The sequence below is a fragment of the Erwinia sp. E602 genome (assembly GCF_018141005.1).
Lineage (GTDB): Bacteria > Pseudomonadota > Gammaproteobacteria > Enterobacterales > Enterobacteriaceae > Erwinia.
This window is the reverse complement of the sequence record NZ_CP046582.1, coordinates 4746300-4803970: the sequence shown is the minus strand read 5'-3', so window position 1 is coordinate 4803970 and position 57671 is coordinate 4746300. Positions and strand designations below refer to the sequence as shown.

Here is a 57671-nt window from a genome sequence, read left to right as displayed (position 1 = left end):
ACCTTCTATACTGCGGCGGCGGGCAGCCTGATCCCGGCGCTGCTCAGCGGTCGTATCAACAACCGCGCGGTTAAACAGCAATTATTAAACGAGGAGAACGCATGATGAATCGCTATATCAGGGAAGTGGTCGATGCTCACGTTGCCATTGAGAGCTGGCTGGGAAAAGGCGAGGGCGAACTGGCGGCGCTGCTGTGCCGTTTTCACCGGGACTTTTCGATGGTGACGCCGGGCGGCGCTAAGATTGATTACGCCGCGCTGAGCACGCTGTTCAGAACGCAGCGTGACGGCCGGCCGGGGCTGGTGATTGAGACAGACGAGTGCCTGGTGCTGCAGGAGGGGCCAGACGGGGCCACCGTGCTGTATCGCGAGCGGCAGACGTTGCCGGAACAGGGCAGCAGCCTGCGCTGGTCAACGGCGGTGTTCAGCCTGGAGAACGGTAAGCCGCTCTGGCGGCATCTGCACGAAACCGCGATCCCCTGAAGTCACCCGTGGCAGGCCTGAGGGCCCCATGCCCTCAGGCACTGAATGGCTGGTGCAATCCCCCGATGCGCTGGACGGCCGCTCTGGCGGGTTCACTCCTCTGATGTACCGTACGCCCGGGCTTACGGGCGCAGTCTACGGATGCACAGAACGGCTGCCCTGCCGGTTCCATCGAAGCCGCCCGCCGCCGCTAAAGGTTACGGTTGCGGGTACCACCAGGCCGCGTTGCATCCTGCCCCCGCCGCTTCTATGCTTGATCTACGCACGTTTTCCGCCCGCCAGCGGGCCTCTCTGGATGCAGTACTCACCCTGAGCACGGATACCGATGAAAACCTGTTTTATTATCCGGCATTCCGGTCAGCAGGCGCGGCTGGATTTACTGTTACCGCTGTTTGCGCGCTATCCGCAGGTTGACGTTTATATTTTCGAAGAGAAATTCAGCCAGCCTGACGTCACTGAAAACCTTATCAACGGCAATCACTACGCGCTTTCCCGCCGCTGGCTGGATGACAACAACCTGCGCTGGCTCAGCAACGCCGGCTGGCTGTGTGGTGACTATATTTTCTACGCCGCACGCGATTATCTGCCCGGCTACGACCGCTACTGGCTGCTGGACGACGACGTCTTTTTCCACTGCGATATCGTACAGTTTATGGCGGATTCTGCCGCGCTGAGCGAAGATTGCCTGGCGTTTGGTTTCGGCAGAAAGAAGCCCTCCTGGATGTGGCACCGCACGCTGTCAGCAGAGTACGGAGACGCCATCTGGGGTATGTACTACAGCCTGATACGTCTCTCTGCTGCCGCTATCGACTTCCTGAAACCGCAGCGCAGCGCCCGCAACACCACGGCAGATGCCGCTTATCCTAACGATGAGGCCTTTACCGGCACGCTGCTGCTGAACAACGGTTTTAGCGGTGCCTGTCTGCAGCGCAAACTTCCCGACTATTTTTCGCCCTTTTTCAGCATGTCGCGGCCGATTTTTATCGCGGAGACCGCCATGCCGCACACCACAGGTAAAGTGCTGCATCCGGTCTGTAACGAAGAGCGCGCCTGGCAGCGCATCAAAAAACGCATGGAGAGTGGCGACGTCGACTCGCTGCTGGAGCGCCTCTACACCTGCCAGCACCATTTCGACAGTGATACGGTCAACCGGCTGTTCCGTACTGACGTGGCGGCGCTGCTGGATACGCAACTCGGCAGCGAACGTGAGGACCTCGACCGGCTGGCCGAAAAGCTGCGTACCCTGTCGTTCAGCGGCCTGCAGCGGCTGTGGTTTTATCGCAGCTATATTCTGGTGATGGAGTTCGCCACCGCAGGCCTGCGCTTTGCCATTGATATTCACGCCGGCGGTGATATCTGGCTGGTGCCGCGCGATCGCCACAGCGGGCAGTTCTTCGCCGGCAACCGCCTGGGCCACGCGGGTAAATACCCGCTCGCCGATCGCCGGCGGATCACGCAGGCCACGTTGCCGCAGGAGGACATCGCCACGGGCAGCACGCAGGTCACTTTGCCGCAGCACGGCATCACCACCGGCAGCACGCAGGTCTTTTTGCCGCAGGACGGCATCACTACCGGCAGCGCACAGGCCGCTTTACCGCAGGACGGCATCGCCATCGGCAGCACACAGGTCGCTTTACCACAGGACGACTTCGCCAGCAGCACGCTGTCCGACGTGGTGCAAACGGTGGTCGGCATCGTTTTTCAGGAAATAACCCGGCTTAGCGCGCGCCAGCAGCAGAGCGTGCTGTAACCCATAAGGGGAGTCCTATGGCCAGATTACGCATCGCCACCTTTATCCTTTTATCCGTCGCCAGCGGCGCCCACGCGCGGGAAATCCTGAAAACCGAGCGCTGTCTGAGCGGGTCAGTGATCCAGGATCGGCTGCTGGAAAAAGAGTACGTGGCGGGTGATTTTCACCTGTTCTACAGCCTGCAGGGTAACGATCGCCTGCGCCATACCGGGGACAGCAACGGCAACGGCACCCCGGACAGCATTGAGAATATGGCGATACAGCTGCAGGCGGCGCAGCGCTTCTACTCCGGCGCGCTGGGGCTGCGCTCGCCGCTGCGGCAGAAGGTGTTCGCGAATGCCGGGCAGATCAATATCTACGTGCTGCGCAAGGATCGCGGCAAGGGCGCGGCTTTTGATAAGGTGTCGCGGGAGAGGATGGCTGACGGCACCACTCTGCCGTGCGCCCTTAAGCTGATCGTCGATACCTCGGTCAACCCGCTGCGCAACGTCACCCCGGCCCACGAGCTGTTCCACCTCTACCAGTACGGTTACGGCGTATTCAAGCAGCGCTGGTATCTGGAAGGGATGGCCCGCTGGCTGGAGATGCCGTACAGGGACAGCAGCAAAGGGATGGCCGCAGTCGCACCCTCGCTGAACTGCCCAGACTACGCTAACGCCAGCTATGACGCGGCGATTTTCTGGCATCGCTACGCGCAGCGCTACTTTGCCCCGGTAGATGTCCCGGCCGGGCTGCGGCAGCTGACCTATACCGACGGCAGCCCGGTGTTTAAACAGTCGGCGCTGCCCGGCGGTGCGATGCTTGTGCCGTTCTTCGACAGCCTGTTCCGCGCCAGCCAGCAGATTTCGCAGCAGCAGCAGGTGGCCAACACGCAGTGGACGGAGAAGATGCAGCGCTCCCCGCAGTTCAGCCAGGATATCTGTGATGTGCTCTCTGCCATTACCCCACAACGCGGCGCAGCGGCGCGCTGATTTGCGGGCATAAAAAATCCGGCCTGACGAGCGGGCCGGATTTTATCAGCGTCAACCGATAAGGGTGCGGATTACTCCACGGTCACCGATTTCGCCAGGTTACGCGGCTGATCGACGTCGGTGCCTTTGATCAGCGCCACGTGGTAGGAGAGCAGCTGCAGCGGCACGGTGTAGAAGATCGGTGCAATCACCTCTTCGACGTGCGGCAGCGGGATAATGCGCATGCCTTCACTGTTGGCAAAGCCGGCGTCCACGTCGGCAAACACGTACAGCAGGCCGCCGCGCGCGCGCACCTCTTCGATGTTCGACTTCAGCTTCTCCAGCAGTTCGTTGTTCGGTGCCACCACAATCACCGGCATATCGGCATCGATCAGCGCCAGCGGGCCGTGCTTCAGCTCGCCCGCCGCGTAGGCTTCCGCGTGAATGTAGGAGATCTCTTTCAGCTTCAGCGCCCCTTCCATGGCGATCGGGTACTGATCGCCGCGGCCGAGGAACAGCGCGTGATGCTTGTCGGAGAAGTCTTCCGCCAGCGAGGCGATCAGCTCGTCCTGCGACAGCATCTGCTCAATGCGGCTCGGCAGCGCCTGCAGACCGTGCACAATATCGTGCTCAACCTGCGGGTCCATCCCTTTCAGGCGGCCGACCTTCGCCACCAGCATCAGCAGCACGGTGAGCTGGGTGGTGAACGCCTTGGTGGAGGCCACGCCGATTTCGGTGCCGGCTTTGGTCATCAGCGCCAGGTCTGACTCGCGCACCAGCGACGAGCCGGCCACGTTACAGACAGCCAGCGAGCCGAGGTAGCCCAGCTCTTTTGACAGGCGCAGCGCCGCCAGCGTGTCGGCGGTTTCGCCGGACTGCGACAGGGTGATCAGCAGGCTGTTCTTACGCACCGCCGACTTGCGGTAGCGGAACTCGGACGCGATCTCCACGTCACAGGGCACGCCCGCCAGCGATTCGAACCAGTAGCGCGAAACCATACCGGAGTTGTAGGAGGTGCCGCAGGCGACGATCTGGATATGCTCGACCTGCGCCAGCAGGGCTTCCGCCTGCGGTCCCAGCTCGGAGAGATCGACTTCGCCGTGGCTGAAACGCCCGCTGAGGGTGTTTTTAATCGCTACCGGCTGTTCGTAGATCTCTTTCTGCATGTAGTGACGGTATTCGCCCTTGTCACCGGCGTCGTAGGTAGCGTGGGATTCAATCTCCGCGCGCTTCACCGCGTTGCCGTGACGATCGACCACCTTCACCTCGCGGCGGGTAATTTCCGCCACGTCACCCTCTTCAAGGTAGATAAAGCGGCGGGTCACCGGCAGCAGCGCCAGCTGGTCAGAGGCGATAAAGTTCTCGCCGACGCCGCGGCCGATCACCAGCGGGCTGCCGGAACGGGCGGCCACCAGCGTTGACGGGTCGCGGCTGTCCATGATCACCATGCCGTAGGCACCGCGCAGCTGTGGGATCACCCGCAGCACGATCTCATGCAGCGTGCCGCCCTGCTGCTGCTCCCAGTGCACCAGGTGCGCCACCACTTCGGTGTCGGTCTCCGAGGCAAAACGGTAACCGCGGGCGATCAGCTGCTCGCGCAGCGGCTCGTGGTTCTCAATAATGCCGTTGTGCACCACGTAGATGTGATCTGAGATATGCGGGTGGGCATTCGCTTCCGACGGCTCGCCGTGGGTAGCCCAGCGCGTGTGCGCAATCCCGGTTCCGCCGTGCAGCGGAGTCTGTTCCGCCGCCCCGGCCAGCTCCTGTACTTTACCCAGACGACGCAGGCGCGTGGCCTGGCCTTCGGCATTCACCACCACCAGACCGGCGGAGTCATAGCCGCGGTATTCCAGACGACGCAGCCCTTCAAGCAGGATTTCAGCAATATCACGCTGCGCTACAGCACCAACAATTCCACACATAAGTTATTTTCCTGACTAAGCGGCGTTTCAGCGCCGCTCGCGTTGTCTTCTGACCTGATTATCCGGTTTTTACCGGTTCCCCGAGCCTTGTAGAGAGTGGGGATTATTTTTATGTTTACTGCCTTTTCCGCACCGGTTCATGCCGGCGCGTGAGAATTTATTTTTTCTTAACCGGGCGCTGCCAGCTGGCGTTGAGCTGCTGCTCTTTACGGTTATAGACCAGCCCGGCCGCCGGCACGTCGCGCATGATGGTGGTGCCGGCGGCGATGGTCACGCCTGCCGCCACGTTGACCGGCGCGATCAGCTGGGTATCCGAGCCGACAAATACATCATCGCCGATGACGGTTTTCGATTTATTGACGCCGTCGTAGTTGCAGGTGATGGTGCCGGCACCGATATTCACGTTGGCACCGATCTCGGCGTCGCCGAGGTAGCTGAGGTGGCCGGCCTTCGAGCCCTTGCCGAGGCGGGCTTTTTTCATCTCAACAAAGTTGCCGACGTGGGCACCTTCCGCCAGCTCGCTGCCGGGGCGCAGGCGGGCAAACGGCCCGACGGTGCAGCCCGCGGCCAGCCCGGCGTCTTCAATCACCGAGTAAGGACTTATCACGCTGTCATCGGCAATCACGCTGTTTTTAATCACACAGCCCGCGCCAATCTGCACGCGATCGCCGAGCGTTACCTTGCCCTCGATGATCACGTTAACGTCGATCAGAACGTCGCGGCCGTGTACCAGCTCACCCCGGAGGTCAAAACGCGCCGGATCCTGCAGCATCACGCCTGCCAGCAGCAGTTTTTCTGCCTGCTCAGCCTGATACACCCGCTCCAGCGTTGCCAGCTGCAGGCGGTTATTGACGCCGTCGGTCTCCGTGGTGCGTGCAGGGTGGACAGCCTCGATGCGGCGGCCCTCCTGATGGGCAAGAGCGATAATGTCGGTAATGTAGTATTCGCCCTGCGCGTTGTTGTTGGTCAACCTGCCGAGCCAGCGCTTCAGATCCGCGCCGTTGGCCAGCAGAATGCCGGTGTTGATCTCGTTAATCAGCAGCTGCGCCGGCGCGGCGTCTTTCTGCTCGATAATACCGGTGACGCTGCCGTTTTCACGGATGATACGGCCGTAGCCGGTCGGGTTATCCAGCACCACGGTCAGCAGACCAATGCCACCTTCAGGTTTCGCCTGCTGCAGGCGCGTCAGCGTCTCTACCGAGATTAGCGGCACGTCGCCGTACAGCATCAGGATGTCTTCGTCATCGGCAAAGTGCGGTGCCGCCTGCTGCATCGCGTGGCCGGTGCCCAGCTGTTCCGCCTGCAGCACCCAGTTCAGCGTGTCGTCGTTCAGCGTGCTCTGCAGCAGCTCGCCGCCGTGGCCGTACACCAGGTTAATGCGGCGTGCGTCCAGCGCGCGGGCAGCATCGATCACGTGTTGAACCATCGGCTTCCCGGCCAGCTTGTGCAGTACTTTTGGCAGGTCAGAGTACATACGGGTTCCTTTACCAGCAGCAAGGATCACCACGCTCATCGGCTTTGCAGACATAAACATCCTGATTGGGGTTGAAGAGAGGAAAGTAAAACGGTTTACCGTTAAGAATACTACATTTTTCTCGGGTCGAAATTAGCTTTCAGACAGGCGGAAGGGGGGGGATCGGGCAAAAAAAATGCCGGGCAGTTTCCTGTCCGGCATTTAGCGCTTAAACCTGAGTTACATCGCTTTTTTGGTCAGCTCAATGACGCGCAGTTTAGCAATGGCTTTCGCCAGCTCTGCGGATGCCATTGCGAAGTCCACGTCGCCGTGTGAGCTGTTCATATGCTCTTCGGCTTTGCGCTTAGCTTCCAGCGCACGGGCTTCATCAAGATCGCTGCCGCGGATCGCGGTGTCAGCCAGCACGGTAACCGCGCCAGGCTGCACTTCCAGCACGCCGCCGGAGAGGTAAATCACCTCTTCGTCGCCGTGCTGCTTAACGATGCGAACCATACCAGGCTTAATGGCAGTCAGGAGCGGGGCGTGGTTAGGGCGAATACCCAGCTCACCTTCGCTGCCTGAAACCTGGATGCTCTGTACCAGCCCGGAGAACATCTGTTGCTCCGCGCTGACCACGTCCAGGTGAAACGTCATAGCCATAGTTAACCTCCCGGTAAACCATCACCCTCTGAGCGCGGGCGGCCTGCGCCGTCCGCACCCGTCAGGGGAGATGATTACAGTTTTTTCGCTTTTTCCACGGCTTCGTCGATCGAACCGACCATGTAGAAAGCCTGCTCTGGCAGATGGTCGAACTCGCCTTCCATGATGCCTTTAAAGCCACGGATGGTATCTTTCAGCGACACGTATTTACCCGGAGAACCGGTGAATACTTCTGCCACGAAGAACGGCTGGGACAGGAAACGCTGCATCTTACGCGAGCGTGCTACCACCAGTTTGTCTTCTTCTGACAGTTCGTCCATACCCAGGATGGCGATGATGTCTTTCAGTTCCTGATAACGCTGCAGCAGTGACTGAACGCCACGCGCGGTGTCATAGTGTTCCTGACCAACAACCAGTGGATCCAGCTGACGGCTGGTAGAATCCAGTGGGTCAACCGCCGGGTAGATACCCAGAGACGCGATCTGACGGCTCAGTACCACGGTCGCATCTAAGTGTGCGAAGGTGGTGGCTGGAGACGGGTCAGTCAGGTCATCCGCAGGGACGTAAACGGCCTGTACGGAGGTGATAGAACCGGTTTTGGTTGAGGTGATACGTTCCTGCAGAACGCCCATCTCTTCCGCCAGCGTTGGCTGGTAACCTACCGCAGAAGGCATACGACCCAGCAGGGCTGATACTTCAGTACCGGCCAGGGTGTAACGGTAGATGTTATCGATGAACAGCAGTACGTCACGACCTTCGTCACGGAACTTCTCCGCCATGGTCAGACCGGTCAGCGCTACGCGCAGACGGTTACCTGGTGGCTCGTTCATCTGGCCATAGACCAGGGACACTTTGTCGATAACGTTGGAGTCAGTCATCTCGTGGTAGAAGTCGTTACCTTCACGGGTACGCTCGCCCACGCCGGCAAATACCGAGAAACCTGAGTGCTCAGCCGCGATGTTACGGATCAGCTCCATCATGTTTACGGTTTTACCTACACCCGCGCCGCCGAACAGGCCAACTTTACCGCCTTTGGCAAACGGACACATCAGGTCGATAACCTTGATGCCGGTTTCCAGCAGTTCCTGCGAGTTAGACTGATCTTCGTAAGAAGGTGCTGAACGGTGAATCGCCCAGCGCTCTTCTTCGCCGATGTCGCCTTTCATATCGATTGGCTCACCCAGCACGTTCATGATACGGCCAAGTGTTGCGGTACCTACAGGTACTTCGATCGGGTGCTCAAGGTCAACTGCTTCCAGGCCACGCTTCAGGCCGTCAGAAGAACCCATGGCGATGGTACGAACCACGCCGCCACCCAGCTGCTGCTGAACTTCCAGCACCAGACGAGCATCACCATTTTTAACCTCAAGGGCGCTGTACACTTGTGGTACTGCGTCCTGAGGGAATTCGACGTCAACTACGGCGCCGATTACCTGGACAATCTTTCCAGTAGCCATCTTGAATCCTCTACCTAATTCATTAAACCTGGTTAAACCGCGGAGGCCCCCGAGACGATCTCGGTAAGTTCCTGGGTGATGCTGGCCTGACGAGCCTTGTTGTATACCAACTGCAGCTCTTTGATCAGGTTTCCGCCGTTATCGGTTGCGGCTTTCATCGCCACCATTCGCGCGGCCTGCTCGCTGGCCAGGTTTTCTACAACACCCTGGTAAACCTGAGACTCGACGTAGCGGCGCAGTAACGTGTCCAGCAGCGCTTTCGGATCCGGTTCATACAGATAGTCCCAGGTACTCTTCTTCACAACGCCTTCCGCGTCATCTGCTGGCGGTAACGGCAGCAGCTGGGCGATCTGTGGAGACTGAGACATGGTGTTGATAAATTTGTTGCTGACGATAAACAGCTTGTCGATACGGCCTTCATCGTATGCCTGCAGCATCACTTTGACCGGGCCGATCAGGTCGGAGAGGGCAGGTTTATCACCCAGACCGTTGACCTGTGCAACCACATTGCCACCGACAGAGCCGAAGAATGACATCCCTTTGGAACCGATAATCGCCATATCACTTTCGACGCCTTTATCAGACCAGGATTTCATATCCGTCAGCACGCGTTTGAACAGGTTAATGTTCAAACCACCACACAGCCCGCGGTCGGTAGATACGACCAGATAGCCGACGCGTTTAACGTCACGATCTTCCAGGTATGGGTGTTTATATTCCAGATTACCTAACGCAATGTGACCAATCACTTTGCGCATGGTCTCTGCATAAGGACGGCTGGCCGCCATGCGTTCTTGCGATTTACGCATTTTGGAGGCGGCGACCATTTCCATCGCTTTGGTGATCTTCTGCGTGTTTTGCACGCTGCCGATCTTACTACGTATCTCTTTTGCGCCGGCCATTAGCTTCTCCTCAAAGCCTTGCGGCCTGCCCCGTAAGGGACAAGCCGCCAGACATTACCAGGACTGGGTTGCTTTAAACGTTTCGAGGAGGCCTTTCAGCTTCTCTTCGATTTCGCCGTTATAGTTACCAGACTGGTTGATATCAGCCATCAGCTCAGCGTGATCGCGATCCGCATAAGCCAGCAGGGCCGCTTCGAAGCTACCGATTTTCGCCAGTTCGACGTCATTCAGGAAGCCACGCTCGGCAGCAAACAGCACCAGACCCTGCTGCGCTACGGACATCGGCGCATACTGTTTCTGTTTCAGCAGCTCGGTCACTTTCTGACCGTGGCTCAGCTGTTTGCGGGTTGCTTCATCCAGATCGGAGGCGAACTGCGAGAACGCCGCCAGTTCACGATACTGTGCCAGCGCGGTACGGATACCACCGGACAGTTTCTTGATGATCTTGGTCTGAGCAGCACCACCTACACGAGATACCGAGATACCCGGGTTAACCGCCGGACGAATACCGGAGTTAAACAGGTTGGTTTCCAGGAAGATCTGACCATCGGTAATCGAGATTACGTTGGTCGGAACGAACGCAGAAACGTCACCCGCCTGGGTTTCGATGATTGGCAGCGCGGTCAGGGAGCCGGTTTTACCTTTCACTTCACCGTTGGTGAAACGCTCGACGTAGTCGGCGCTCACGCGGGAAGCACGCTCCAGCAGACGGGAGTGGAGGTAGAACACGTCGCCAGGGAAGGCTTCACGACCCGGTGGACGGCGCAGCAGCAGAGAAACCTGACGATAAGCAACGGCCTGTTTAGACAGGTCATCGTATACGATCAGCGCGTCTTCACCGCGGTCACGGAAGTATTCACCCATCGCACAACCGGCATACGGTGCCAGGTACTGCAGCGCAGCAGACTCAGATGCGGTTGCAACCACAACGATGGTGTTAGCCAGCGCGTTGTGCTCTTCCAGTTTACGTACCACGTTAGCGATGGTAGACGCTTTCTGGCCGATAGCCACGTACACACATTTGATGCCGGAATCACGCTGGTTGATGATTGCATCGATCGCCATCGCGGTTTTACCGGTCTGACGGTCACCGATGATCAGCTCACGCTGGCCACGGCCGATTGGAATCATCGCATCAACAGATTTGTAGCCGGTCTGTACAGGCTGGTCAACGGACTGACGGTCGATAACGCCCGGTGCAATCACTTCGATCGGCGAGAAGCCGTCGTTGTCGATAGCGCCTTTACCGTCAATAGGAGCACCCAGGGTGTTCACTACGCGACCCAGCAGGCCACGGCCAACCGGTACTTCCAGGATACGGCCAGTACACTTAACCTTCATGCCTTCGGCGAGGTCAGCGTATGGACCCATCACAACTGCACCTACGGAGTCGCGCTCCAGGTTCAGTGCGATGGCATAACGGTTACCAGGCAGGGCGATCATCTCACCCTGCATCACGTCGGCCAGGCCGTTAACGCGAATGATACCGTCACTTACAGAAACGATTGTACCTTCGTTGTGAGCTTCGCTCACTACATTGAACTGAGCAATGCGCTGCTTGATCAGTTCGCTGATTTCGGTGGAATTCAGTTGCATATGCTCCAGTCCCCTTAAGACTGCAAGACGTCGGTAAGGCGCTCAAGACGGCCGCGTACGCTGCCATCAATGACCATATCACCCGCACGGATGATTACGCCTGCCATTACAGACTTATCAATTTTGCAATTCAGCTTAACTTTGCGTGACAGACGTTTTTCCATCGCAGCGCTGATTTTGGTCAGCTGCTCGTCACTTAATGCAGTGGAGGAAATCACCTCAACGTCGGCGGTCGCATCATGTGCGGCACGCAGTTGGATGAACTGCTCCAGTACATCGGCAAGTGCTGGCAAACGTTTGTTTTCAGCCATCACCTTAATCAGGTTCTGACCGGCTTCGTCGAGTTGGTCACCACAGATGGCGATGAAGGCACCAGACAACGCTTCCGGCGCCAGTGCGCCGGAAAGAAGTTCTGTTACCTGTTCATTGCCAGCCACTTCGGCGGCAAATGCCAGCATCTGCTGCCAGCCATCGACGCTTTGATGCTCAACCGCAAAGTCAAAAGCGGCTTTAGCGTAGGGGCGAGCTACGGTAGTAAATTCAGACATCAGCCCCTCCCTTACAGTTCAGCGACCAGTTTATCAACGATGTCGCTGTTAGCAGCTTCATCCACGGAACGTTCAATGATTTTCTCGGCGCCGGCGATTGCCAGCATCGCGACCTGCTTACGCAGCTCTTCACGTGCACGTTTGCGTTCGGCATCAATTTCTGCCTGCGCCTGAGTGACGATCTTGCTACGTTCCTGCTCAGCCTCTGCTTTAGCGTCGTCCAGGATCTGAGCGCGGCGTTTGTTCGCCTGCTCAATAATCACCTGGGCTTCCTCTTTCGCTTTTTTCAGCTGATCGGTCGCATTAGCCTGCGCGAGATCCAGATCTTTCTTGGCACGTTCAGCGGAAGCAAGGCCATCAGCAACTTCTTTCTGGCGCTTTTCAATGGCGGCCATAATCGGCGGCCATACGTACTTCATGCAGAACGCTACAAACAGGATGAACGCGATAGCCTGGCCGAGGATTGTTGCGTTAATGTTCACAGCACAATGCCTCTTGTTAAGTTAACTTTTTCTGCCGCCGTCTCAGACCGCGGCAGAAGCCGTTCATCACCCAGCTTGCACTGCGTGATGAACAATCGGTTCATTACGCGACAGCAAACATCACGTACAGACCCAGACCAACGGCGATCATTGGGATTGCATCCACCAGACCCATTACAACAAAGAACTGCGTGCGCAGCAGAGGAATCAGATCCGGTTGGCGCGCGGCGCCTTCCAGGAATTTGCCTCCGAGGATGCCGATACCGATTGCAGCACCGATTGCCGCCAGGCCCATCATCACAGCGGCAGCCATGTACAGCAGATCCATATTCAGGTTTTCCATGACAGTCTCCAGTTTGTTTCAGTTAAAACGCAGTAGTGTTGAGAAAAAAATCAATGTTCTTCAGATGCCATCGACAGATAGACAATCGTTAAGACCATGAAAATGAAAGCCTGTAGCGAAATGATCAGGATGTGGAAAATGGCCCATGGCACATTCAGAACCCACTGTGACCACCACGGCAACAGACCGGCAATCAGGATAAAAATCAATTCACCCGCATACATGTTTCCGAACAGTCGCAGACCCAGAGAAACTGGTTTGGACAGCAGGCTCACACCTTCCAGAATCAGGTTGATCGGAATGAAAACAGGGTGATTGAAGGGTTGCATCGTCAGCTCTTTGGTAAAGCCGCCAATACCTTTCATCTTGACGCTGTAGAACAGAATCAAAATAAATACGCCAAGCGCCATCGACAACGTGATGTTCACGTCAGCAGAAGGCACCACACGCAGCGCTGGCAGGCCAAACACGTGCTCGCCGATGTACGGCAGCAGGTCGATTGGCAGCAGGTCCATGAAGTTCATCAGGAACACCCAGACGAAGATCGTCAGGGCCAGCGGAGCGATTACTTTGCTTTTACCGTGGTACATGTCGCGCACGTTGTCGTCAACAAAACCGACAACCAGCTCGATAGCGGCCTGGAATTTGCCCGGCACGCCGCTGGTTACTGACTTCGCAACGCTGCGGAACAGCACCAGGAACAGAACTCCCAGCACCACAGAGAAAAACATGGAGTCGATATTTAAAGTCCAGAACGTCGCCGGAGCGTCGTGCTTCACTAGCTCGAAGGTACGCAGGTCCAACTGAAGGTGCGTCAGATGGTGACCTATGTATTCTTGCGGCGTAGAGATTTCTCCTGCAGCCATGATGCCTCTTACCCTTTGTTGTTAATTACAGCCGGTGCGACGATTTGTACTATCACCACCGATAACCAGGCCAGTCCCAGCGGCATAAAGGCCGCCTTAAACACGCCTAACGCCACCATCAGAATCACTATCGTTACCGTCACCTTCAACGCTTCACCCAGAGCGAACGTCCAGGCCAGCCTTCCCGTGACTTCGTGTCCCGCCTGGTGGCGCCAGGCAAAAATCATAAACAACACGTTCGGCAGCCAGGCCGCCACGCCACCCGCTAAGGCGGATAAGCCCCAGGTCAACTCTTTCAGGGCAAACAGCGCTCCGATCAAGACCAGGGTCCCCAGCTGCAACATCAGCACGGTTCGGGCAAATTTCACTCTGTAAAGGGACACTGACATGACGCTGAAACTCTCCTGCCCCGAGGGGATGTCGCGTGTCGTATCACGCTGCCCGCGCTCGCGCGAGTCAAGCAGCAAAAAACGTGCAAATTATACGGTGCGCACCTGTGATTTCAATGGATAAGTCGAGAAAAGGTGAACAATTATTTAAATTTCTTTCGAGTTCGCTATTTTTGCAAAGCGGCAACTTCCGTCCTGGCCGACCCTTTGCATGTAATTCAAGGTGCTATTTGCTCATAAAGCGTGCGTAAGATCACAATTCAGTAATGTTATTGCGGATAATTATTCTGGTATTTGTCAGTTTTTAGTTTAAACAGTGTTAATATTTTCATTAAATTCAACAAGATAGACTTATTAAATTTAAAAACGGTTGGTTATCTTGATAAAAACCTTTCATTGACATCCGTAGCAAATATTTAACACCGCCAATGCTATTACTCACGCCAACTTATTACGCGCTCATATTTTCATGCGTGACTAATGTCTCGGGTAAAATGGCTGAAAAAAGTGACACTCATGATAATGAATTGTGAATCAGCCGTTAAATGTAACCAAGGCTTGCAGATCGTGTCTGTCGGCAGATTTAATGTCAACGCGGCTGCTGCGTCCACCTCTTTCTCACATTTTCATCCTGAATCTCGCTTCTGTCTGCCCCCTGCCCTCTTCTGCACACGCGGATAAAAGATCGCACTTTTCAACGGATACCCGCCATCGGCGCTTTTACGTCGGCCGGTTAAGGAAGATTAAGACCGTTCAGAGGAAAAAAAGCGGTCAACGTGCAGGTTGCTGACCGCTTTGATGATCGGGCCGCGCAATCAGCACGATTTTGTCGGGCCCGACGCGGGTCAGGGTTTGCGGGTCAGCACCAGCAGATGCCGCTCACCTTCCAGCTCAGGCACCTGCAGTTGTGCCACCTTTTCCAGGCTGAAACCGGCCGGCAGGCTGTCCAGTTCGTCCTGCGGCACCACGCCTTTCAGCGCATAAAAACGCCCCTGCGGCCCCGGCAGGTGGTGGCACCAGCTGAGCATATCGTGCAGCGAGGCGAAAGCCCGGCTGATCACCCCGTCAAACGGCGGCTCGGCCGGAAATGCCTCAACGCGGCTCTGCACCGGCGTAATGTTGTCCAGCTTCAGCTCGTGCTGTACCTGCTTAAGGAAGCGAATGCGTTTCCCCAGGCTGTCCAGCAGGGTGAAGTGGCTGTCCGGGCGTACGATCGCCAGCGGAACGCCGGGCAGGCCCGGGCCGGTGCCGACGTCGATAAAACGCTGGCCGGTCAGGTGGGGTTCCACCACCACGCTGTCGAGGATATGGCGCACCAGCATCTGCTCCGGGTCACGCACCGAGGTCAGGTTGTAGGCTTTGTTCCATTTGTGCAGCAGTTCAACATAGCCGACCAGCTGCTGTTTCTGCTGTTCGGAGAGTTCAATACCGGCTTTGCGCAGCAGAGCAGAGAGTTTATTAATCACGTGGGTTCGCTTCCGTCGAAAGGCCGGGTTGCCCCGGCCTGAGAGCAGGTTACGCGCTTTTGCGCAGTAAGCCCTGCTTTTTGAGATAAATCAGCAGGATCGAAATCGCCGCCGGGGTGATCCCGGAGATGCGGCCAGCCTGGCCAATCGATCCCGGTTTGTGATCGTTGAGTTTGGCGATCACTTCGTTGGAGAGGCCGCTTACCTGGCGGTAGTCGAGGTCGACCGGCAGCAGGGTGTTCTCGTTGCGCAGCTGGCGGTCGATCTCCTCCTGCTGGCGGGCGATGTAGCCTTCGTACTTCACCTGGATCTCAACCTGATCGGCCGCTTCAGCATCATCCAGCGCCGGCGCGTAGGCGCTGAGGCCCGTCAGCAGGCGGTAGGTCATCTCCGGACGACGCAGCAGATCTTCGCCGCTGGCCTCTTTGGTCAGCGGTGCGCTGAGTGCGCCGTTGATCTCGGTCACCGATTCGGTTTTCGGGTGTACCCAGATGTCACGCAGGCGCTGACGCTCCAGCTCGATGCGCTCCAGCTTCTGGTTAAAGCGTGCCCAGCGGGCGTCGTCGACCAGGCCCAGCTCGCGGCCGGCGGCGGTCAGGCGCATATCGGCGTTGTCTTCACGCAGCATCAGGCGGTATTCCGCGCGTGAGGTAAACATACGGTACGGCTCTTTGGTACCAAGGGTGCAGAGGTCGTCGACCAGCACGCCCAGATAGGCCTGATCGCGACGCGGCGCCCAGCCCTCTTTGTCGGCCGAGTAGCGTCCGGCGTTCAGGCCGGCCAGCAGGCCCTGTGCCGCCGCTTCTTCATAGCCGGTGGTGCCGTTAATCTGACCGGCAAAGAACAGACCCTGAATATATTTGCTTTCCAGCGTCGGCTTCAGGTCGCGCGGGTCGAAGTAATCGTACTCAATCGCGTAGCCAGGACGGATAATTTTGGCGTTTTCCATCCCCTGCATTGAGCGGACGATCTGCATCTGTACGTCAAACGGCAGGCTGGTGGAGATGCCGTTCGGGTAAATTTCGTTGCTGGTCAGTCCTTCCGGCTCAAGGAAGATCTGATGGGCGTTTTTATCGGCAAAACGCATCACCTTGTCTTCGATCGACGGGCAGTAGCGTGGACCGATCCCTTCGATCACCCCGGCGTACATCGGGCTGCGATCGAGGTTGTTGCGGATCACCTCATGGGTTTTTTCGTTGGTGTAGGTGATCCAGCACGGCACCTGACGCGGATGCTGGCTGACGTCGCCCATAAACGAGAACACCGGCAGCGGCGTGTCGCCGTGCTGCGGGGCCAGCACGCTGAAGTCGATGGTACGCGCATCGATGCGCGGCGGCGTACCGGTTTTCAGGCGGCCCACGCGCAGCGGCAGCTCACGCAGACGCTGAGACAGGGAAATCGACGGCGGATCGCCGGCACGGCCACCGCTGTAGTTATCCATGCCGATATGAATTTTACCGTCGAGGAAGGTGCCTACGGTGAGTACCACTGACCTGGCGCGGAACTTCAGGCCCATCTGGGTCACGGCACCGACCACCCGATCGTTTTCGACGATCAGATCCTCAACCGCCTGCTGGAAGATCATCAGGTTCGGCTGATTCTCCAGCGCGGTGCGTACCGCCTGACGATAGAGCACGCGGTCGGCCTGCGCACGGGTCGCCCTGACGGCAGGCCCTTTGCTGGCGTTTAGTATCCTAAACTGGATGCCGGCCTGGTCAATGGCGTGTGCCATCAGGCCACCCAGTGCGTCCACTTCTTTAACCAGATGTCCTTTCCCGATGCCGCCGATCGCCGGGTTGCAGGACATCTGCCCCAGCGTGTCGATGTTGTGGGTTAATAACAGGGTTTGCTGACCCATCCGGGCAGCGGCCATCGCGGCTTCTGTCCCCGCATGACCACCACCGATTACGATGACGTCAAAAGGATCTGGATAAAACATGGTACTGCACCTCGCGGTTTGTGCGAATGAAGGGGGATCGTTGTCCGGGGCGTGGATTCTACTCAACTTTAGCGGACGGTGAAAGCGTCGGGATCCCTGGGTATTAAAAAGAAGATCTTTTTTATTTAAAGATCTCTTTGTTAGATCTTTCTATTAGGATCGTCGATCTCTGTGGATAAGCCTGATTAGCCGATAACGATCAACCGATTAGAGACGATCGTTAGCTGTGAATGATCGGTGATCCTTTCGCGTATAAGCTGGGATCAAAATAGGTACTTATGCACAGGCTCAGGAAAGCACCTGGGTTGTTATTGGGATAACCACCGGTTTTCACCGGGTAATTCGTTATGTTATCCACAGATAAGCGGTGCGAAAATGGACAAAAAAGGACAATATTTACAAAACTCACGATCGAAAAGGCACGTTTTCTGAGGATCCACCCACCGATCGCGGGCAGATCCTGGTGCTCAGATCAGCGCTTTCCAGCTTTCAACCCATTCACCGGCCGGATCTTCCGGAATCTCATGCTGCAGCACGTCGATCTTAAAGACGTCACCAATACGTGATGCGCCCAGTGAGATCAGCAGATCGTCAAACAGATCGATCGCACCGCAGAACAGGTCATATTCGCGGTTGCCAATACCCACCGCACCGTAGCGCAGCTGGCTGAGGTCCGGCTGCTGTTCTTTTATAGCGTCAAACAGCGGCAGGATGTTATCCGGCAGTTCTCCTGCGCCGTGGGTAGAAGCCACCAGCAGCCAGATCCCCTCCATCTTTAGCTCTTCCAGCTCCGGGCCGTGCAGCGTCTCGGTAGAAAAACCGGCTTCTTCCAGTTTCTCTGCCAGATGATCGGCAACATATTCTGCGCTGCCTAAGGTGCTGCCACTGATTAAGGTAATGTCGGCCATGAGGGGATCCCTGAGTCGTAAAGGCGGGCATTGTACCCTGTGATCACCCTGGGATCTACCTGTGGGTAAGTAGGGGTATTCATTCTGTTGGGCACCTGGCTCACTTGCCATTTCCGCCTCGGGCAGTGCTCGCATCCTCACGTACATGAGTACGCTCCGGGTGCTGCGCGCTGGCCGAAGCGAAACTGGCTGCGCCGCCGACGGTGCAGCCGCCTGTTAGATCTGTTTCAGTAAGATATGTTTCAAAGAAGAGGGACTGTAAAAGGGGCTAATGAGAAGATCCTTTTCTCAATGTCATTGGGGCGTTTTATCTGGCTGATTTATGCCAGAAATGGCTGTGGATAATGTTATGCACCGATCAGGGTTTGATCGGGCGCATGATCGGGTTTTGCAGGGAGATCAGGGTTTCGGTGGACTGGATTTCATCAATGGTCTGCACCTTGTTGATCAGTACCTGCTGCAGGTGGTCGATGGAGCGGCACATTACCTTGATGAAGATGCTGTAGTGGCCGGTGGTGTAGTAGGCCTCGACCACTTCATCCAGCGCTTCCAGCCGCGCCAGCGCGGACGGGTAGTCTTTGGCGCTCTTTAAGATGATGCCGATAAAGCAGCAGACGTCGTAGCCCAGCTGTTTGGGATCAATGTCTACCCGGGTGCCTTTGATGATGCCAGCCTGCTTCATCTTCTCTACCCGCACGTGGATGGTGCCCGGGCTGACGTTGAACTGTTTGGCCAGTTCGGCGTAGGCGATGCGGGCATTGTCCAGCAGCGCGTTGAGGATGCCGCGATCGAGGTTATCGGGTTGCAGGGTGTCGGCCATGGTCACTCCGGTTAGGGATTGTTCAGTGTTTAAGGGGATAATGTGCAGGAAATAAGGGAAATTGACAATAAAATTGCCGGAATAACAGTGGGAAGCTTTTAAAAGCAAAAAGCAAAAAGCAAAAAGCAAAAAGCAAAAAACGTTGTCTGCTGCTGGAATGTGGCAGCTTCAGGGAGCCTGTCCACTCCGTAAAGACGCAAAAAACGTCTTCCATGACGGCTCAGCACGGGCCGTCCGTGGCCCGTGATGCTTTACTCCGTGGACAGGCTCCCTTCGCTTTACGGTTTGTGTTGTCTGAAGGAAGGGCACCGTTAGCCCCGTGCCCGGTTCAGGTTGCCTGCCAGGATCCTGACAGGCTCCCTTCGCTTTACGGTTTGCGTCGCCTGCAGGATCTTTAAAAACCTGCTGGCTAACAGCTAACAGCTAACGCTTACGCTTACGCCAGACGGTCAGCTGCGCCACCGTGTGCTGGTATTTGCGGGCGGTTTCGCGGATCACGAAGGGCAGATCCTGCGGTGGAGCGATCTCTTCATAATCGGCCGCCAGCAGCCGCTGCAGCGCCTGGTAAGTGGAGAGCGCCTCGCCGTTCTCGCGCACGCCGCCCAGCCAGTTCTCCTTCGGCGTAAACTCTTCCAGCCAGGTGTAAGGCGAGGAGAGCATCAGCACGCCGCCGGGGCGAAGCATGGCGGTGATGTCCTGCAGGAAGCGTTTCGGCTGGCGCAGCCGGTCGATCAGGTTAGACGCCAGCACCAGATCGTAGCTCTCCGGCTGCGGCTTCAGGTTGCAGGCGTCGCCCTGTACAAACTGAATGCGGCCGGCCTGTTCGCTGCTGATGCCGATATCCTTCAGCCGCACCTGTCGGTACTCAACCAGGTCGCCCTCTTCCTGAGTGACGTAACGGAAGTCCTCACCGCGGGTCAGCTGCAGCGCCACGTCGATAAAGCGCGCCGAGTAGTCCATCCCCACCACCTGCTCAAAGTGGCGGGCCAGTTCAAAGCTGGCGCGGCCGGTGGCGCAGCCGATATCCAGCGCACGCTGGCGCTTGTCGGTCAGGCCGCTGGCGATCTCCACCAGCGTTTTGGCATAGTTGCCGACGCCGAAGTACTGCGGGCCGTACTGGAAGTCGAGGTACTGCGACACCATGCTGTCGGTTTCGTAGGGGTTGAGGGTCATGGTCTCCTGGTGGCGTGAGACCACGTAGCGGAAGCCTGCGTGCTGGAAAAAGTGGCGGCGGAAGGCGTAGCGCGAGGATTTCAGCGCCTCGTTGCCGGTGGAGATCCAGCTGCCGCCTTTGATCAGCGAGTGCTTGCCGTCAAAGGTCGGGGTGGAGAAGTCGTCGTACAGTGGGTGCACGCGGAAGCCTTCCAGGCCGTTGATCGGCGTGGTGGTCCATTGCCAGACGTTGCCGATCAGATCAAAAAACTCGCCCTGAGGGAAACGATCGACCGCGCAGGAGGAGGCCCAGCGGGCAAGGTTGATATTGCCTGGCGCTTCATCCCACTCAGGCTGATCGCCCGGCACCTGCTCACGCAGCAGCAGCCATTCGCACTCGGCGGGCAGCTGCACCGGTTCGCCGGTCTGCTCCGCCTTCCAGCGGCAGAACGCCGCTGCCTCCAGCTGGTTGACCTCGGCGGGCCAGTCCCACGGCATCGGTACCTCTTCGGTCATCAGCCGCAACTTAAGCGCGTCGGGCGCGGTGGCATCTCCCACCCAGAAGGTCGGCATCGTGGCGTTAGCAAATTCGCACCAGCCCCAGCCTTCATCGTCCCACCAGCGGCGGGTGCGGTAGCCGCCGGCGGCAACAAAGTCGTAGTATTCGGCATTGCTGACCAGCATCCGGCTGGCCTGGAACGGCTGCACCTGGTGGAGCTGGTGACCATATTCGTTATCCCAGCCGTAGGTGTCGTCGGTTTTGCCCTGGCTGACCGTACCGCCTGCCAGGGTAATCAGGCTGTTGTGCGGCACGCTGTGGCGGTCATGGCGCGCGTCCGTGCAGGCCGGCCAGTGCGGCTGCGGCTGTACCCACTGCACCGGCAGCTGGCGGATCAGTACGCTGGAGGTTTCAAGGTGGATGCGCTCATGTTCGATGCCCATCAGGATCACCCACGCCGGGCTGTCCCAGCCGATCGGCAGGGTCAGCGGCATCTCCTGAATAAACTGCTCCACCCGGCTGCGCACCTTGCCGCGATAGTCGCGCAGCTCGGCCAGCGTTGGCCACGCGTAGTGGCTGGTGTCCAGATCGTCCCAGCTCATCTCATCGACGCCGATCGCCATCATCGCTTCAATCGGATCGTCAATCCGCTGGTCGATCAGCTGCCCGGCCATCAGCTTGTTAATGTAGAAGGTGGCGGTGTGGCCGTAGTAGAAGATCAGCGGATGGCGCAGCGGGATCGCCTTGGTGTAGTAAGCGCGTTCGTCGGCCAGGCAGTCAAACAGGCTCTCATACAGTTCCCAGGTCTGGCGGAAGTAAGCGAGCAACTGCTGGCGTTTTTGTTCTGCGTTATCGCCGCTTAACAGCAGTGTACGGGTGGCGGCGGGTAACCCGCTCGGTTTTGTCGGTTGTGCAGTCACAAGGTGCTCCAGTCGGGCCTGATGGAAAAAAACAATCTTATGACTATAGCAGATGGCTTTTGCCGTTTTTATGCAATGGACAACGGGCGGGGTTTAGCGCTGCCAGCGGCGCAGCAGGCGGCTTTTCAGCCCGGTGTCGAAGCGCCAGATATGGTCGAAGATGCGCATAATGCCGGGTTTTCCATGATCGGACATGGCAACCGCATGGAAACGCTGATGCTGCTGCTGCTGGTGGTCGCGGGTGCGTTTCACCAGCGCCTCCGGCAGGCGCTGGGCGATAAAGTCGGAGAGGATCACCGCGTCGGCATCCTTCCAGGCGGTGCTGGCCAGCTTTTGCAGCACCGCATCCAGGCAGGCGGCGAGATCGGTGCCGCCGCGAAAGCGCTGGCTGAGAAAACGGATTGCCTGGCTGATGCCGTCGCCGGCGGTCAGCTCATAGCTGATTACCTGATCGGCGAACAGCATGATATGGCAGCGGCGGTTGTCGGCCAGCGCCACTTTCAGCAGCGCGAGGCAGAAGGCTTTGGCGCAGCGTTCGTTAAAGCCACCCATTGAGCCGGAGGTATCCACGCAGACGATGAACGGGCCGCGCGGCTGTTGATCGTGGTGCTGATGGGTCACCGGGCGCAGGGTTACTTTGTCATGCCAGCTCTCCCCCTGCAGGCGATAGGTCAGCAGCCTTTTCTCTACCAGCCGGCGGTAGAACTCCATCTCCAGCTCGCTGATGCCGAGGGTGGCCAGCTCCGGCGGCAGCAGGCGCAGAATATCGTCGCTCTGATGCAGTCCGTTCACCTCTTCCGGCACGCTTTCCGGCTCGCGCACCAGCTGGTGGAACGGCTCCGGCGGGGCCTCTTCCGCCAGTACCGCTTTCGCCTCGCGGCTGCGGCCCAGCTGTTCGGCCAGCTTCAGCAGCTCCGGCTGCCCGGCAAGGAAATCACCGTACTGGACGATCAGCTGATAATCACCGCGCTGCAGCGTGCCGCGGGTCATATCCCACAGTCGCCCGGCGGCGGCGTCATCATCGCCCAGCACCGGGGCCAGCTGGCCGCTCATCGCCAGCCGCTGCTGCAGCTCGGCCAGCAGTTTTTCCCGCTCCTGCTCCAGCAGCTGCTGGTTCAGCGTCAGGGTCTGCAGCGTCAGGCTCAGCCGCCAGCGCTGCAGAAACAGCGTCTGCTGGGCAACGCTGACCTGCTGGATATCGCTGTGTTCGGTCAGCTGGCGGGCCTGTTCGGCGAAGGGTGAGTGCTGCTGGGTCAGCCAGTCGAGCAGCGCGGGCAGCTGCGCGCTGAAGGAGGCCTGACTCAGGGTCTGGCAGTCGCGAAAGCGGGTAAATTCGATTTCCAGATCGTCCGGCACCGCGGTGCTTTTCATCTGCTGCAGCACTTCGGCCTTCCACTGCGGCAGGTCGCGGGTGAGGGCCGATTTCAGTTTGGGGAATTTTTTAAAGAAGCTGGACAGCTGCGGGGAGGCCAGCAGCGAGATCGCCAGCTCCTCAATCAGCTCGGTCTCGCTGACCGCGAGGAACATGCTCAGCGTGTCCAGCGAAATCACTGGCGTGCCTGCTTCAGTTGTTCAGCCACCTGCTGCAGGCTCTCTTCGATACGTGCCAGCCAGTCGTCGCTGATAAACAGGCAGCGGTGGTGCTGGCTGAACAGCGTGCGCTGGGCGTGCAGCTGCGTATCCAGCGCGTCCAGCGCCTGCACGATCTCTTCCGGCAGCCCCTGCTGCGGCTTACCGGGCAGCATCAGGCGGGTGGACTGCAGGCTGACGTCGCGCAGGGTCAGGCAGTCGTTGCCGTCCACGTGCAGGTCGAGCGGCTGGGCAAAGCCGATACCGTTGAGTTTGCCGCGCACCTCGCCGCCCTTCTGCAGCCAGTGCTGCAGCGCTTCGCGGGTCAGGGTGAGATGGCTGACCTGCATATCGTGCAGCACCAGCGGTTTTTGCAGCATCAGCGTCAGCGACTCTGCGGCCAGCGTTGCCGGCAGTTCATAGTGCGGCTTGCGGCTGAACATGCCGCCGTGTTTCTCCAGCCGGATCGCCTGCTCCACGCTCTGCTGCTGTTGCAGCGCCAGGCGGCGGGCGTTGACCTGCTGCAGTTTAATCAGCAGCGGCTGCTGCTGCCAGGCCTGCTGGGTCAGCAGGTTGTCGATCTCCCGGTCGAGCAGCTTCATTGAGGCTACGTCGTGCCACAGGCAGTCCTTCAGCAGGATCAGGTCAATCGGCGCAATGGTACTGCGCCCGCTGTAGAAGGCGCTGGCCTGCAGCAGATGGATGGCTTTTTTCCAGCGGCGGTCGGAGATATAGGGCGCTTCCGGCTGGTTTTCCAGCAGCTGGCGCAGCTGAAAAATCAGCTCAAAGACATCATCCGGCAGGCTGACCTTAGTGATACCCTGCTGCCACGCCAGATACTCTTCATCGCTGATGCACAGCGAATCGGTAACCGGATTCTGGTTTTCATCCTGCTGGTGGGTAAGCAGGCTGCGGAAGTTCTGTTTTTCATGCACGTTATCCAGCCACAGGCGGATCAGCATGCGGTCATACAGCGCTTCCAGACCGCTGTCGGCTTCCGGCAGTTCGTTAGAGGCGGTGACCAGCAGGCGCATGGGGATTTTTTCTTCGCTGTCGCCGTTGCGGAAGCGGCGTTCGTTGATGGCGGTGAGCAGGGTATTCAGAATCGCCGGGCCGGCTTTCCAGATCTCATCAAGGAACACAATTTCCGCGTCGGGCAGGTAGCCCTTAGTCAGGCGTTGATAGCGGCCTTCATCCTTCAGCGCCTGAATCGACAGCGGGCCAAACACCTCTTCCGGGGTGGAGAAGCGGGTCATCAGGTATTCAAAGGCGCGGGCGTTGCGGAACGCATACTTCAGGCGGCGGGCGATCAGGCTTTTGGCGATGCCCGGTGGCCCAAGCAAAAAGACGCTTTCCCCGCACAGCGCCGCCAGCAGGCACAGGCGAATGGCGTGATGGCGTTCGTAGAGACCTTTCTCCAGCGCATTGCTGAGGCGGGCAATACGTTCCGCCAGTAAATGAGGCTGAGCCATAATAAAACATTCATCCTTTTTGTACGGTCTGGCCAGCCCGGTGGCTGGCGAGCGCAAACACTACTGGCTATGATGCTTGAAAGTGCGGATTGCAGTCAGCTCTTTTATTATCAAAGGGTGACACGAGCCAGCTAAGCGTGCGATTTTACGCGGCGACCGTGCAATTCAGGATCGGCTTTTTTTCTCAATCGTGCATACTGTGCGCCGTTTGAGGATCTGACGCTGTACGCAATCCCGCGTAACTCAGCAAAAAAAAGACAAAACTATGAGCTCTGACAAGAAGCAGTCCCTTGGCGCCGTGACGCTGGCCGCCATCGGCGTGGTGTACGGTGATATTGGCACCAGCCCGTTGTATACCCTGCGCGAGTGCCTCTCCGGGCAGTTCGGTTTTGGCGTTGAGCGCGACGCGGTGTTTGGCTTTCTGTCGCTGATTTTCTGGCTGCTGGTGCTGACGGTATCACTGAAATATATCAGCTATGTAATGCGCGCCGATAACGCCGGTGAGGGGGGGATTCTGACGCTGATGTCGCTGGCCGGCCGCAACACCGGCGGGCGGGCCACCGCCATTCTGGTGATTATGGGGCTGATCGGCGGCAGCTTCTTCTATGGCGAAGTGGTGATTACCCCGGCGGTGTCGGTGCTGTCGGCGATAGAGGGGCTGGAGATCGCCGCCCCGTCGCTGGACAGCTATATTGTGCCGCTGGCGATCGCCGTGCTGACCCTGCTGTTTGTTATTCAGAAACACGGCACCGGCCTGGTCGGCAAACTGTTCGCGCCGGTGATGCTGCTGTGGTTTATCGTGCTGGCGCTGCTTGGCGCACGTAGCATTATAAACAACCCGGAAGTGCTGCAGGCGATGAATCCTTACTGGGCGCTGCACTTCTTCTTTGAGTACAAATCGGTCTCCTTCTTTGCGCTGGGCGCGGTGGTGCTGGCAATCACCGGGGTGGAGGCGCTGTATGCCGATATGGGTCACTTCGGTAAATTCCCGATCCGCCTGGCGTGGTTTATTGTCGTGCTGCCGTCGCTGGTGCTCAACTATTTTGGCCAGGGGGCGCTGCTGCTGAAACACCCGGAGGCGATTAAAAACCCGTTCTTCCTGCTGGCCCCGGACTGGGCGCTGATACCGATGCTGATCCTCGCCACGCTGGCCACGGTGATCGCCTCGCAGGCGGTGATTTCCGGCGTGTTCTCGCTGACCCGCCAGGCGGTGCGGCTGGGCTATCTGCCGCCGATGCGCATCATCTACACCTCCGAACAGGAGTCCGGGCAGATCTATATTCCGGTGATCAACTGGCTGCTGTTCGTCTCGGTGGTGATTGTGATTGTCGGCTTCAAACACTCCAGTAACCTGGCGGCGGCCTACGGTATCGCGGTAACCGGCACCATGGTGCTGACGGCGATTCTGGCCAGCACGGTGGCGATTAAAAACTGGCACTGGAACCGCTGGCTGGTGGTGATGCTGCTGGTGGGGATGCTGTGCATCGACGTGTCGCTGTTCTCGGCCAACCTGGTGAAACTGCTCTCCGGCGGCTGGCTGCCGCTGACGCTGGCGCTGATGATGTTTGTGGTGATGACCACCTGGAAGAGCGAGCGTTTCCGCCTGCTGCGCCGGATGCACGAGCACGGCAATTCGCTGGAGGCGATGATCGCCTCGCTGGAAAAATCCCCGCCGGTGCGCGTGCCGGGTACCGCGGTCTATATGTCGCGGGCGATTAACATCATCCCGTTTGCCATGCTGCATAACCTCAAGCACAACAAGGTGCTGCACGAACGGGTGGTGCTGCTGACCCTGCGCACCGAGGACGTGCCCTACGTGCATAACGTCAGGCGGGTGACCATCGAGCAGCTGTCACCGACCTTCTGGCGGGTGGTGGCCAGCTACGGCTGGCGTGAAACGCCTAACGTCGAGGAAATTTTCCACCGCTGCGGGCTGGAAGGGCTGAACTGCCGGATGATGGAGACCTCGTTCTTTATGTCCCACGAATCGCTGATTATCGGCAAACGCCCGTGGTACCTGCGCCTGCGCGGCAAACTGTTTATGGCGCTGCAGCGTAACGCCCTGCGCGCGCCGGATCAGTTTGAGATCCCGCCTAACCGGGTGATTGAGCTGGGGACGCAGGTGGAAATCTGACGCTGCTGTTCTGCCAGGTGCGCCTGGCAGAACAGGGGCTAAACCAGTACCGCTCGTAAAGCCGGAAGCCAGGATAACATCGTCGCGCTGACTCATCAGAGCCGCCGCGGCGATGTTGTTCGTTACCACGCCAGCGTCACCCTTAACCCGCCCTCATCACCATTGCTAAGCTGCACCCGTATGCCGTGCAGCCGGGCAATCCGCTGCACGATCGACAGCCCCAGCCCGCTGCCCGACAGCGCCTGGCCAGGAGGCCGGTAAAAGCGTTCCCCCAGCCGGGGCAGCAGCGCCGGATCCACCCCTGGCCCGTTGTCGGCCACCACTAGCCGGCCCGGCTGCAGCCGCAGCACGACCTCTCCCCCCGGTGGTGTGTAGCGAATGGCGTTATGCAGCAGGTTGCGCAGCAGCAACGCCAGCAGCAGCGGGTTGCCGCGGAAGTGCAGCGTGTCGGGCGCCTCCAGCCGCAGCTCCACCTTGCCCGCCTGGGCCAGCGCATCCTGCTCAACGATCGCCTGGCGCAGCAGGTCGGTGAGGTCCAGCATGGCGACCTCCGGCGGCTGGCCGTCGTCCAGCCGTGACAGCACCAGCAGCTGATCCACCAGTCGGGTGGCGCGATCGATGCCGTGGTCGAGGTTCACCAGCGCGTGCTGGCGCATGGCCGTATCGTCGTGGGCCAGCTGCGCGACTTCGGTCTGTACCTTCAGCGCCGCCAGCGGGCTGCGCAGCTCGTGGGCGGCATCGGAGGTAAAGCGCCTTTCGCGCAGCAGCGTCTGGCTGATGCGGGCAAACAGCTGATTAAGCGCCTGCAGCAGCGGACGCACCTCGGCCGGTACGCCGTTATCCGCCAGCGGTGCGGCATCGTCCGCCGCCCGCTGCCGCAGCTGATGGGTCAGACGCTTAAGCGGCGACAGCTGGTGGCTGACCAGCCACAGCATCAGCAGCAGCATCACCGGCAGCGCCAGCAGCCAGGGCAGCAGGCTGGCCTGCACCAGATCGCGGGTCATATCCTCGCGATACTCCCACTCCTGGCCGACCACCACCCGTGACTGCCCGTCTGCGCTGGTTAGCCACAGCAGCCGCCAGCGGTCGTCATCGCCGCGCAGCTGGCCGTCACTGAAGCCGTCCTGACCCGGGTGCCAGAGAAAATTGCGACCGTTATCGCCGTCGTTAAGCAGCATGCGGCCGTCGCGGCTGAACACCGCAAACGCCAGCGCGTCGTCATCCTGCTCGCCGCGGTGGTGGCGCAGCATTTTTTTGCTTTTCGGCAGCGGCCCGGCATCCGCTACCGGCTGCTGCTGCAGGGTGGTCAGCCGCTTGGCAAACAGCATCTGCTGGGTGTCGAACAGCTGATTGATATTGTGCCGCGTCTGCCACCAGGTGCCGACCGCCGCCGCGCCCCAGCACAGCAGGCTCAGCAGCAGAAAGCCCAGCATCAGACGCAGGCGTAAGCTGTGCGGCATCACGGCGCCTCCCCCAGCGCGTAGCCGACGCCGTGGACGGTGCGGATAAAGCTGCTGCCGAGCTTTTTACGCAGGTGGTGAATATGCACCTCCACCGCGTTGCTGGAGACGTCATCCTCCCAGCCGTACAGCTTCTCCTCCAGCTGCGCGCGGGTCAGGATCCGTCCGGCGTTGAGCAGGAACAGTTCCAGCAGCGCCAGCTCGCGCGCCTTTAACGGTAAGGATTCGCCGTGCAGGGTGGCGGTGTGCGCGGCGGGGTTGAGCACCAGCCCGCCGTGCTGCAGGGTGGGTTGCAGCTGGCCGTGGCGGCGTCGGATCAGCGCCTGCAGGCGAGCCGCCACTTCGCTCAGGGCAAAGGGTTTGCACAGGTAGTCGTCGGCACCCTGCTGTAAGCCGCTGACCCGCTGCTCCAGCGCGTCGCGGGCGGTAAGGATCAGCACCGGCTCGTCCTGGCCCTGCTGCCGCCAGTGGCGCAGGATCGCCAGCCCGTCGATCTCCGGCAGGCTCAGGTCCAGCACCACCGCGTCATAGGGGGCGGCGCTCAGCGCCTGCATTCCCTGCGTGCCGCCGGTGAACCAGTCCACGCTGAAGCCCAGTTTTCCCAGCCCGGCCTGCAGGCCGTCGCCGATCAGGCGATCATCTTCCACCAGCAAAATTCTCATCGTTTCTCCCTCTCAGTTAACGGAGTTATACGAAGCATCCGTCGTGCTGTACAGGGCGCGAGGCGGAAATTGCCGTGATTTACGCAGCCTGAAGAAAAATCGCCACCGCCGCCTGCGCCTTAAGATCCTGTTAAGAACCCTTTGCTGTAATGACCGCTCAACAGCACGTATCCGGCAGCGATGGCTGCCCTGTTCAGGAAGAAAGGAGCACATAATGACGATGAAAAAATCAGCCGCGCTGCTGGCGATTACCGCCCTGATGGCTACCCCGGTACTGGCCGTACAGCAGGGTGGGTTTGTTGACCCGAACGCCGCCTCACCGCATACGCAGCAGGGCGGTTTTAGCGGACCTGATGGCAGCCTGGTCACCGTGAAGCAGGCGCTGGATATGAAGGATGATGCCTGGGTGACGCTGCGCGGCACTATCGAAAAGCGGGTGGGCGATGAGGACTATCAGTTCCGTGATGCTACCGGCACCCTGCAGGTGGAGATCGACCATAAACGCTGGGACGGGCAGACCATCGGCCCGCAGGATAAGGTTGAACTGCAGGGTAAACTGGATAAAGACTTCAACTCCGTCGAGCTGGACGTAAAGCAGGTACGTAAAATTCCCTGACGGAGATAGCTCCGCGTCATAAAAATGTCACCGTAATGGCAGTGGAACCGCTGCCATTTTACCCCTAAAGCAAATTGCCCGCCCGCGTCAGCGAAACGTTTCGATAGCGATCACATTTTCGCATTTTCCCGATTGTTTTCCCCTGCCTGTTTCTTACACTGCAGTTCAGCGAAACGTTTCGCTCTGGAGTGGAAAATGAAAAAAGGCACCTTACTGAATTCTGATATCTCAACCGTGGTCGCGCGCCTCGGCCATACCGACACCATCGTGATTGGCGATGCCGGCCTGCCGGTGCCGCACGGCCCGCAACGTATCGATCTGGCCTTAACTCACGGTATTCCCAGCTTCTTACAGGTGGCGCAGGCGGTAACGGATGAGATGCAGGTCGAGAGTGCTACGATTGCGGAAGAGATTAAACAGCATAATCCGCAGCTCCACGCCCAGCTGCTCACGCTGCTTGAAACATTGCAACAACACCAGGGAAACCTTATTACCCTTCATTACGTCAGTCACGTTCAGTTCAAACAACAAACTCAAAGCAGCCAGGCGGTCATTCGCAGCGGGGAGTGCTCTCCGTATGCCAATGTGATCCTCAGCGCTGGCGTGACCTTCTGAGGCCGTTATGCAACCTTTACTGCAACTGAAAGGCATCGAAAAATCGTTTCCGGGGGTGAAAGCCCTCTCCGGTGCCGCGCTCAACGTCTACCCCGGCCGCGTGATGGCGCTGGTGGGCGAGAACGGCGCGGGTAAATCGACCATGATGAAGGTGATGACCGGCATCTATCAGCGTGACGCCGGCAGCTTTGTCTGGCTGGGCAAAGAGACCACCTTCAACGGGCCGAAAGCGTCCCAGGAAGCGGGGATCGGCATCATCCATCAGGAGCTGAACCTGATCCCGCAGCTGAGCATTGCCGAAAATATCTTCCTCGGCCGCGAGTTCGTGAATCGTTTCGGACGCATCCAGTGGAGCAAAATGCACAGCGAGGCCGACGCGCTGCTGAAACGCCTCAACCTGCGCTTCAGCAGCCACCGGCTGGTGGGCGATCTGTCGATCGGCGATCAGCAGATGGTGGAGATCGCCAAGGTGCTGAGCTTCGAGTCAAAAGTGATCGTCATGGACGAACCGACGGACGCCCTGACCGACACCGAAACCGCCTCGCTGTTCCGGGTGATCAACGAGCTGAAGGCGCAGGGGTGCGGCATCGTCTATATCTCGCACCGGATGAAAGAGATTTTTGAGATCTGCGACGACGTTACCATTTTCCGCGACGGGCAGTTTATCGCCGAGCGTGAGGTGGTCTCGCTCAGCGAAGAGTCGCTGATTGAGATGATGGTCGGCCGCAAGCTGGAAGATCAGTATCCGCGTCTGGATAAAGCGCCGGGCGGGGTGCGTCTGAAGGTTGATAATCTGTGCGGCCCGGGGGTGGATGACGTCAGCTTTACCCTGCGTAAGGGCGAGATCCTCGGCGTAGCCGGGCTGATGGGCGCCGGGCGTACCGAACTGATGAAAGTGCTGTACGGCGCGTTAAAGCGTTCCGCCGGCACGGTGACTCTCGACGGACAGGCCGTCACCGCGCGTTCGCCGGAAGAGGGGCTGCTGAACGGCATCGTTTATATCTCTGAAGACCGCAAGCGTGACGGGCTGGTGCTCGGCATGTCGGTAAAAGAGAATATGTCGCTGACCGCGCTGAAGTACTTCAGCCACGGCGGCGGTCGCCTGAAGCATGCGGAAGAGCAGCTGGCAGTGGGCGACTTTATTAAGCTGTTTAACGTCAAAACGCCGTCGATGAACCAGCCGATTGGCCTGCTCTCCGGCGGCAATCAGCAGAAAGTGGCGATTGCCCGCGGCCTGATGACCCGGCCAAAGGTGCTGATCCTTGATGAACCGACGCGCGGCGTCGACGTCGGGGCGAAGAAAGAGATCTATCAGCTGATTAACCAGTTTAAAGAGGAGGGGCTGAGCATCATCCTGGTCTCTTCCGAAATGCCGGAAGTGCTGGGCATGAGCGACCGCGTGCTGGTAATGCACGAAGGCCGCCTCAGCGGTGACTTCCCGATTGAACAGGCCTCGCAGGAAATTCTGATGGCGGCGGCAGTAGGTAAACATTACAGCGCGGAGCTGGCATAACTATGAGTACGCAAACTATCCCTTCACGCCGGCTGATCAGTAAGGCCTGGCTGCTGGAACAGAAGTCGCTGATTGCGCTGGTGGTGTTGATCGCCATCGTCTCCAGCCTCAGCCCAAACTTCTTCACCGTGGCAAACCTGTTTAACATTCTGCAGCAGACCTCGGTTAACGCCATTATGGCGGTGGGCATGACGCTGGTGATCCTCACCTCCGGCATCGATCTGTCGGTGGGATCGCTGCTGGCGCTGACCGGCGCGGTGGCGGCGTCGATCGTCGGCCTGGAAGTTAATGCGCTGGTAGCGGTGGCGGCAGCGCTGGCGCTGGGCGCGTTGATTGGCGGCATTACCGGCACCATCGTGGCCCGCGGTAAAGTGCAGGCGTTTATCGCCACGCTGGTGATGATGCTGCTGCTGCGCGGTGTGACCATGGTTTATACCAACGGCAGCCCGATCAATACCGGTTTCAACGACAACGCGGATCTGTTCGGCTGGTTCGGCATCGGCCGCCCGCTGGGCATCCCGACCCCGGTGTGGCTGATGGCGATCGTGTTTCTCGCCGCCTGGTACATGCTGCACCACACTCGTCTGGGCCGCTATATCTATGCGCTGGGCGGCAACGAATCGGCTACCCGCCTCTCCGGCATCAGCGTTAACCGGGTAAAAATCATCGTTTACGCGCTGTGCGGCATGCTGGCGGCGCTGGCGGGCACCATCGAGGTGGCGCGTCTCTCCTCGGCACAGCCAACGGCCGGTACCGGTTACGAGCTGGATGCGATTGCGGCTGTGGTGCTGGGCGGTACCAGCCTGGCCGGCGGGAAAGGCCGCATTATGGGCACGCTGATCGGCGCGTTAATCCTCGGTTTCCTTAATAACGGGCTCAACCTGCTCGGCGTTTCTTCTTACTACCAAATGATCGTCAAAGCGGTGGTTATCTTGCTGGCGGTGCTGGTAGACAACAAAAGCAGTAAATAACTCTTTTACCTTACACAGGATACGTACATGAAGATGAACAAACTGACTGCACTGGCCGTACTGCTTGGCGCCACCCTCAGCGCCAGCGCCATGGCTAAAGACACCATCGCTCTGGTGGTCTCTACCCTGAACAACCCGTTCTTCGTGTCTCTTAAGGATGGCGCGCAGAAGGAAGCGGACAAGCTGGGTTACAACCTGGTCGTGCTGGATTCACAGAACAACCCGGCAAAAGAGCTGGCGAACGTGCAGGATCTGACCGTGCGCGGCACCAAAGTGCTGTTGATCAACCCTACCGACTCTGATGCGGTGGGTAACGCCGTGAAGATGGCCAACCAGGCTAACATTCCGGTGATCACCCTGGACCGCGTGGCTGCTCAGGGCACGGTGGTCAGCCATGTCGCTTCTGACAACCGCTTTGGCGGCAAGACTGCCGGTAACTTCCTGGCCAAAAAGCTGGGTGACGGTGCGAAAATTATCGAGCTGGAAGGCATTGCCGGTACCTCAGCAGCGCGTGAGCGCGGTGAAGGTTTCAAACAGGCCGCCGACGAACACAAGTTCAACATCCTGGCCAGCCAGCCAGCGGACTTTGACCGTACCAAAGGCCTGAACGTGATGCAGAACCTGCTGACCGCGCATCCTGACGTGCAGGCCGTGTTCGCGCAGAACGATGAAATGGCGCTGGGCGCATTGCGCGCATTGCAAACCGCAGGAAAATCTGATGTTCTCGTGGTGGGCTTTGACGGCACGCCAGACGGCGTGAAAGCAGTCGAAGGCGGCAAACTGGCCGCGACCGTAGCTCAGCTGCCGGAGCAGATCGGCGTTATCGGCGTGCAAACCGCGGATAAAGTGCTGAAAGGCCAGAAGGTTCAGGCCATTAACCCGGTAGACCTGAAGCTGGTCACCAAATAAATCAAAGAAAAGCATGGCACGCGCCACCTTCGGGTGGCGCACTTATCTGGATACTCTCATGACGAAAACCGGCAAACTGGCTGTCCTTGGCAGCATCAACGCAGATCACATCCTTAACCTGGCCCATTTTCCCCGTCCGGGTGAAACGGTGATCGGCAACCAGTATCAGGTGGCCTTTGGCGGAAAAGGAGCTAACCAGGCTGTGGCGGCCGGGCGCAGCGGTGCCGACATTGCTTTTATCGCCTGCGTCGGTGACGACGACATCGGCGAGCGCGTGCGCCAGCAGCTGGCCAGCGATCGTATTGACATCACCCCGGTTGCCGCAGTGGCGGGCGAACCGACCGGCGTGGCGCTTATTTTTGTTAATGGCGAAGGTGAAAATACCATCGGCATTCATGCCGGTGCCAATGCGGCACTGACCCCCGACCGCGTGCAGCAGCATCAGCAGGTGATTGCCGATGCGGACGCGCTGTTAATGCAGCTGGAATCGCCGCTGGAGAGCGTACTGGCGGCGGCACAGATTGCCCGTCAGCACCATACTCAGGTGATCCTCAATCCGGCACCGGCTACGGCGCTGTCTGACCAGCTGCTGGCGCTGATTGATATCATCACCCCGAATGAGACCGAGGCGCAGATCCTCACCGGCGTCGTCGTCGATTCTGACGCTGCCGCTGCGCAGGCCGCGTCGGTACTGCATGCGAAAGGCATCAGTACCGTACTGATTACCCTCGGCAGCCGCGGCGTCTGGCTCAGCGAGCAGGGTAACGGCCAGCGCGTGCCCGGTTTTCGCGTTGAAGCGGTGGACACCATCGCCGCTGGCGATACCTTCAACGGCGCGCTGATCACCGCGCTGCTGGAGCAGCGGCCGATGACCGAAGCCGTGCGTTTCGCGCATGCGGCCGCGGCGATTGCCGTCACCCGTCGTGGCGCACAGCCCTCCGTTCCCTGGCGTGAAGAGACAGACGGCTTCTTGCAACAGCAGGAGTAAATGTGTGGCCACTATGAAAGACGTCGCCCGCCTGGCGGGCGTCTCTACTTCTACCGTATCGCACGTAATCAACAACAACCGCTTCGTCAGCGAGGCGGTGCGTGAAAAGGTGACCGCGGCGATCGGCCAGCTGAACTACGCCCCCTCGGCGCTGGCGCGCAGCCTGAAGATCAATCAGACCCGCACCATCGGCATGCTGCTGACCGCCAGCAGCAACCCGTTCTATTCGGAAGTGGTGCGCGGCGTGGAGCGCAGCTGCTACGAGCGCGGCTACAGCCTGGTGCTGTGCAATACCGAAGGTGACGAAGACCGTATGAACCGCAGCCTGGAAACGCTGTTGCAAAAGCGCGTGGACGGCCTGCTGGTAATGTGTACCGAGAGCCATACCCCAGCCGCCGATATCCTTAAACGCTATCCGACCATCCCCTCGGTGATCATGGACTGGGCTCCGTTCGAACAGGGCAGCGATATCATTCAGGATAACGCGTTGCTGGGCGGTGACATCGCCACGCGGTTTCTGATCTCGCGTGGCTATACGCGCATTGCCTGTATCGCCGGGCCGCAGGATAAAACCCCCGCCCGCCTGCGGCTTGAGGGGTATTGCCAGGCGATGCAGGCCACCGGGCTGCCGATCCTGCCGGGCTACGTTATTGAGGCTGATTTCGAATTCCAGGGCGGTTACAACGCCATGAATGCGCTACTGGCGCTGGAGCAGCCGCCACAGGCGGTGTTCACCAGCAACGATGCGATGGCGGTGGGCGTCTACCATGCCCTCTATCAGGCCGGGCTGACCGTGCCGCAGGATATGGCGGTGATGGGCTACGATGATATTGAACTGGCGCGCTATATGACCCCGCCGCTGACCACCATTCATCAGCCGAAAGATGAACTGGGCCAGCTGGCGGTGGATACGCTGCTGCAGCGGCTGAACCAGCCCGGTGCCAGCCCGCAACTGCTGGTGCTGACCCCGGAGCTGGTGGAGCGTGATTCGGTCGGGGAACGTTAAACCGGCTTCTTCTTATCGCGATCGCTGATTAGGTTGCGGCCATCGCCCGGCTTCAGCAGCAGGAACACCCCCGCAGACAGCACGGTGATCGCGCCCATGGTCAGGAAGGTGGCGTGGAAGTGTTGCAGGGTGGTGCCATCGAAGTTCTCATAAAAGCGCAGCACGGCGGCGCTGACCGCCACGCCAAAACCTATCGCCAGCTGCTGAGTGACCGCCAGCATGCTGTTGCCGCTGCTGGCGTTGGCATCGCTCAGGTCGGCCAGCGTAATGGTGTTCATCGCGGTAAACTGCGTCGACATCGCCATACCCAGCACAAACAGCGGGATTAGCAGCGTCGCAATGCTCCAGCTAGCCGACTGCAGCGAGAAAGAGGCGATCAGCACGCCGATAATCACGCTGATGCCGGTCAGCGTTTTGCGATAACCGTACCAGCGCAGCACGCGCGTCACGGTTGATTTGGCCAGAATAGATCCCAGCGCAATCGGTGCCACCATAAAGCCGGCCAGCAGCGCGGTGTAACCGAAGCCGACCTGCAGCATTAACGGCATTAAGAACGGCACGCAGCCGGTGCCCAGCCGTGAAGCAATGTTGCCGACGATGCCCACCGAGAAGGTGCGGGTCTTAAACATCGGCAGCGGCAGCAGCGGGGAAGGGTGTCGCCGCGCGTGTACTATATATAGAAGCAGCAGCACAATGCCGCCCGCCAGCACCCCGCCGGCGACCAGGCTGGATACCACCCGCTCACCAAACAGCTCAATCCCCCCGGAAATGCCGACCAGCCCCAGACCAAACAACAAAAAACCTGCCAGGTCGAAGCGACGTTTCGGGGTGGTAAAGTCAGGCATATATTTGCGGGCATAGAAGATGCCGAGCAGGCCGATCGGAATGTTGATTAAAAATATCCAGTGCCAGCTGGCCCAGGTGACCAGCGCGCCGCCCAGCAGCGGCCCCAGCACCGGGCCGACCAGGCCGGGCATGGTGACAAAGTTCAGCACCGGTAGCAGCTCGCTGCGCGGATAGGCACGCAGCAGCGCCAGGCGTGCCACCGGCATCATCATCGCACCACCGATGCCCTGGATAATGCGCGAGGTGACCAGCATCGCCAGAGAGCCGGAGAGCGCACAGGCCAGTGAACCGAGTGAAAACAGCAGCACGGCAACAATGAACACCTTACGGGTACCGTAACGATCGGCCAGCCAGCCGCTGACCGGGATCAGCATTGCCACCGTCAGGGTGTAGCTGATAATTGCCGACTGCATCGCCAGCGGAGAACGCTGCAGGCTGTCAGCGATAGCGGGCAGCGCGGTGTTGAGGATGGTGGCATCCAGCGCCTGCATAAAGAAGGCCATGGCGGCGATCCACGGAAGTCCGGCCATACTGCGCGCGGATTTGATCATGGGTGGTCCTTTTATTGAGGGTTATGGTACCAAAAGTGCACCTGACGCAGAGAGAGTAGCAGCTCTGTTATGTCAGCGGGGAGGTGTTACATGTCTGTTCTGGCCGAAATTGCGCTTTTAATGCGCCGTTATTGTGTGTTTTTACCGCTTATGACCAAAAAAACGGCTCTCAGTCATTTTTTTGCAATAAACACTTGTCACCCGTCGGGAACTCCCTATAATGCGCCTCCATCGACACGGAACAACGGCTTACAGGCCAGCGTGTTGAGAGGTTCAGGAAGTTCTGAACCGCCGGAAAAAACTTCTCAAAAAGAAGTTGACTCCGAAGGAGGAAAGCGTAATATACGCCACCTCGCAACAGGAAGCTTCGGCACTGATTGCACCGCTCTTTAACAATTTATCAGACAATCTGTGTGGGCACTCGCAGGATTGATATCAGACACCTTCGGGTGTCAAAAAATATCAAGTCTCACGAGTGAACACATAATGAAATTCATTATGACGTTTTACAGATGAGCATCGCTGCACTTGTTGCAGCAAATCGAACTTTTAATTGAAGAGTTTGATCATGGCTCAGATTGAACGCTGGCGGCAGGCCTAACACATGCAAGTCGAACGGTAGCACAGAGAGCTTGCTCTTGGGTGACGAGTGGCGGACGGGTGAGTAATGTCTGGGAAACTGCCCGATAGAGGGGGATAACTACTGGAAACGGTAGCTAATACCGCATAACCTCGTAAGAGCAAAGTGGGGGACCTTCGGGCCTCACGCTATCGGATGTGCCCAGATGGGATTAGCTAGTAGGTGGGGTAATGGCTCACCTAGGCGACGATCCCTAGCTGGTCTGAGAGGATGACCAGCCACACTGGAACTGAGACACGGTCCAGACTCCTACGGGAGGCAGCAGTGGGGAATATTGCACAATGGGCGCAAGCCTGATGCAGCCATGCCGCGTGTATGAAGAAGGCCTTCGGGTTGTAAAGTACTTTCAGCGGGGAGGAAGGCGATGAGGTTAATAACCTCGTCGATTGACGTTACCCGCAGAAGAAGCACCGGCTAACTCCGTGCCAGCAGCCGCGGTAATACGGAGGGTGCAAGCGTTAATCGGAATTACTGGGCGTAAAGCGCACGCAGGCGGTCTGTCAAGTCAGATGTGAAATCCCCGGGCTTAACCTGGGAACTGCATTTGAAACTGGCAGGCTAGAGTCTTGTAGAGGGGGGTAGAATTCCAGGTGTAGCGGTGAAATGCGTAGAGATCTGGAGGAATACCGGTGGCGAAGGCGGCCCCCTGGACAAAGACTGACGCTCAGGTGCGAAAGCGTGGGGAGCAAACAGGATTAGATACCCTGGTAGTCCACGCTGTAAACGATGTCGACTTGGAGGTTGTGCCCTTGAGGCGTGGCTTCCGGAGCTAACGCGTTAAGTCGACCGCCTGGGGAGTACGGCCGCAAGGTTAAAACTCAAATGAATTGACGGGGGCCCGCACAAGCGGTGGAGCATGTGGTTTAATTCGATGCAACGCGAAGAACCTTACCTGGCCTTGACATCCACGGAATTCGGCAGAGATGCCTTAGTGCCTTCGGGAACCGTGAGACAGGTGCTGCATGGCTGTCGTCAGCTCGTGTTGTGAAATGTTGGGTTAAGTCCCGCAACGAGCGCAACCCTTATCCTTTGTTGCCAGCGATTCGGTCGGGAACTCAAAGGAGACTGCCGGTGATAAACCGGAGGAAGGTGGGGATGACGTCAAGTCATCATGGCCCTTACGGCCAGGGCTACACACGTGCTACAATGGCGCATACAAAGAGAAGCGAACTCGCGAGAGCAAGCGGACCTCATAAAGTGCGTCGTAGTCCGGATCGGAGTCTGCAACTCGACTCCGTGAAGTCGGAATCGCTAGTAATCGTAGATCAGAATGCTACGGTGAATACGTTCCCGGGCCTTGTACACACCGCCCGTCACACCATGGGAGTGGGTTGCAAAAGAAGTAGGTAGCTTAACCTTCGGGAGGGCGCTTACCACTTTGTGATTCATGACTGGGGTGAAGTCGTAACAAGGTAACCGTAGGGGAACCTGCGGTTGGATCACCTCCTTACCTCAAGATACTTTCCCGCGTAGTGTCCACACAGATTGTCTGATAGAAAAGTAACGAGCAAAGTAGCACCCAAGGTCCCCATCGTCTAGAGGCCCAGGACACTGCCCTTTCACGGCTGTAACAGGGGTTCGAATCCCCTTGGGGACGCCACACCGGTAACGACGTGAAAGACGTTACCAACCAGTATCTCAAAACTGATTAAGCCGTAAGGCCAGTCACGTTTGAGATATTTGCTCTTTAAAAATCCGGAACAAGCTGAAAATTGAAACGACATGTCGTTTTCATTCTCCGTAATAAGAATGAAGTCAACGATATGTTCGAGTCTCTCAAATGCTTGCAACTTTCGAGTTGTCCTGCGGGACGCTTGTGGGTTGTGAGGTTAAGCGACTAAGCGTACACGGTGGATGCCTAGGCAGTCAGAGGCGATGAAGGGCGTGCTAATCTGCGATAAGCGTCGGTAAGGTGATATGAACCGTTATAACCGACGATACCCGAATGGGGAAACCCAGTGTGTTTCGACACACTATCATGTCATGAATACATAGTGGCATGAGGCGAACCGGGGGAACTGAAACATCTAAGTACCCCGAGGAAAAGAAATCAACCGAGATTCCCCCAGTAGCGGCGAGCGAACGGGGAACAGCCCAGAACCTGAATCAGTTTGTGCGTTAGTGGAAGCGTCTGGAAAGTCGCAGGGTACAGGGTGATACTCCCGTACACAAAAACGCATATTCTGTGAGTTCGATGAGTAGGGCGGGACACGTGACATCCTGTCTGAATATGGGGGGACCATCCTCCAAGGCTAAATACTCCTGACTGACCGATAGTGAACCAGTACCGTGAGGGAAAGGCGAAAAGAACCCCGGCGAGGGGAGTGAAACAGAACCTGAAACCGTGTACGTACAAGCAGTGGGAGCACCTTCGTGGTGTGACTGCGTACCTTTTGTATAATGGGTCAGCGACTTATATTCTGTAGCAAGGTTAACCGTATAGGGGAGCCGAAGGGAAACCGAGTCTTAACTGGGCGTTAAGTTGCAGGGTATAGACCCGAAACCCGGTGATCTAGCCATGGGCAGGTTGAAGGTTGGGTAACACTAACTGGAGGACCGAACCGACTAATGTTGAAAAATTAGCGGATGACTTGTGGCTGGGGGTGAAAGGCCAATCAAACCGGGAGATAGCTGGTTCTCCCCGAAAGCTATTTAGGTAGCGCCTCGTGAACTCATCTTCGGGGGTAGAGCACTGTTTCGGCTAGGGGGCCATCCCGGCTTACCAACCCGATGCAAACTGCGAATACCGAAGAATGTTATCACGGGAGACACACGGCGGGTGCTAACGTCCGTCGTGAAGAGGGAAACAACCCAGACCGCCAGCTAAGGTCCCAAAGTCATGGTTAAGTGGGAAACGATGTGGGAAGGCACAGACAGCCAGGATGTTGGCTTAGAAGCAGCCATCATTTAAAGAAAGCGTAATAGCTCACTGGTCGAGTCGGCCTGCGCGGAAGATGTAACGGGGCTAAACCATGCACCGAAGCTGCGGCAGCGACATGTAAATGTTGTTGGGTAGGGGAGCGTTCTGTAAGCCGTCGAAGGTGGCCTGTGAGGGCTGCTGGAGGTATCAGAAGTGCGAATGCTGACATAAGTAACGATAAAGCGGGTGAAAAGCCCGCTCGCCGGAAGACCAAGGGTTCCTGTCCAACGTTAATCGGGGCAGGGTGAGTCGACCCCTAAGGCGAGGCCGAAAGGCGTAGTCGATGGGAAACGGGTTAATATTCCCGTACTCGGTGTTACTGCGAAGGGGGGACGGAGAAGGCTATGTTAGCCGGGCGACGGTTGTCCCGGTTTAAGCATGTAGGCGGAGGTCTTAGGTAAATCCGGGACCTTACTAACGCTGAGGTGTGACGACGAGGCACTACGGTGCTGAAGTAACAAATGCCCTGCTTCCAGGAAAAGCCTCTAAGCATCAGGTAACATCGAATCGTACCCCAAACCGACACAGGTGGTCAGGTAGAGAATACCAAGGCGCTTGAGAGAACTCGGGTGAAGGAACTAGGCAAAATGGTGCCGTAACTTCGGGAGAAGGCACGCTGTCGGTAGGTGAACCCCCTCGCGGGTGGAGCCGAAGGCAGTCGAAGATACCAGCTGGCTGCAACTGTTTATTAAAAACACAGCACTGTGCAAACACGAAAGTGGACGTATACGGTGTGACGCCTGCCCGGTGCCGGAAGGTTAATTGATGGGGTTATCGCGCTGCGAGAAGCTCTTGATCGAAGCCCCGGTAAACGGCGGCCGTAACTATAACGGTCCTAAGGTAGCGAAATTCCTTGTCGGGTAAGTTCCGACCTGCACGAATGGCGTAATGATGGCCAGGCTGTCTCCACCCGAGACTCAGTGAAATTGAACTCGCTGTGAAGATGCAGTGTACCCGCGGCAAGACGGAAAGACCCCGTGAACCTTTACTATAGCTTGACACTGAACATTGAGCCTTGATGTGTAGGATAGGTGGGAGGCTTTGAAGCGTGGACGCCAGTCTGCGTGGAGCCATCCTTGAAATACCACCCTTTAACGTTTGATGTTCTAACCTGGCGCCGTAATCCGGCGTGGGGACAGTGTCTGGTGGGTAGTTTGACTGGGGCGGTCTCCTCCCAAAGAGTAACGGAGGAGCACGAAGGTTAGCTAATCACGGTCGGACATCGTGAGGTTAGTGCAATGGCATAAGCTAGCTTGACTGCGAGAGTGACGGCTCGAGCAGGTGCGAAAGCAGGTCATAGTGATCCGGTGGTTCTGAATGGAAGGGCCATCGCTCAACGGATAAAAGGTACTCCGGGGATAACAGGCTGATACCGCCCAAGAGTTCATATCGACGGCGGTGTTTGGCACCTCGATGTCGGCTCATCACATCCTGGGGCTGAAGTAGGTCCCAAGGGTACGGCTGTTCGCCGTTTAAAGTGGTACGCGAGCTGGGTTTAGAACGTCGTGAGACAGTTCGGTCCCTATCTGCCGTGGGCGCTGGAGAATTGAGAGGGGTTGCTCCTAGTACGAGAGGACCGGAGTGAACGCACCACTGGTGTTCGGGTTGTCATGCCAATGGCATTGCCCGGTAGCTAAGTGCGGAAAAGATAAGCGCTGAAAGCATCTAAGCGCGAAACTTGCCTCGAGATGAGTTCTCCCTGGGTCCCTGAGACCCCTGAAGGGACGTTGAAGACTACGACGTTGATAGGCCGGGTGTGTAAGCGCAGCGATGCGTTGAGCTAACCGGTACTAATGACCCGTGAGGCTTAACCTTACAACGCCAGAAGCGTTCTGGTAGCGTTATGAGAGACGCAAAGATTTTCAGCTTGTTTTACCGGATAAAGAATTCAGTTGTTCTGCGGACTATAGTCCGAAGGATTTTGTACTGAGGCAAGGCGGCAAGCGAAGGCAGTGAAGGAGCATACACCAGTATGTGACTGAGCTGACGAGCGCAGCCAACGCAGCATCAGTGCAAAAGACACAGGACGGCACAAAAGATTTGCCTGGCGGCTTTAGCGCGGTGGTCCCACCTGACCCCATGCCGAACTCAGAAGTGAAACGCCGTAGCGCCGATGGTAGTGTGGGGCCTCCCCATGCGAGAGTAGGGAACTGCCAGGCATCAAATTAAGCAATAAGCCTCATGCGAAAGCATGGGGCTTTTTTGCGTCTTCAGCCCGGTGGTCCCGCCTGACCCCATGCCGGACTCAGAAGTGAAACGCCGTAGCGCCGAGGGTAGTGTGGGGCCTCCCCATGCGAGAGCAGGACAAAATGGCCGGGAGCCATTTTGAACGGCGCTCAGCGCCGGCCCGAAGGGTGGCCCACAGGGATGTGGGCCATAAACTGCCAGGCATCAAACAAAGAATAACCCCGACCGAAAGGCCGGGGTTTTTTCTTTTGCAAAAAACACGATAAAAAACCCCTGCCGTAACGGCTCGTCCCCCTCCGTTTTCCCTCTTCACTGGTCAAAAAATCAGATTTTAAACGCAAAACCCGCCGCTCCGGACCGGGCTGATGACTCATCCGTGGTCCGAATAAAAAGTGATGGCGCTTTATTGTGCTCCGGGTATAAAAATCGGCGTAAAATCACGGATGGTGCGCGTCTGAGAGAGGGTCTTTAAGCTATTTTCTGCAGGCATTGAATCATTAACCCTCTTAATCACCTGTTAGATAATTAATTTCTCATAAAATTAGTGAGATAAATGGCTCAGGAAGAGATTCTCATACTGTTATAAAGGCTAAAATACCCCCTGAAGCGTGTCAGATATGGAGTAAAGAGGTCTGTTTCCGGCGATTATCTGTCAATTAAATCTTCTGGCCGGTTAATATTGTCAAAAGCCCGTCCGGTGAGGCTAAATTCCACGCTGTGCCCGCCCGCCTGCTGTAAGAAGAGCAGCAGTTTACGCTCTCCCCGTGCCAGATACTGCGCCAGTAAACCCGCCAGATCCCGGTGCAGTAGCGCCAGCGTGGGGTGATCGCGCTGTTCCGCACGTGCCCAAACTGCCTTCGCCAGTCCCTTATGCCGCCACAGATGTTCCACCAGATTGTCCGGCAGATGCGGCGTATCGCAGGAACTGAAGGCCAGCCACTCTGTTTCTGCCTGTAGCAGTGCGCTCAGCATGCCGGCCAGTGGGCCGGGAAAGTCCGCCAGCGTATCGCGTATCACCGGCAGGCCACTCTGTTGATATAACGCAATATTGCGGTTGGCATTAATCCATACCCTGTCTACCTGGGGCCGTAAGCGGTACAACACGTGTTGATACAACGGCTGGTTACGATACAGCAGCAGCCCTTTATCGTTGCCGCCCATTCTGCTACCACGCCCGCCGGCAAGGATCACACCGGTGATTGTGGCTTTATCCGCAGCGGAAAACAGACTCATGATCACTGTCCTTAGCTGATGAAAAGAGTTCCCTGCCGGCAATCGGGCAGGGGCTGACAGAGGAAGAATACTATGAAATATCACCGACTCAACGAGCTTATTACCCTGTTACAGCCCGCGTGGCAGGAGCAGCCCGACCTGAACCTGCTGGAGTTTTTACAGCAGATGGCCGATGACGCCGGCTTTACGCAGCCGCTGGCCACGCTGAGCGATGACGCGCTGATCTATCATCTTAAAATGCGCAGCGCGGCTGATACGGCGGTTATCCCCGGTTTAGCCAAAGACTATGAGGATGATTTTAAGACCGCCTTACTGCGGGCTCGCGGCATAATTAAGGAGTAAATCGGCCGTAGCCGGCATGACGACCGGCGTTTAATGATATTCTTGCAGGCACATTTCCCGTAAGAGCATGCCGGATGAAAGAACCTGCCTTTAACTTTGACACGCTGACGCCAGACGCCATCCTCGATGCGCTGTGGGATAGCGGGATCCGCGTGGAATCCGGCCTGACGGCGCTGAACAGCTACGAAAACCGCGTCTACCAGTTCGCCGATGAAGATAAACGGCGCTATGTCGCCAAATTTTATCGACCACAGCGCTGGTCACAGGCGCAAATCGCCGAGGAGCATCAGTTCACCGCCGAGCTGTTCGCCGATGAGGTGCCTGTCGCAGCCCCGCTGACGCTGGGCGGCACCACCTTGCAACAGCATCAGGGGTTCTGGTTTGCGGTCTTTCCCAGCCTCGGCGGCCGCCAGTATGAAACGGATAACTACGATCAGCTGGAGTGGGTTGGACGTTATCTCGGGCGCATTCATCAGACCGGCCGTAAAAAAATCTTCACCGATCGGCCGACGATGGGATTACAGGAGTATATCGACCAGCCCTTAGCCACGCTGGCCGCCAGCGATCTGGTGCCTGCCGGGATGAAAGATAATTTACTGACCAGCGTGGAGCGCCTGCGCACAACTTTACAAAACAGCTGGCATACTCAGTGGCAGCCGCTGCGTCTGCACGGTGACTGTCACCCTGGCAATATTCTCTGGCGTGATGGCCCGCTGTTTGTCGATCTGGACGACGCGCGCAATGGCCCGGCAGTGCAGGATCTGTGGATGCTGATCAACGGCGATCGCCAGGAACAGCGTCTGCAGTGGGATATTCTGCTGGAGGCCTACCGTGAATTCAGCGACTTTGACGAACATGAATTGTCACTGATTGAACCTTTACGTGCTATGCGGATGGTTTATTATCTGGCATGGGTGGTACGCCGTTGGCACGATCCGGCTTTCCCGGGCAGTTTCCCGTGGATGACGGATGAAGATTTCTGGCGCCGTCAGATTTCCATTTTTACTGAACAGGACCGGATTTTGCAGGAACCCCCGCTGCAGTTAATGCCAGGTTACCCGCTGTGATAGTCCTTTTGTTCACCTACTGATCCGTTACGAGGAGAGAGTTTCACAATGAAAAAGATTTTGTTTGCGCTGGTCGGCATGGTTCTGGCTTTCAGCGCTTCCGCTGCACAATTTACCGATGGCAAAGAGTATGTGACGCTGGATAAACCAGCTACCGGTGAACCCCAGGTGCTGGAGTTCTTCTCATTCTTCTGTCCACACTGCTTTGAGTTTGAAGAAGTCTGGCACGTGAGTGATGCGGTAAAGAAAAACCTGCCTGCGGACGTTAAGGTCACCAAATATCACGTTGAATTCCTCGGCGGCGATCTGGGTAAAACCGTGACCCAGGCCTGGGCGGTAGCAATGGCGCTGGGCGTGGAAGATAAAGTTACGGCACCGCTGTTTGACGGTATTCAGAAAAGCCAGACCATCACCGATGCGGCCAGCCTGAAGGCGGCCTTTGTGAAAGCTGCCGGCATCAAACCAGAAGATTACGACGCGGCCTGGAACAGCTTTGTCGTTAAATCACTGGTTGCTCAGCAGGAGAAAGCTGCAGCCGATCTGGATTTGCGCGGCGTGCCGGCGATGTTCGTTAACGGCAAATATATGGTTAACAACGGCGGTCTCGACACCAGCTCAATGGACAACTATGTGCAGGGCTTTGCGAACGTGGTGAAGTTCCTGGTCAGCCAGAAGTAAGCTCAACGGTCAGATTATCGCCGGCCATGAGCCGGCGTTTTTTTTATCGTTATGGAATGAACGTGGTGAAATTGTGCTTTCTCCAGCCATATATCGCGTTATCCCGCTTTATATCTTTGACTTATATCCACAAATGAAAAATGTCGAAAAAGTCAGATTGTCTTATTCAGAATCAAATTAACCTTATGATTATTAGAATAAATAGTGATAATTGCTGATGCTGTTATCGGTTCCTGCCATCCGATCAGAAAAATTACACACAAACTTATCCACAGAACCTCATTGCGCGCCATGCCGCAGTAATTGCATCACATCCTGAATAATCGCCGTTGCGATTTCCTGTTTTATGCCCGGCTGTGGCATCCTTACACCCATCGAAGCAACCCGGAAGAACGTGACCCCCTATGGCTGAAATTGCAGAAAACCCGCTGATCCTGGTAGATGGATCCTCCTACCTGTACCGCGCTTATCATGCTTTCCCCCCGCTAACCAACGCAGCCGGGGAACCGACCGGCGCCATGTATGGTGTGCTGAACATGCTGCGCAGCCTGCTGCTGCAATATAAGCCAAGCCACGTCGCCGTGGTGTTTGACGCTAAGGGTAAAACGTTCCGCGACGAATTATTTGAGGCCTATAAATCCCATCGCCCGCCGATGCCTGACGACCTGCGCGCGCAGATTGAACCGCTGCACGCGATGGTGAAAGCGATGGGGCTGCCGCTGCTGGCCGTGCCGGGCGTCGAGGCCGATGATGTGATCGGCACGCTGGCGCTGGCGGCGGAAAAAATGGGTAAACCGGTGCTGATTAGCACCGGTGACAAAGATATGGCCCAGCTGGTATCGCCGGACGTCACGCTGATCAATACCATGAACAACGCCATTCTTGGCCCGGACGAGGTGGAAGCCAAATACGGTATCCCACCGTCACTGATCATCGATTTCCTCGCGCTGATGGGCGACTCCTCCGATAACATTCCGGGTGTGGCCGGCGTGGGGGAGAAAACGGCGCAGGCGCTGTTGCAGGGATTAGGCGGCATTAAAGAGATTTACGCTAATCTGGACAAGGTGGCCACGCTGACCTTCCGTGGGGCAAAAACCATGGCCGCCAAACTGGAACAGAGCAGGGAGATGGCCTTCCTCTCGTACCAGCTGGCGACCATCAAAACCGACGTTGAGCTGGAGTTAACCTGCGAGCAGTTGACGGTGACTGAACCGGCGGTGGAAGCGCTGCTGGAGCTGTTTAAACACTACGAATTTAAGCGCTGGATCGTCGATCTGGAAGAGGGTAAATGGCTGCAGGGCAACCGTGGCAACGCGTCAGCGAAAAAAGTTGCCGCAGTGGAGCAGCAGGCAGATCCCGCCTCTGAGCCAGCCGAATCGGTGAGTACGCTCTCCGCTGACGGCTATGTCACCATTCTGGATCAGGCGACGTTCGACAGCTGGCTGCAGAAGTTGCAGAACAGCGAGCTGTTTGCCTTTGATCTGGAAACCGACTCGCTCGATACCCTCAGCGCCAACATCGTCGGACTCTCTTTTGCGGTAGCGCCGGGAGAGGCTGCCTATCTGCCGGTGGCACACGACTATCTTGATGCGCCGGAGCAGCTGGACCGCAGCGAGGTGCTGGCACGGCTGAAGCCGCTGCTGGAAGACGCGGGTGCGTTGAAGGTCGGGCAGAACCTCAAGTACGACCGCGGCGTGCTGCAGCGCTATGACATTGAGCTGCGCGGCATCCGTTTCGATACCATGCTTGAATCCTACGCGCTGAACAGCGTCGCCGGCCGCCACGATATGGATACGCTGGCGGCACGCTGGCTGAACCATAAGACGGTCACCTTTGAGGAGATTGCCGGTAAAGGGAAGAACCAGCTGACCTTTAATCAGATCGCGCTCGAGCAGGCCAGCCATTATGCGGCGGAAGACGCCGACGTCACCCTGCAGCTGCATCTGAAAATGTGGCCGCTGCTGGCGGCAGAAACCGGACCGAAGCAGGTGTTCGAGCAGGTTGAGATGCCGCTGGTGCCGGTGATCTCACGCATTGAGCGTAACGGCGTGCTGATCGACCAGGCGATTCTTGCGGCGCACTCACAGGAGCTGGGCAACCGTCTGGCCGAGCTGGAAAAACAGGCGCACGATCTGGCCGGCGAACCGTTTAACCTCTCATCGCCTAAGCAGCTGCAGACCATTCTGTTTGAAAAGCAGGGCATCAAGCCGACCAAAAAAACCCCGGGCGGCGCGCCGTCTACCAGTGAGGAGGTGCTGGCGGAGCTGGCGCTCGACTATCCGCTGCCGAAGGTGATTCTGGAGCATCGCGGGCTGTCGAAGCTGAAGTCGACCTACACCGACAAGCTGCCGCAGATGATCAACCCGGTCAGCAAGCGGGTGCACACCTCCTATCACCAGACGGTAACGGCCACCGGGCGCCTCTCCTCCAGCGATCCGAACCTGCAGAATATCCCGGTGCGCAACGATGAGGGTCGGCGCATCCGGCAGGCCTTTATCGCTCCTCAGGGGCACGTGATCCTGGCGGCGGACTACTCGCAGATTGAGCTGCGTATCATGGCGCACCTGTCGCAGGATAAGGGACTGCTTACTGCATTTGCCAGCGAGCAGGACATTCACCGCGCCACCGCCGCCGAAGTGTTTGGCGTCGCGCTGGACAAGGTAAGTGGTGAGCAGCGCCGTAGCGCGAAAGCGATTAACTTTGGCCTGATTTACGGTATGAGCGCCTTTGGCCTGTCGCGCCAGCTCAATATTCCGGCCGGTGAAGCGAAGAAGTATATGGACCTCTACTTCCAGCGCTATCCGGGCGTGCTGCAGTATATGGAGCGCACCCGCGAGCAGGCCGCGGAGAAAGGCTACGTTGAGACGCTGGACGGCCGTCGTCTCTACCTGCCGGACATCAACGCCAGCAATGCCATCCGTCGCAAAGCGGCGGAACGTGCCGCGATCAACGCACCGATGCAGGGTACCGCCGCGGACATTATCAAACGGGCGATGATTGCGGTGGATGACTGGTTGACCTCCACGCCGGATTCAGACGTCACCATGATTATGCAGGTACACGATGAACTGGTGTTTGAAGTCCGTGCTGACGCGGTTGAGGCGGCGACGGCAAAAATTCGTCAGCTGATGGAGAGCAGCATGACGCTGGACGTGCCGCTGCGCGTTGAGGTCGGCGTAGGTAATAACTGGGATGAAGCGCACTAAGGCGCTGCTAACACGGGCCATGCTCCGGTCTGTTCTTCAGGCCGGATGGCCCGATCGGTCATAAGAAAATCGTACGGATTAATCGGTTCAGCAACGGCCACAATGGACCTGTGGAGAAAAATGCAGCTAAGCGTTTCAAGCAAAAGCATTTTTTTAGTAATTAAGCTACAGGATTGCTGTCGTTATGTGACTTATGTTGGATTAATCCGGTCGTTTTCTGAAAATTTACTACAGAAAACCCTTTTGACCGCTCAAAAAATCAGGTAAAGTTCGTCGCGTAGGGTACAGAGGTAAGATGTTCTATCTTTCAGACCTTTTACTTCACGTAATCGGATTTGGCTGAATATTTAGCCGCCCCAGTCACGCTGTGACTGGGGCGTTTTTTATTGTGTTTCTTCTGCGTCTTCTTCCACCGCCGGTGGGATCTCGCGATACCAGCTGTCCAGCTTCTGGCTGAGCTTATCCACGCCAATCTTCTTCAGCGATGAGAACATCTCCACCTGCACGTTGCCGACAAACCCTTTCGCGGTTTCGCGTACGGCGTTTAGCTGCGCTTTGCGTGCGCCAGAAGCCAGCTTATCGGCTTTCGTCAGCAGCACCAGCACTTCGATCCCGCTCTGTACCGCCCATTTGATCATCTGCTGATCGAGATCTTTGAGCGGATGGCGAATATCCATCAGCACCACCAGCCCCTTCAGGCACTGCCGCTCCTGCAGATACTCTGCCAGTGCGCGCTGCCATTTCAGCTTCATCTCTTCCGGCACTTCGGCATAACCATAGCCGGGCAGGTCGACGAGGCGATAACCTTCGGCCACCTGGAACAGGTTAATCAGCTGGGTGCGTCCAGGCGTTTTACTGGTACGCGCCAGGCTTTTCTGATTGGTCAGCGTATTCAGCGCGCTGGATTTTCCCGCATTGGAACGCCCGGCGAACGCCACCTCAATACCGGTATCGGAGGGCAGGTGGCGAATATCGGGGGCGCTGGTAACAAAATGAGTAAGGTGATAATTCCAGCCAGACAAAATAGATACTCCAGAAAAAAGGGCAATTGCGTTGATTATACCCTGTATGACGCTAAAGCGCCCGGTAAGAGACAAGCCAGCATTGCTGCTGTAAGAGATTTGCCATCAGTATTGACAGTACTCTCTGATTTTAAAAAAATCATAAAACTTTATTGTTATATTTTTCAGTCAGTTAATTATGACCTGATAAGTGAAATAGTAAATTATCAGGCAGTCACCTTGTGAGACTGGCTCCGTCGTCTAAAGTAGATACCGGAAACAGGATGTTTTCCTTCAGGATGAAGCGCTCAGGGAACATCAGGATGATGGCGGGCGGTACAGGAGTGGGCAGAGGCAAAGGAAAACAGGGACGTTGGCTGCTAAAAAGGACATTGATACTGTAAATCCTTCTGTAGAAGGTGCGAAAAAAGGCGACAGGGTGACCTGCCGCCTTTTTTCTTGCTGCGCTTTCTGCTAGATTCCGGCGCAATTCTATACTGAAGATAAACGTCTGAGATCAGAAACCATGAAGCAACCAGCACACGCACCCCAGGGTAAAAAACCAGCACGGGTAAAACGCAAGTCCCGCGAAGAACTTAATCAGGAAGCGCGCGATCGCAAGCGTAATAAAAAAGGCAGCGGTAACGTCTCCGGCAGCCGGGCTAATCCGGTCGCTGAAAAACCGAAAAACGGCAGCAGCAGTGCGGCAAAAGACCCGCGCATCGGCAGCAAAAAGCCTATCGCTCTCGGTGCCAACGTGCCGGCCAGCAAACCGCTGAAGCCGGCTAAAGTCGCGAAACCGGCACCTGAGAAGAAGCGCCAGTCACCGGAAGAGGAGCTGGCTGCGCTGGAAAGCGATCCGCGTCTGGATACGCTGCTGGATCGTCTGGAGAACGGTGAAACGCTGTCTGCGGAAGACCAGGCCTGGCTCGATCAGTCGCTGGACCGTATCGACGTGCTGATGGAACAGCTGGGTATCGCGCTGGATGATGATGCAGAGGCAGAAGATCAGCAGGCGGAAGAGGACATGTACCGTCTGCTGAAGGGCGGCCAGTAAGCCCGTCAGCGCCTTGCCCATCCGGAGAACGTCAGGTTCTCCGTCTGATTCTCCGACGTCAACCTTGCGGTAGCGCAATCTGCGCTGCCGCATCAGCCAGAATTCTCTCACCATGATTTGGCCTGGATCAATTATTGCGTTAATTCTGCTGAGCTGGCTGGGGTGGCTGTTGTTTAAACTACAGCGGCTGGCGCACAAAAAAGCCCGTTTGCGCCGCAGGCTGGTTAGCCGGCAGCCCCCCGCTGTCCGGCGACCGCATCCGGGGCGAAAACGGTGAGTCACCATGAACAGGCAATGCATTGAGTGGGATCTCCCGCTGATCCAGAAATACAACACCTCCGGCCCACGCTACACCTCCTATCCCACCGCGCTGGAGTTCCGTCAGGATTATGATGACCGGGCGTTTATGCTCGCCGCGCAACGTTACCCTGAGCGCCCGCTATCGCTCTATCTGCATATCCCGTTCTGCCACCGGCTCTGCTACTTTTGCGGCTGTAACAAGCAGGTGACCCGCCAGCAGCATAAGGCAGACAGCTACCTGGACGCGCTGGTGCGTGAAATCAGCGCCCGTGCTCCGCTGTTCGCGCGGCGGCAGGTCAGCCAGATCCACTGGGGCGGCGGCACGCCGACCTTCCTTAACCCGGCGCAGATTAGCCGGCTGATGCACTGCCTGCGTCAGCACTTCATCATCAACGCCGACGCGGAGATCTCGATTGAGATTGACCCGCGCGAGATAGCACTCGATATGCTGGACCACCTGCGCGCCGAAGGCTTTAACCGGCTGAGTATGGGGGTGCAGGATTTTAACAAGCAGGTGCAGGAGAAGGTTAACCGGGTACAGGATGAGGCGTTTATCTTTGCGCTGGTGGCGCGCGCGCGTCAGCTGGGCTTCGCCTCCACCAGCATCGACCTGATCTACGGCCTGCCGGCACAGACCCCGCAGAGCTTCGCCTTCACTCTCGAAAAGGTGGTGGCGCTTAACCCCGATCGCCTCAGCGTGTTCAGCTACGCGCACATGCCCAGCCTGTTTGCCGCCCAGCGTAAAATTCACGAACGGGACCTGCCGGGAGCACAGCAGAAGCTGGAGATCCTGCAGCACACTATCAGCACGCTGACCGCGCAGGGCTATCAGTTTATCGGCATGGACCATTTTGCCCGCCACGACGATGAGCTGGCGCTCGCCCAGCGCAGCGGCCAGCTGCACCGTAATTTCCAGGGCTATACCACGCACGCCGGCAGCGACCTGCTGGGAATGGGCGTGTCGGCGATCAGCTACCTCGGCGACAGCTATGCGCAGAATCATAAAGAGTTGAAGGCGTATTACGGGCAGATCCACGCCGGGCACAGCGCGCTGTGGCGCGGGCTGCAGCTGAGCGATGACGACCGCCTGCGCGGTGAGGTGATCAAAAGCCTGATCTGCAATTTCTCACTGTCGTTCAACGCGATTGAAGCCGGGTATGGCATCGATTTCCGGCGCTATTTTGCCGACGAGCTACGGCAGCTGGCTCCGCTGGTGGCTGACGGGCTGGTGGAGCAGCACGCAGAGGGGCTACAGGTGACCGCTAAGGGCCGCATGCTGGTTCGTCATGTCTGCATGTGCTTTGACAGTTACCTGCGGCAGAACGCCGCAGAGACGCGATTTTCGCGGGTGATCTGACAAAAAAAGACGGGCGCCTGCGCGTCCCGCCTCTCTCACGGCTTCTCTGATCCAGCGGCGCGTTTCTCCACCTCTTCAGTCGCCGGCTTATCCCCGGTTTGCCGCCGTGGCTTACTCCATCCCCAGCTCTTTCAGCTTACGGGTCAGCGTATTCCGCCCCCAGCCCAGCAGCCGAGCCGCTTCCTGCTTGTGCCCCTGGGTGTGGCGCAGGGCGGTGGTCAGCAGCGTGCGTTCCATCTCCGGCTGTGCTTCGGAAAGCAGGTTTTGATGACCGGAACGCAGCGCGCGGTCGGCCCACTGCGCCAGCAGCGTGGCCCAGCTGTCCGGCAGCGACTGCGTCGGGCTGTCCGGCGTGGCGGTTTCAAACAGCTCCGGCGGCAGGTCCTGAATCAGCACCTCCTGACCGGCGGCCATCACCGTCAGCCAGCGGCAGGTATTCTCCAGCTGGCGCACGTTGCCGGACCAGTGCAGGCGGGTCAGCGCGGTTTCGGTCTCCGGGTGCAGAATTTTCGCCTCCACGCCCAGCTCCCGTGCTGCCACCTGCAGGAAGTAGCGCGCCAGCCGTGGAATATCCTCACGGCGCTCGCGCAGCGGCGGCAGATGTACGCGGATCACGTTCAGGCGGTGGAACAGATCCTCACGGAACTTGCCCTCCTGCACGCGCAGCTCCAGGTTCTGGTGGGTGGCGGCAATAATGCGCACGTCCACTTTCACCGCCGCGTAGCCACCCACCCGGTAGAACTGCCCGTCGGCCAGCACGCGCAGCAGGCGCGTCTGCACGTCCAGCGGCATATCACCGATCTCATCAAGGAACAGCGTGCCGCCGTCGGCCTGCTCAAAGCGGCCCTGACGGATCTGATTGGCACCGGTAAACGCGCCTTTCTCATGACCAAACAACTCGGACTCGATCAGGTCTTTCGGGATTGCCGCCATATTCAGCGCGATAAACGGGGATTTCGCCCGCGGGCTGTGGCGGTGCAGGGCATGCGCCACCAGCTCTTTACCGGTACCTGACTCGCCGTTGATCAGCACGCTGATCGACGAACGTGACAGGCGGCCGATAATGCGAAATACGTCCTGCATCGCCGGAGCTTCACCGATGATATCGGCGGTCGGGCCGCTGACCGGCTGGTTACGCGGCTGCTGCTGCTCCTGATAATGGCTGATGGCGCGCTCGACCAGCGCCACCGCTTCATCAATATCAAACGGCTTGGGCAGGTAATCAAACGCCCCCTGCTGGTAGGCGCTGACCGCGGCCTCCAGATCGGAGTGGGCGGTCATAATAATCACCGGCAGCATCGGGTGGCGCTGTTTGATCTGCTTCAGCAGCGCCAGCCCGTCCATCCCCGGCATACGAATGTCTGATAACAAAACGTCCGGGGTTTTACTGGCGAGGGCATCAAGCACCTCGCTGGCGCTGTCAAAGGTGGTACAGCTTAAACCGGCTCCAGTGAGCGCACGTTCAAGCACCCAGCGGATGGAGCTATCGTCATCGACGACCCAGACTATCCCTCGTTGCATAGAAACCTCACTGGCGAATAGGCAAGTAAACAGAAAATTCAGTGTGGCCCGGCCAGCTCTTAAATTCGATCTTGCCGGAGTGCTGGTCAATCAGGCTGCGGGCAATAGATAAACCCAGCCCGGTGCCGCCTTCGCGGCCGCTGACCATCGGGTAAAACAGCGTGTCCTGCAGCTGCGCAGGAATACCCGGGCCATCATCTTCAACATCAATACGCGCCACCAGGCGGTAGCGGGTACCGTGCAGCGTCAGCTGAAAGGCGGTACGGGTGCGCAGGGTGATGGTGCCGCCGGCGTCGCCTAACGCCTGCAGCGCGTTACGCACCACGTTCAGCAGCACCTGCTCGATCTGGTCCGGATCGTGGGGCAGTTCGGGCAGGCTCGGATCGTAGTCACGTACCAGCGACACGTTGTCCGGCAGCTCCATCGACACCAGATTGACCACCCGTTCGGCGACCTGGTGAATGCTCTGGGTGACGTGCATGCCGGGTTGTTGCGGGCCCAGCAGCCGGTCCACCAGGTTGCGCAGGCGATCGGCCTGCTCAATGATCACTTTGGTGTATTCGGTTAACGATGGATCGGGCAGCGCTTTCGCCAGCAGCTGTGCGGCCCCGCGCAGGCCACCGAGCGGGTTTTTGATCTCATGGGCCAGCCCGCGAACCAGATCGCGCGCGGCCACCTGCTGAGCGTGTTGCAGCTGCTCCTGGCTGAGACGGCGCTGGTTGTCCATCGGCGCCATCTCCAGCAGGATCAATCCATCCTGCTGGCGCTGGGCGGTCAGCGACATAATGTGTGCCCGACTGTCGACCACCAGCGTTACTTCACTGTCGGTAAAGCCCTGACCTGCATCCAGGTTCTCAAGCATTACCGCAATATTCAGGGAAAAATAGCCCATCAGCTCCGGCAGCGGCGTGCCGTACAGCTTACGGGAACTTTGCGCCAGCAACTGCTGAGCGGCGGGATTGGCGTAATGAACCGCCAGATCGCTATCAACCAGTAAAATACTGTTGATCAGAGAATTGAGAATCTGCCCAGCATCGGGCTGCGTGCCAGCTGCCATACAGCGTTCTCCTGCGTGAATTATTTGCACCATGTTGGTGCATTATAGTCTCACAGCCCGTTTTTCGTCGCGTTTGACGACGCCGGGCGGAGAAAAAAGCCCATCCGGAGATGGGCTGAAGTTTCCACGGCAACAAAATCCCGGGCTCCGTTGCGGCGGCAGGTCAACCACTGTCGCAACGTCACCGGGTGAACTACGTAAAATTAAACGCTGTAGTACAGTTCGAACTCAACCGGGTGCGGAGTCATACGCACGCGGTCCATCTCTTCCTGACGCAGTGCGATGTAGGCATCGATGGTGTCATCAGTGAACACGCCACCACGGGTCAGGAACTCGCGGTCTTCGTTCAGTGCAGCCAGCGCTTCGTCCAGAGAACCGGCCACTTTTGGAATCTCAGCTTCTTCTTCCGGCGGCAGGTCGTACAGGTTTTTGTCCATCGCATCGCCAGGGTGGATCTTGTTGATGATGCCGTCCAGGCCTGCCATCAGCAGTGCCGCGAAGCACAGGTACGGGTTAGCCGCTGGATCCGGGAAGCGTGCTTCGATGCGCACCGCTTTCGGGTTGGAAACCACCGGGATACGGATAGAAGCAGAACGGTTACGGGCTGAGTAAGCCAGCATTACCGGAGCTTCGTAGCCTGGGACCAGACGCTTGTATGAGTTGGTGGTCGGGTTAGCCAGGGCGTTGATCGCTTTAGCGTGCTTGATAACACCGCCGATGTAATGCAGCGCCATTTCAGACAGGCCGCCGTATTTGTCGCCAGAGAACAGGTTGGTGCCGCCTTTAGACAGAGACATATGGCAGTGCATACCGGAACCGTTATCACCAAACATTGGTTTTGGCATAAAGGTCGCAGTTTTGCCGTAGGCGTGCGCTACGTTGTGGACAACGTATTTGTAGATCTGAATTTCGTCGGCTTTTTTGGTCATGGTATTGAAGCGGGTGGCCACTTCGTTCTGACCTGCGGTTGCCACTTCGTGGTGGTGAGCTTCAACCACCAGGCCCATCTGCTCCATGGTCAGACACATAGCAGAACGGATGTCCTGTGAAGAGTCGACCGGTGGTACCGGGAAGTAGCCGCCTTTCAGACCCGGACGGTGGCCTTTGTTGCCGCCTTCGTACTCTTTACCGGTGTTCCAGCAGGCTTCGATATCGTCGATAGCCACGTGAGAACCGGAGGTGCTGCTGCCGAAACGGATGTCGTCGAACAGGAAGAACTCTGGCTCAGGTCCGAACAGAACGGTGTCTGCGATGCCGGAAGAGCGCAGGAAGTCCTCTGCACGCTTGGAGATGGAACGTGGGTCACGGTCGTAGCCCTGCAGCGTGCCTGGCTCAAGAATGTCACAACGGATGATCAGGGTAGTGTCCGCAAAGAACGGGTCGATCATTGCTGTGGTCGCGTCTGGCCACAGAACCATGTCGGATTCATTGATGCCTTTCCAGCCACCAATAGAAGAACCGTCAAACATTTTGCCTTCTTCGAAGAAGTCAGCGTTAACCTGATGTGCAGGAATGGTAACGTGCTGCTCTTTACCTTTAGTATCGGTAAAACGCAGGTCAACAAATTTGACTTCGTGCTCATTCATCATCGACAGAACGTGTTCAGCGGACATACTTAACTCTCCTGGATTTTGTTGTCGTCGTGTTTAGAGACCTTCACGGGTGCGCATGGCTCATGACCGCGCTGACTCCGATAATAAAGATCTCTGACAAGCTATCAACCGTTGTGGAAACTGGCATTTTTCGCTTGTATGAACTAAAGCGAAATCTATGCCAACTTTCTAATTACGCCTAAAAAGCGCTATGATGCGCCCTCTCGTAAGACGAGGACTGCACCACGATGGAAATCGCGCACCATTTTGGTGCCATTGAGTGATAAATGGGCACTGTTTTGGTGCAATTTTTCGACTCAGTGCAATGTTTGCACTGAAAATGGCTGCAAAAGCAATCCGGACAGTTATCTTTAGATGAAATTTGTGATCCTGTTCAGTCCTTCGATTAATCCGTGTACAATAGCGCGCTATTTCTAAATGCCTGAGGCAAAGCTGTGATCGAAAATTTGCGTAACATCGCCATTATTGCCCACGTTGACCACGGTAAAACTACCCTGGTTGATAAGTTGCTGCAGCAGTCCGGGACCTTTGACGCCCGCACCGAAGCAACCGAACGCGTAATGGACTCCAACGATTTGGAGAAAGAGCGTGGGATTACCATCCTCGCAAAAAACACCGCCATTAAATGGAACGACTACCGCATCAACATCGTTGATACCCCAGGACACGCCGACTT

General features: G+C 57.7%; 46 protein-coding genes, 1 tRNA gene and 4 rRNA genes (2 of these 51 cut by a window edge). 25 read left to right on the top strand and 26 right to left on the bottom strand.

All coding sequences use genetic code 11. The annotated features are described in order from the left end of the window. From GKQ23_RS23605 to GKQ23_RS23590, 4 genes are all read left to right on the top strand, one after another. On the top strand, window positions 1-105 hold the final stretch of the coding sequence (locus tag GKQ23_RS23605) for an MFS transporter (protein WP_212409555.1). The gene continues 1275 nt to the left of window position 1, outside the view; the window shows 105 of its 1380 coding nt (coding positions 1276-1380); the start codon falls outside the window, past its left edge; its stop codon occupies window positions 103-105. Continuing rightward, on the top strand, window positions 105-482 hold the full coding sequence (locus GKQ23_RS23600) for a DUF4440 domain-containing protein (RefSeq protein WP_212411968.1): 378 nt from the start codon (window positions 105-107) through the stop codon (window positions 480-482). Before GKQ23_RS23605 ends, GKQ23_RS23600 begins: the two co-directional genes overlap by 1 nt. A 325-nt stretch (window positions 483-807) precedes the next feature. Then, window positions 808-2232, top strand: a complete 1425-nt coding sequence (locus GKQ23_RS23595) for a hypothetical protein (protein WP_212409554.1) — start codon at window positions 808-810, stop codon at window positions 2230-2232. Window positions 2233-2249: 17 nt separating this feature from the next. After that, entirely contained in the window at window positions 2250-3203 is a 954-nt protein-coding gene (locus GKQ23_RS23590) for a peptidase (RefSeq protein ID WP_212409553.1), read from the top strand. Window positions 3204-3274: 71 nt separating this feature from the next. On the opposite strand, the gene glmS is transcribed toward GKQ23_RS23590, so the two are convergent. From glmS to ravA, 18 genes are all read right to left on the bottom strand, one after another. Next, a complete protein-coding gene (gene glmS, locus GKQ23_RS23585) occupies window positions 3275-5104 on the bottom strand; it encodes a glutamine--fructose-6-phosphate transaminase (isomerizing) (RefSeq protein ID WP_056241094.1) in 1830 nt (609 codons plus the stop codon). 157 nt (window positions 5105-5261) lie between these two features. Further along, window positions 5262-6632: a bifunctional UDP-N-acetylglucosamine diphosphorylase/glucosamine-1-phosphate N-acetyltransferase GlmU gene (gene glmU, locus GKQ23_RS23580; RefSeq protein WP_101505546.1), complete on the bottom strand. Its 1371-nt coding sequence runs from the start codon at window positions 6630-6632 to the stop codon at window positions 5262-5264. A 165-nt stretch (window positions 6633-6797) separates the two neighbouring features. Then, on the bottom strand, window positions 6798-7217 hold the full coding sequence (locus GKQ23_RS23575) for a F0F1 ATP synthase subunit epsilon (RefSeq protein WP_056241099.1): 420 nt from the start codon (window positions 7215-7217) through the stop codon (window positions 6798-6800). Window positions 7218-7291: 74 nt separating this feature from the next. Then, window positions 7292-8674 carry a F0F1 ATP synthase subunit beta gene (atpD, locus tag GKQ23_RS23570; RefSeq protein WP_056241101.1) on the bottom strand — a complete coding sequence of 461 codons (1383 nt, stop codon included), beginning with the start codon at window positions 8672-8674 and terminating at the stop codon, window positions 7292-7294. 32 nt (window positions 8675-8706) lie between these two features. Next, window positions 8707-9576 carry a F0F1 ATP synthase subunit gamma gene (atpG, locus tag GKQ23_RS23565; protein WP_056241103.1) on the bottom strand — a complete coding sequence of 290 codons (870 nt, stop codon included), beginning with the start codon at window positions 9574-9576 and terminating at the stop codon, window positions 8707-8709. 54 nt (window positions 9577-9630) lie between these two features. Further along, entirely contained in the window at window positions 9631-11172 is a 1542-nt protein-coding gene (atpA, locus tag GKQ23_RS23560) for a F0F1 ATP synthase subunit alpha (RefSeq protein ID WP_048917945.1), read from the bottom strand. Between the two features lie 14 nt (window positions 11173-11186). Beyond that, window positions 11187-11720, bottom strand: coding sequence for a F0F1 ATP synthase subunit delta (gene atpH / locus GKQ23_RS23555; protein WP_056241105.1), 534 nt, complete (start codon window positions 11718-11720; stop codon window positions 11187-11189). Between the two features lie 11 nt (window positions 11721-11731). Further along, window positions 11732-12202 carry a F0F1 ATP synthase subunit B gene (atpF, locus tag GKQ23_RS23550; RefSeq protein ID WP_056241107.1) on the bottom strand — a complete coding sequence of 157 codons (471 nt, stop codon included), beginning with the start codon at window positions 12200-12202 and terminating at the stop codon, window positions 11732-11734. 103 nt (window positions 12203-12305) lie between these two features. Then, entirely contained in the window at window positions 12306-12545 is a 240-nt protein-coding gene (gene atpE, locus GKQ23_RS23545) for a F0F1 ATP synthase subunit C (protein ID WP_003849523.1), read from the bottom strand. 50 nt (window positions 12546-12595) lie between these two features. Then, window positions 12596-13411 carry a F0F1 ATP synthase subunit A gene (gene atpB, locus GKQ23_RS23540; RefSeq protein WP_056241112.1) on the bottom strand — a complete coding sequence of 272 codons (816 nt, stop codon included), beginning with the start codon at window positions 13409-13411 and terminating at the stop codon, window positions 12596-12598. Between the two features lie 8 nt (window positions 13412-13419). Next, window positions 13420-13800, bottom strand: a complete 381-nt coding sequence (atpI, locus tag GKQ23_RS23535; protein ID WP_056241117.1) for a F0F1 ATP synthase subunit I — start codon at window positions 13798-13800, stop codon at window positions 13420-13422. A gap of 845 nt (window positions 13801-14645) precedes the next feature. After that, window positions 14646-15266 carry a 16S rRNA (guanine(527)-N(7))-methyltransferase RsmG gene (gene rsmG / locus GKQ23_RS23530; RefSeq protein ID WP_101505547.1) on the bottom strand — a complete coding sequence of 207 codons (621 nt, stop codon included), beginning with the start codon at window positions 15264-15266 and terminating at the stop codon, window positions 14646-14648. A gap of 49 nt (window positions 15267-15315) precedes the next feature. Then, a complete protein-coding gene (mnmG, locus tag GKQ23_RS23525) occupies window positions 15316-17205 on the bottom strand; it encodes a tRNA uridine-5-carboxymethylaminomethyl(34) synthesis enzyme MnmG (RefSeq protein WP_056241123.1) in 1890 nt (629 codons plus the stop codon). A 467-nt stretch (window positions 17206-17672) separates the two neighbouring features. Further along, on the bottom strand, window positions 17673-18113 hold the full coding sequence (mioC, locus tag GKQ23_RS23520; protein WP_056241125.1) for an FMN-binding protein MioC: 441 nt from the start codon (window positions 18111-18113) through the stop codon (window positions 17673-17675). 358 nt (window positions 18114-18471) lie between these two features. Then, window positions 18472-18933, bottom strand: a complete 462-nt coding sequence (gene asnC, locus GKQ23_RS23515; RefSeq protein WP_056241126.1) for a transcriptional regulator AsnC — start codon at window positions 18931-18933, stop codon at window positions 18472-18474. 423 nt (window positions 18934-19356) lie between these two features. Beyond that, entirely contained in the window at window positions 19357-21504 is a 2148-nt protein-coding gene (ovoA, locus tag GKQ23_RS23510; RefSeq protein ID WP_212409552.1) for a 5-histidylcysteine sulfoxide synthase, read from the bottom strand. A 93-nt stretch (window positions 21505-21597) separates the two neighbouring features. Beyond that, entirely contained in the window at window positions 21598-23055 is a 1458-nt protein-coding gene (gene viaA / locus GKQ23_RS23505; RefSeq protein WP_212409551.1) for an ATPase RavA stimulator ViaA, read from the bottom strand. After that, window positions 23052-24545 (bottom strand): ATPase RavA, encoded by a 1494-nt coding sequence (gene ravA / locus GKQ23_RS23500; RefSeq protein ID WP_056241134.1) that lies wholly within the window; start codon window positions 24543-24545, stop codon window positions 23052-23054. Before ravA ends, viaA begins: the two co-directional genes overlap by 4 nt. A 265-nt stretch (window positions 24546-24810) precedes the next feature. Between ravA and kup the strand changes: the two genes are divergently transcribed. Further along, complete coding sequence (kup, locus tag GKQ23_RS23495; protein ID WP_056241137.1) at window positions 24811-26679, top strand: low affinity potassium transporter Kup; 1869 nt, start codon at window positions 24811-24813, stop codon at window positions 26677-26679. 122 nt (window positions 26680-26801) lie between these two features. Here kup and qseC read toward each other — a convergent pair whose 3' ends face one another. Continuing rightward, window positions 26802-28139 carry a quorum sensing histidine kinase QseC gene (gene qseC / locus GKQ23_RS23490; RefSeq protein ID WP_371820038.1) on the bottom strand — a complete coding sequence of 446 codons (1338 nt, stop codon included), beginning with the start codon at window positions 28137-28139 and terminating at the stop codon, window positions 26802-26804. Further along, window positions 28139-28801 (bottom strand): quorum sensing response regulator transcription factor QseB, encoded by a 663-nt coding sequence (gene qseB / locus GKQ23_RS23485; protein ID WP_212409549.1) that lies wholly within the window; start codon window positions 28799-28801, stop codon window positions 28139-28141. The genes qseC and qseB overlap by 1 nt, the downstream gene beginning before the upstream one ends. A gap of 220 nt (window positions 28802-29021) precedes the next feature. On the opposite strand from qseB, the gene GKQ23_RS23480 reads away from it, so the two are divergent. The 7 genes from GKQ23_RS23480 (at window position 29022) to rbsR (ending at window position 35419) form a co-directional block, all read left to right on the top strand. Further along, window positions 29022-29417, top strand: coding sequence for a YgiW/YdeI family stress tolerance OB fold protein (locus GKQ23_RS23480; protein WP_212411966.1), 396 nt, complete (start codon window positions 29022-29024; stop codon window positions 29415-29417). A gap of 195 nt (window positions 29418-29612) precedes the next feature. Then, a complete protein-coding gene (gene rbsD, locus GKQ23_RS23475; protein ID WP_056241145.1) occupies window positions 29613-30032 on the top strand; it encodes a D-ribose pyranase in 420 nt (139 codons plus the stop codon). A gap of 7 nt (window positions 30033-30039) precedes the next feature. Further along, window positions 30040-31545 carry a ribose ABC transporter ATP-binding protein RbsA gene (gene rbsA / locus GKQ23_RS23470; protein WP_056241149.1) on the top strand — a complete coding sequence of 502 codons (1506 nt, stop codon included), beginning with the start codon at window positions 30040-30042 and terminating at the stop codon, window positions 31543-31545. Window positions 31546-31547: 2 nt separating this feature from the next. Beyond that, window positions 31548-32516, top strand: coding sequence for a ribose ABC transporter permease (rbsC, locus tag GKQ23_RS23465; RefSeq protein WP_056241154.1), 969 nt, complete (start codon window positions 31548-31550; stop codon window positions 32514-32516). Window positions 32517-32543: 27 nt separating this feature from the next. Continuing rightward, window positions 32544-33425 carry a ribose ABC transporter substrate-binding protein RbsB gene (rbsB, locus tag GKQ23_RS23460; protein WP_369814406.1) on the top strand — a complete coding sequence of 294 codons (882 nt, stop codon included), beginning with the start codon at window positions 32544-32546 and terminating at the stop codon, window positions 33423-33425. A gap of 58 nt (window positions 33426-33483) precedes the next feature. Continuing rightward, window positions 33484-34413, top strand: a complete 930-nt coding sequence (gene rbsK, locus GKQ23_RS23455) for a ribokinase (protein ID WP_056241158.1) — start codon at window positions 33484-33486, stop codon at window positions 34411-34413. A gap of 4 nt (window positions 34414-34417) precedes the next feature. Beyond that, a complete protein-coding gene (gene rbsR, locus GKQ23_RS23450; RefSeq protein WP_249168455.1) occupies window positions 34418-35419 on the top strand; it encodes a ribose operon transcriptional repressor RbsR in 1002 nt (333 codons plus the stop codon). Here rbsR and GKQ23_RS23445 read toward each other — a convergent pair. Then, window positions 35416-36816 carry a DHA2 family efflux MFS transporter permease subunit gene (locus tag GKQ23_RS23445; protein ID WP_212409548.1) on the bottom strand — a complete coding sequence of 467 codons (1401 nt, stop codon included), beginning with the start codon at window positions 36814-36816 and terminating at the stop codon, window positions 35416-35418. The genes rbsR and GKQ23_RS23445 overlap by 4 nt on opposite strands. 90 nt (window positions 36817-36906) lie before the next feature. Between GKQ23_RS23445 and GKQ23_RS23440 the strand changes: the two genes are divergently transcribed. From GKQ23_RS23440 to rrf (GKQ23_RS23415), 6 genes are all read left to right on the top strand, one after another. After that, the gene (locus GKQ23_RS23440) at window positions 36907-37209 is read left to right on the top strand and encodes a hypothetical protein (protein ID WP_212409547.1); all 303 of its coding nucleotides are present in this window, start codon (window positions 36907-36909) and stop codon (window positions 37207-37209) included. 157 nt (window positions 37210-37366) lie between these two features. After that, window positions 37367-38906, top strand: a 16S ribosomal RNA gene (locus GKQ23_RS23435). Window positions 38907-38980: 74 nt separating this feature from the next. Further along, window positions 38981-39056 (top strand) — tRNA-Glu (locus GKQ23_RS23430). Window positions 39057-39283: 227 nt separating this feature from the next. After that, a 23S ribosomal RNA gene (locus GKQ23_RS23425) occupies window positions 39284-42191 on the top strand. A 228-nt stretch (window positions 42192-42419) separates the two neighbouring features. Next, window positions 42420-42535: ribosomal RNA gene (gene rrf, locus GKQ23_RS23420) — 5S ribosomal RNA — on the top strand. 41 nt (window positions 42536-42576) lie between these two features. Further along, window positions 42577-42687: ribosomal RNA gene (rrf, locus tag GKQ23_RS23415) — 5S ribosomal RNA — on the top strand. The 16S, 23S and 5S rRNA genes sit together here with 1 tRNA gene alongside, the layout of an rRNA operon. A gap of 521 nt (window positions 42688-43208) precedes the next feature. On the opposite strand, the gene mobA is transcribed toward rrf (GKQ23_RS23415), so the two are convergent. Continuing rightward, complete coding sequence (mobA, locus tag GKQ23_RS23410; RefSeq protein ID WP_212409546.1) at window positions 43209-43796, bottom strand: molybdenum cofactor guanylyltransferase MobA; 588 nt, start codon at window positions 43794-43796, stop codon at window positions 43209-43211. Between the two features lie 72 nt (window positions 43797-43868). Between mobA and GKQ23_RS23405 the strand changes: the two genes are divergently transcribed. The 4 genes from GKQ23_RS23405 to polA all read left to right on the top strand — a co-directional run bounded on the left by GKQ23_RS23405 (window position 43869) and on the right by polA (window position 49089). After that, window positions 43869-44138 (top strand): YihD family protein, encoded by a 270-nt coding sequence (locus tag GKQ23_RS23405; RefSeq protein WP_056233495.1) that lies wholly within the window; start codon window positions 43869-43871, stop codon window positions 44136-44138. Between the two features lie 74 nt (window positions 44139-44212). Continuing rightward, on the top strand, window positions 44213-45205 hold the full coding sequence (locus GKQ23_RS23400; RefSeq protein ID WP_212409545.1) for a serine/threonine protein kinase: 993 nt from the start codon (window positions 44213-44215) through the stop codon (window positions 45203-45205). A gap of 48 nt (window positions 45206-45253) precedes the next feature. Then, the gene (gene dsbA / locus GKQ23_RS23395) at window positions 45254-45883 is read left to right on the top strand and encodes a thiol:disulfide interchange protein DsbA (RefSeq protein WP_101506466.1); all 630 of its coding nucleotides are present in this window, start codon (window positions 45254-45256) and stop codon (window positions 45881-45883) included. Between the two features lie 404 nt (window positions 45884-46287). Next, the gene (gene polA / locus GKQ23_RS23390; RefSeq protein WP_212409544.1) at window positions 46288-49089 is read left to right on the top strand and encodes a DNA polymerase I; all 2802 of its coding nucleotides are present in this window, start codon (window positions 46288-46290) and stop codon (window positions 49087-49089) included. 383 nt (window positions 49090-49472) lie between these two features. Here polA and yihA read toward each other — a convergent pair whose 3' ends face one another. Beyond that, on the bottom strand, window positions 49473-50111 hold the full coding sequence (gene yihA / locus GKQ23_RS23385; RefSeq protein WP_056233504.1) for a ribosome biogenesis GTP-binding protein YihA/YsxC: 639 nt from the start codon (window positions 50109-50111) through the stop codon (window positions 49473-49475). A 505-nt stretch (window positions 50112-50616) separates the two neighbouring features. Here yihA and yihI point away from each other — a divergent pair. Together yihI and hemN are read left to right on the top strand one after the other, a co-directional pair. Further along, a complete protein-coding gene (gene yihI, locus GKQ23_RS23380; protein ID WP_212409543.1) occupies window positions 50617-51147 on the top strand; it encodes a Der GTPase-activating protein YihI in 531 nt (176 codons plus the stop codon). A 283-nt stretch (window positions 51148-51430) separates the two neighbouring features. Beyond that, the gene (gene hemN, locus GKQ23_RS23375; protein ID WP_212409542.1) at window positions 51431-52804 is read left to right on the top strand and encodes an oxygen-independent coproporphyrinogen III oxidase; all 1374 of its coding nucleotides are present in this window, start codon (window positions 51431-51433) and stop codon (window positions 52802-52804) included. A gap of 111 nt (window positions 52805-52915) precedes the next feature. On the opposite strand, the gene glnG is transcribed toward hemN, so the two are convergent. From glnG to glnA, 3 genes are all read right to left on the bottom strand, one after another. Continuing rightward, window positions 52916-54325: a nitrogen regulation protein NR(I) gene (gene glnG, locus GKQ23_RS23370; RefSeq protein ID WP_101506470.1), complete on the bottom strand. Its 1410-nt coding sequence runs from the start codon at window positions 54323-54325 to the stop codon at window positions 52916-52918. Between the two features lie 7 nt (window positions 54326-54332). Next, window positions 54333-55382 carry a nitrogen regulation protein NR(II) gene (glnL, locus tag GKQ23_RS23365; RefSeq protein ID WP_056233511.1) on the bottom strand — a complete coding sequence of 350 codons (1050 nt, stop codon included), beginning with the start codon at window positions 55380-55382 and terminating at the stop codon, window positions 54333-54335. Window positions 55383-55585: 203 nt separating this feature from the next. Next, on the bottom strand, window positions 55586-56995 hold the full coding sequence (gene glnA / locus GKQ23_RS23360) for a glutamate--ammonia ligase (RefSeq protein ID WP_056233513.1): 1410 nt from the start codon (window positions 56993-56995) through the stop codon (window positions 55586-55588). Window positions 56996-57429: 434 nt separating this feature from the next. On the opposite strand from glnA, the gene typA reads away from it, so the two are divergent. Then, window positions 57430-57671 carry the 5' portion of a ribosome-dependent GTPase TypA gene (gene typA / locus GKQ23_RS23355; protein WP_056233514.1) on the top strand. It continues 1579 nt past the right edge of the window, so only the first 242 of its 1821 coding nucleotides appear in the window; the start codon lies at window positions 57430-57432; its stop codon lies off the right edge, out of view.

Excerpts from the sequence above, each read along its gene's own strand:
- GKQ23_RS23445 (WP_212409548.1), bottom strand. The coding sequence starts at position 36,816 with ATGATCAAATCCGCGCGCAGTATGGCCGGACTTCCGTGGATCGCCGCC.
- glnG (WP_101506470.1), bottom strand. The coding sequence starts at position 54,325 with ATGCAACGAGGGATAGTCTGGGTCGTCGATGACGATAGCTCCATCCGC.
- GKQ23_RS23575 (WP_056241099.1), bottom strand. The coding sequence starts at position 7,217 with ATGGCTATGACGTTTCACCTGGACGTGGTCAGCGCGGAGCAACAGATG.
- glnL (WP_056233511.1), bottom strand. The coding sequence starts at position 55,382 with ATGGCAGCTGGCACGCAGCCCGATGCTGGGCAGATTCTCAATTCTCTG.
- GKQ23_RS23590 (WP_212409553.1), top strand. The coding sequence starts at position 2,250 with ATGGCCAGATTACGCATCGCCACCTTTATCCTTTTATCCGTCGCCAGC.
- atpI (WP_056241117.1), bottom strand. The coding sequence starts at position 13,800 with ATGTCAGTGTCCCTTTACAGAGTGAAATTTGCCCGAACCGTGCTGATG.
- asnC (WP_056241126.1), bottom strand. The coding sequence starts at position 18,933 with ATGGCCGACACCCTGCAACCCGATAACCTCGATCGCGGCATCCTCAAC.
- rbsD (WP_056241145.1), top strand. The coding sequence starts at position 29,613 with ATGAAAAAAGGCACCTTACTGAATTCTGATATCTCAACCGTGGTCGCG.
- atpG (WP_056241103.1), bottom strand. The coding sequence starts at position 9,576 with ATGGCCGGCGCAAAAGAGATACGTAGTAAGATCGGCAGCGTGCAAAAC.
- rbsK (WP_056241158.1), top strand. The coding sequence starts at position 33,484 with ATGACGAAAACCGGCAAACTGGCTGTCCTTGGCAGCATCAACGCAGAT.
- dsbA (WP_101506466.1), top strand. The coding sequence starts at position 45,254 with ATGAAAAAGATTTTGTTTGCGCTGGTCGGCATGGTTCTGGCTTTCAGC.
- mobA (WP_212409546.1), bottom strand. The coding sequence starts at position 43,796 with ATGAGTCTGTTTTCCGCTGCGGATAAAGCCACAATCACCGGTGTGATC.
- qseC (WP_371820038.1), bottom strand. The coding sequence starts at position 28,139 with ATGCCGCACAGCTTACGCCTGCGTCTGATGCTGGGCTTTCTGCTGCTG.
- glmS (WP_056241094.1), bottom strand. The coding sequence starts at position 5,104 with ATGTGTGGAATTGTTGGTGCTGTAGCGCAGCGTGATATTGCTGAAATC.
- polA (WP_212409544.1), top strand. The coding sequence starts at position 46,288 with ATGGCTGAAATTGCAGAAAACCCGCTGATCCTGGTAGATGGATCCTCC.
- ravA (WP_056241134.1), bottom strand. The coding sequence starts at position 24,545 with ATGGCTCAGCCTCATTTACTGGCGGAACGTATTGCCCGCCTCAGCAAT.
- atpH (WP_056241105.1), bottom strand. The coding sequence starts at position 11,720 with ATGTCTGAATTTACTACCGTAGCTCGCCCCTACGCTAAAGCCGCTTTT.
- glnA (WP_056233513.1), bottom strand. The coding sequence starts at position 56,995 with ATGTCCGCTGAACACGTTCTGTCGATGATGAATGAGCACGAAGTCAAA.
- atpA (WP_048917945.1), bottom strand. The coding sequence starts at position 11,172 with ATGCAACTGAATTCCACCGAAATCAGCGAACTGATCAAGCAGCGCATT.
- GKQ23_RS23400 (WP_212409545.1), top strand. The coding sequence starts at position 44,213 with ATGAAAGAACCTGCCTTTAACTTTGACACGCTGACGCCAGACGCCATC.
- GKQ23_RS23595 (WP_212409554.1), top strand. The coding sequence starts at position 808 with ATGAAAACCTGTTTTATTATCCGGCATTCCGGTCAGCAGGCGCGGCTG.
- mnmG (WP_056241123.1), bottom strand. The coding sequence starts at position 17,205 with ATGTTTTATCCAGATCCTTTTGACGTCATCGTAATCGGTGGTGGTCAT.
- GKQ23_RS23600 (WP_212411968.1), top strand. The coding sequence starts at position 105 with ATGAATCGCTATATCAGGGAAGTGGTCGATGCTCACGTTGCCATTGAG.
- GKQ23_RS23440 (WP_212409547.1), top strand. The coding sequence starts at position 36,907 with ATGTCTGTTCTGGCCGAAATTGCGCTTTTAATGCGCCGTTATTGTGTG.
- qseB (WP_212409549.1), bottom strand. The coding sequence starts at position 28,801 with ATGAGAATTTTGCTGGTGGAAGATGATCGCCTGATCGGCGACGGCCTG.
- glmU (WP_101505546.1), bottom strand. The coding sequence starts at position 6,632 with ATGTCTGCAAAGCCGATGAGCGTGGTGATCCTTGCTGCTGGTAAAGGA.
- atpB (WP_056241112.1), bottom strand. The coding sequence starts at position 13,411 with ATGGCTGCAGGAGAAATCTCTACGCCGCAAGAATACATAGGTCACCAT.
- hemN (WP_212409542.1), top strand. The coding sequence starts at position 51,431 with ATGAACAGGCAATGCATTGAGTGGGATCTCCCGCTGATCCAGAAATAC.
- rbsC (WP_056241154.1), top strand. The coding sequence starts at position 31,548 with ATGAGTACGCAAACTATCCCTTCACGCCGGCTGATCAGTAAGGCCTGG.
- kup (WP_056241137.1), top strand. The coding sequence starts at position 24,811 with ATGAGCTCTGACAAGAAGCAGTCCCTTGGCGCCGTGACGCTGGCCGCC.
- rbsB (WP_369814406.1), top strand. The coding sequence starts at position 32,544 with ATGAAGATGAACAAACTGACTGCACTGGCCGTACTGCTTGGCGCCACC.
- yihI (WP_212409543.1), top strand. The coding sequence starts at position 50,617 with ATGAAGCAACCAGCACACGCACCCCAGGGTAAAAAACCAGCACGGGTA.
- mioC (WP_056241125.1), bottom strand. The coding sequence starts at position 18,113 with ATGGCCGACATTACCTTAATCAGTGGCAGCACCTTAGGCAGCGCAGAA.
- GKQ23_RS23405 (WP_056233495.1), top strand. The coding sequence starts at position 43,869 with ATGAAATATCACCGACTCAACGAGCTTATTACCCTGTTACAGCCCGCG.
- rbsA (WP_056241149.1), top strand. The coding sequence starts at position 30,040 with ATGCAACCTTTACTGCAACTGAAAGGCATCGAAAAATCGTTTCCGGGG.
- atpD (WP_056241101.1), bottom strand. The coding sequence starts at position 8,674 with ATGGCTACTGGAAAGATTGTCCAGGTAATCGGCGCCGTAGTTGACGTC.
- GKQ23_RS23480 (WP_212411966.1), top strand. The coding sequence starts at position 29,022 with ATGAAAAAATCAGCCGCGCTGCTGGCGATTACCGCCCTGATGGCTACC.
- atpE (WP_003849523.1), bottom strand. The coding sequence starts at position 12,545 with ATGGAAAACCTGAATATGGATCTGCTGTACATGGCTGCCGCTGTGATG.